Source organism: Cryobacterium sp. Y57 (assembly GCF_002929505.1).
GTDB lineage: Bacteria > Actinomycetota > Actinomycetes > Actinomycetales > Microbacteriaceae > Cryobacterium.
On sequence record NZ_PJJL01000070.1, the window covers coordinates 1 to 57671 of the forward strand.

50 protein-coding genes, 3 pseudogenes and 1 riboswitch (1 of these 54 running past the window's edge) are annotated in these 57671 nt (G+C 63.8%); of the genes and pseudogenes, 28 read left to right on the forward strand and 25 right to left on the reverse strand.

Features of this window, described 5'->3' with window-relative positions; all coding sequences use genetic code 11:
• Window positions 1-204: 204 nt before the first annotated feature.
• The 6 genes from CXY72_RS12815 to xseA all read right to left on the reverse strand — a co-directional run bounded on the left by CXY72_RS12815 (window position 205) and on the right by xseA (window position 5261).
• Window positions 205-660, reverse strand: a complete 456-nt coding sequence (locus tag CXY72_RS12815; protein WP_104128077.1) for an SRPBCC family protein — start codon at window positions 658-660, stop codon at window positions 205-207.
• A 337-nt stretch (window positions 661-997) separates the two neighbouring features.
• A complete protein-coding gene (locus tag CXY72_RS12820) occupies window positions 998-2422 on the reverse strand; it encodes an aspartate ammonia-lyase (protein WP_104128078.1) in 1425 nt (474 codons plus the stop codon).
• A gap of 58 nt (window positions 2423-2480) precedes the next feature.
• Window positions 2481-3131: a carbonic anhydrase gene (locus CXY72_RS12825; RefSeq protein ID WP_304466365.1), complete on the reverse strand. Its 651-nt coding sequence runs from the start codon at window positions 3129-3131 to the stop codon at window positions 2481-2483.
• Window positions 3128-3781 carry a DUF4245 domain-containing protein gene (locus CXY72_RS12830; RefSeq protein WP_158252569.1) on the reverse strand — a complete coding sequence of 218 codons (654 nt, stop codon included), beginning with the start codon at window positions 3779-3781 and terminating at the stop codon, window positions 3128-3130. Before CXY72_RS12830 ends, CXY72_RS12825 begins: the two co-directional genes overlap by 4 nt.
• On the reverse strand, window positions 3778-4023 hold the full coding sequence (locus CXY72_RS12835) for an exodeoxyribonuclease VII small subunit (RefSeq protein WP_104128081.1): 246 nt from the start codon (window positions 4021-4023) through the stop codon (window positions 3778-3780). The genes CXY72_RS12830 and CXY72_RS12835 overlap by 4 nt, the downstream gene beginning before the upstream one ends.
• A 14-nt stretch (window positions 4024-4037) precedes the next feature.
• The gene (gene xseA, locus CXY72_RS12840) at window positions 4038-5261 is read right to left on the reverse strand and encodes an exodeoxyribonuclease VII large subunit (protein WP_104128082.1); all 1224 of its coding nucleotides are present in this window, start codon (window positions 5259-5261) and stop codon (window positions 4038-4040) included.
• A gap of 135 nt (window positions 5262-5396) precedes the next feature.
• Here xseA and CXY72_RS12845 point away from each other — a divergent pair, with 135 nt between their 5' ends.
• Window positions 5397-6437 (forward strand): 4-hydroxy-3-methylbut-2-enyl diphosphate reductase, encoded by a 1041-nt coding sequence (locus CXY72_RS12845; RefSeq protein ID WP_104128083.1) that lies wholly within the window; start codon window positions 5397-5399, stop codon window positions 6435-6437.
• A 108-nt stretch (window positions 6438-6545) separates the two neighbouring features.
• Here the strand turns inward: CXY72_RS12845 and CXY72_RS20165 are convergent, their stop codons facing one another.
• Together CXY72_RS20165 and fbaA are read right to left on the reverse strand one after the other, a co-directional pair.
• Entirely contained in the window at window positions 6546-7166 is a 621-nt protein-coding gene (locus CXY72_RS20165) for a DUF6264 family protein (protein WP_146071174.1), read from the reverse strand.
• 17 nt (window positions 7167-7183) lie between these two features.
• Window positions 7184-8209, reverse strand: coding sequence for a class II fructose-bisphosphate aldolase (gene fbaA, locus CXY72_RS12855; protein WP_104128085.1), 1026 nt, complete (start codon window positions 8207-8209; stop codon window positions 7184-7186).
• Window positions 8210-8417: 208 nt separating this feature from the next.
• Here fbaA and glpX point away from each other — a divergent pair, with 208 nt between their 5' ends.
• A complete protein-coding gene (gene glpX / locus CXY72_RS12860) occupies window positions 8418-9350 on the forward strand; it encodes a class II fructose-bisphosphatase (protein ID WP_104128297.1) in 933 nt (310 codons plus the stop codon).
• Between the two features lie 119 nt (window positions 9351-9469).
• Here the strand turns inward: glpX and rmuC are convergent, their stop codons facing one another.
• Window positions 9470-10918: a DNA recombination protein RmuC gene (rmuC, locus tag CXY72_RS12865; RefSeq protein ID WP_104128086.1), complete on the reverse strand. Its 1449-nt coding sequence runs from the start codon at window positions 10916-10918 to the stop codon at window positions 9470-9472.
• Between the two features lie 74 nt (window positions 10919-10992).
• On the reverse strand, window positions 10993-11607 hold the full coding sequence (locus CXY72_RS12870; protein WP_104128087.1) for an exonuclease domain-containing protein: 615 nt from the start codon (window positions 11605-11607) through the stop codon (window positions 10993-10995).
• 64 nt (window positions 11608-11671) lie between these two features.
• Here CXY72_RS12870 and ychF point away from each other — a divergent pair, with 64 nt between their 5' ends.
• The 3 genes and pseudogenes from ychF to CXY72_RS12885 all read left to right on the forward strand — a co-directional run bounded on the left by ychF (window position 11672) and on the right by CXY72_RS12885 (window position 13989).
• Complete coding sequence (ychF, locus tag CXY72_RS12875; RefSeq protein WP_104128088.1) at window positions 11672-12745, forward strand: redox-regulated ATPase YchF; 1074 nt, start codon at window positions 11672-11674, stop codon at window positions 12743-12745.
• A 94-nt stretch (window positions 12746-12839) separates the two neighbouring features.
• Window positions 12840-13031 (forward strand): annotated as a pseudogene (locus CXY72_RS20170) (HigA family addiction module antitoxin); the annotation flags it as partial.
• Window positions 13032-13107: 76 nt separating this feature from the next.
• On the forward strand, window positions 13108-13989 hold the full coding sequence (locus tag CXY72_RS12885) for a hypothetical protein (protein ID WP_092450349.1): 882 nt from the start codon (window positions 13108-13110) through the stop codon (window positions 13987-13989).
• Window positions 13990-14282: 293 nt separating this feature from the next.
• Here the strand turns inward: CXY72_RS12885 and CXY72_RS12890 are convergent, their stop codons facing one another.
• Entirely contained in the window at window positions 14283-15230 is a 948-nt protein-coding gene (locus CXY72_RS12890; RefSeq protein WP_104128089.1) for an SMP-30/gluconolactonase/LRE family protein, read from the reverse strand.
• 253 nt (window positions 15231-15483) lie between these two features.
• Between CXY72_RS12890 and CXY72_RS12895 the strand changes: the two genes are divergently transcribed.
• The 5 genes and pseudogenes from CXY72_RS12895 to CXY72_RS20695 form a co-directional block, all read left to right on the forward strand.
• Window positions 15484-16158 (forward strand): SDR family NAD(P)-dependent oxidoreductase, encoded by a 675-nt coding sequence (locus CXY72_RS12895; RefSeq protein ID WP_104128090.1) that lies wholly within the window; start codon window positions 15484-15486, stop codon window positions 16156-16158.
• Window positions 16159-16421: 263 nt separating this feature from the next.
• Window positions 16422-16712 carry a HigA family addiction module antitoxin gene (locus CXY72_RS12900; protein ID WP_233197816.1) on the forward strand — a complete coding sequence of 97 codons (291 nt, stop codon included), beginning with the start codon at window positions 16422-16424 and terminating at the stop codon, window positions 16710-16712.
• A gap of 343 nt (window positions 16713-17055) precedes the next feature.
• Complete coding sequence (locus tag CXY72_RS12905; RefSeq protein ID WP_104128298.1) at window positions 17056-17274, forward strand: DUF4177 domain-containing protein; 219 nt, start codon at window positions 17056-17058, stop codon at window positions 17272-17274.
• A 479-nt stretch (window positions 17275-17753) separates the two neighbouring features.
• Window positions 17754-18323 carry an HhH-GPD-type base excision DNA repair protein gene (locus tag CXY72_RS12910; RefSeq protein WP_104128092.1) on the forward strand — a complete coding sequence of 190 codons (570 nt, stop codon included), beginning with the start codon at window positions 17754-17756 and terminating at the stop codon, window positions 18321-18323.
• Between the two features lie 45 nt (window positions 18324-18368).
• Window positions 18369-18536: pseudogene (locus tag CXY72_RS20695) on the forward strand (hypothetical protein); the annotation flags it as partial.
• A gap of 55 nt (window positions 18537-18591) precedes the next feature.
• Here CXY72_RS20695 and CXY72_RS12915 read toward each other — a convergent pair.
• The 5 genes from CXY72_RS12915 to CXY72_RS12935 all read right to left on the reverse strand — a co-directional run bounded on the left by CXY72_RS12915 (window position 18592) and on the right by CXY72_RS12935 (window position 26356).
• On the reverse strand, window positions 18592-19395 hold the full coding sequence (locus CXY72_RS12915; protein ID WP_104128093.1) for a hypothetical protein: 804 nt from the start codon (window positions 19393-19395) through the stop codon (window positions 18592-18594).
• Window positions 19396-19484: 89 nt separating this feature from the next.
• Entirely contained in the window at window positions 19485-21818 is a 2334-nt protein-coding gene (locus CXY72_RS12920; RefSeq protein ID WP_104128094.1) for a hydantoinase B/oxoprolinase family protein, read from the reverse strand.
• A 50-nt stretch (window positions 21819-21868) separates the two neighbouring features.
• Window positions 21869-23995: a hydantoinase/oxoprolinase family protein gene (locus tag CXY72_RS12925; protein ID WP_104128095.1), complete on the reverse strand. Its 2127-nt coding sequence runs from the start codon at window positions 23993-23995 to the stop codon at window positions 21869-21871.
• Between the two features lie 2 nt (window positions 23996-23997).
• Complete coding sequence (locus CXY72_RS12930; protein WP_104128096.1) at window positions 23998-24453, reverse strand: acetone carboxylase subunit gamma; 456 nt, start codon at window positions 24451-24453, stop codon at window positions 23998-24000.
• A gap of 46 nt (window positions 24454-24499) precedes the next feature.
• The gene (locus CXY72_RS12935) at window positions 24500-26356 is read right to left on the reverse strand and encodes a hydantoinase/oxoprolinase family protein (protein WP_104128097.1); all 1857 of its coding nucleotides are present in this window, start codon (window positions 26354-26356) and stop codon (window positions 24500-24502) included.
• 167 nt (window positions 26357-26523) lie between these two features.
• Here CXY72_RS12935 and CXY72_RS12940 point away from each other — a divergent pair, with 167 nt between their 5' ends.
• The gene (locus CXY72_RS12940; RefSeq protein ID WP_104128098.1) at window positions 26524-28377 is read left to right on the forward strand and encodes a sigma-54-dependent Fis family transcriptional regulator; all 1854 of its coding nucleotides are present in this window, start codon (window positions 26524-26526) and stop codon (window positions 28375-28377) included.
• On the opposite strand, the gene CXY72_RS12945 is transcribed toward CXY72_RS12940, so the two are convergent.
• Entirely contained in the window at window positions 28364-29638 is a 1275-nt protein-coding gene (locus CXY72_RS12945) for an MFS transporter (RefSeq protein ID WP_370446260.1), read from the reverse strand. The two genes, CXY72_RS12940 and CXY72_RS12945, sit on opposite strands and share 14 nt — an antisense overlap.
• A gap of 109 nt (window positions 29639-29747) precedes the next feature.
• Here CXY72_RS12945 and CXY72_RS12950 point away from each other — a divergent pair.
• Window positions 29748-31437: pseudogene (locus tag CXY72_RS12950) on the forward strand (ABC-F family ATP-binding cassette domain-containing protein).
• Window positions 31438-31521: 84 nt separating this feature from the next.
• Here CXY72_RS12950 and CXY72_RS12955 read toward each other — a convergent pair.
• Window positions 31522-31878, reverse strand: coding sequence for a LysR family transcriptional regulator (locus CXY72_RS12955; RefSeq protein WP_104128099.1), 357 nt, complete (start codon window positions 31876-31878; stop codon window positions 31522-31524).
• Window positions 31879-32003: 125 nt separating this feature from the next.
• Here CXY72_RS12955 and CXY72_RS12960 point away from each other — a divergent pair, with 125 nt between their 5' ends.
• The 5 genes from CXY72_RS12960 to gcvP all read left to right on the forward strand — a co-directional run bounded on the left by CXY72_RS12960 (window position 32004) and on the right by gcvP (window position 38100).
• Complete coding sequence (locus CXY72_RS12960; protein ID WP_104128300.1) at window positions 32004-32606, forward strand: LON peptidase substrate-binding domain-containing protein; 603 nt, start codon at window positions 32004-32006, stop codon at window positions 32604-32606.
• Window positions 32607-32666: 60 nt separating this feature from the next.
• Window positions 32667-33272, forward strand: coding sequence for a DNA-3-methyladenine glycosylase I (locus CXY72_RS12965; protein WP_104128100.1), 606 nt, complete (start codon window positions 32667-32669; stop codon window positions 33270-33272).
• A gap of 34 nt (window positions 33273-33306) precedes the next feature.
• Window positions 33307-33402: riboswitch (glycine riboswitch) on the forward strand.
• A 184-nt stretch (window positions 33403-33586) separates the two neighbouring features.
• Complete coding sequence (gene gcvT, locus CXY72_RS12970; RefSeq protein WP_104128101.1) at window positions 33587-34750, forward strand: glycine cleavage system aminomethyltransferase GcvT; 1164 nt, start codon at window positions 33587-33589, stop codon at window positions 34748-34750.
• A 53-nt stretch (window positions 34751-34803) separates the two neighbouring features.
• Complete coding sequence (gcvH, locus tag CXY72_RS12975) at window positions 34804-35175, forward strand: glycine cleavage system protein GcvH (protein WP_104128102.1); 372 nt, start codon at window positions 34804-34806, stop codon at window positions 35173-35175.
• A gap of 27 nt (window positions 35176-35202) precedes the next feature.
• Complete coding sequence (gene gcvP / locus CXY72_RS12980; RefSeq protein WP_370446262.1) at window positions 35203-38100, forward strand: aminomethyl-transferring glycine dehydrogenase; 2898 nt, start codon at window positions 35203-35205, stop codon at window positions 38098-38100.
• A gap of 3 nt (window positions 38101-38103) precedes the next feature.
• On the opposite strand, the gene CXY72_RS12985 is transcribed toward gcvP, so the two are convergent.
• Together CXY72_RS12985 and CXY72_RS12990 are read right to left on the reverse strand one after the other, a co-directional pair.
• A complete protein-coding gene (locus CXY72_RS12985; protein WP_104128104.1) occupies window positions 38104-38895 on the reverse strand; it encodes a CPBP family intramembrane glutamic endopeptidase in 792 nt (263 codons plus the stop codon).
• A gap of 4 nt (window positions 38896-38899) precedes the next feature.
• Window positions 38900-39202, reverse strand: coding sequence for a hypothetical protein (locus CXY72_RS12990; protein ID WP_104128105.1), 303 nt, complete (start codon window positions 39200-39202; stop codon window positions 38900-38902).
• Between the two features lie 181 nt (window positions 39203-39383).
• Here CXY72_RS12990 and CXY72_RS12995 point away from each other — a divergent pair, with 181 nt between their 5' ends.
• From CXY72_RS12995 to CXY72_RS13005, 3 genes are all read left to right on the forward strand, one after another.
• On the forward strand, window positions 39384-41171 hold the full coding sequence (locus tag CXY72_RS12995) for an ABC transporter family substrate-binding protein (protein WP_104128106.1): 1788 nt from the start codon (window positions 39384-39386) through the stop codon (window positions 41169-41171).
• Window positions 41172-41316: 145 nt separating this feature from the next.
• Window positions 41317-42849, forward strand: a complete 1533-nt coding sequence (locus CXY72_RS13000) for an ABC transporter permease (protein WP_104128107.1) — start codon at window positions 41317-41319, stop codon at window positions 42847-42849.
• Window positions 42850-43893: an ABC transporter permease gene (locus CXY72_RS13005; protein WP_104128108.1), complete on the forward strand. Its 1044-nt coding sequence runs from the start codon at window positions 42850-42852 to the stop codon at window positions 43891-43893.
• 20 nt (window positions 43894-43913) lie between these two features.
• On the opposite strand, the gene CXY72_RS13010 is transcribed toward CXY72_RS13005, so the two are convergent.
• Window positions 43914-44522 carry a PH domain-containing protein gene (locus CXY72_RS13010; RefSeq protein WP_158252570.1) on the reverse strand — a complete coding sequence of 203 codons (609 nt, stop codon included), beginning with the start codon at window positions 44520-44522 and terminating at the stop codon, window positions 43914-43916.
• A 68-nt stretch (window positions 44523-44590) separates the two neighbouring features.
• On the opposite strand from CXY72_RS13010, the gene CXY72_RS13015 reads away from it, so the two are divergent.
• The 3 genes from CXY72_RS13015 (at window position 44591) to CXY72_RS20175 (ending at window position 48988) form a co-directional block, all read left to right on the forward strand.
• The gene (locus CXY72_RS13015; RefSeq protein WP_104128109.1) at window positions 44591-46378 is read left to right on the forward strand and encodes an ABC transporter ATP-binding protein; all 1788 of its coding nucleotides are present in this window, start codon (window positions 44591-44593) and stop codon (window positions 46376-46378) included.
• Between the two features lie 133 nt (window positions 46379-46511).
• Window positions 46512-48422, forward strand: coding sequence for a translational GTPase TypA (gene typA, locus CXY72_RS13020; RefSeq protein WP_104128110.1), 1911 nt, complete (start codon window positions 46512-46514; stop codon window positions 48420-48422).
• A 101-nt stretch (window positions 48423-48523) separates the two neighbouring features.
• The gene (locus CXY72_RS20175) at window positions 48524-48988 is read left to right on the forward strand and encodes a hypothetical protein (RefSeq protein ID WP_233197817.1); all 465 of its coding nucleotides are present in this window, start codon (window positions 48524-48526) and stop codon (window positions 48986-48988) included.
• Window positions 48989-49212: 224 nt separating this feature from the next.
• Here CXY72_RS20175 and CXY72_RS20180 read toward each other — a convergent pair whose 3' ends face one another.
• Genes CXY72_RS20180 through efeU form a run of 3 tightly spaced genes read right to left on the reverse strand, consistent with a single transcriptional unit; the run spans window position 49213 to window position 50815 of the window.
• On the reverse strand, window positions 49213-49449 hold the full coding sequence (locus CXY72_RS20180; protein ID WP_370446263.1) for an imelysin family protein: 237 nt from the start codon (window positions 49447-49449) through the stop codon (window positions 49213-49215).
• Window positions 49450-49917, reverse strand: a complete 468-nt coding sequence (locus CXY72_RS20185; RefSeq protein WP_104128112.1) for a cupredoxin domain-containing protein — start codon at window positions 49915-49917, stop codon at window positions 49450-49452. It abuts the gene before it with no gap.
• A 28-nt stretch (window positions 49918-49945) separates the two neighbouring features.
• Complete coding sequence (gene efeU / locus CXY72_RS13035; RefSeq protein ID WP_104128113.1) at window positions 49946-50815, reverse strand: iron uptake transporter permease EfeU; 870 nt, start codon at window positions 50813-50815, stop codon at window positions 49946-49948.
• 179 nt (window positions 50816-50994) lie between these two features.
• Between efeU and CXY72_RS13040 the strand changes: the two genes are divergently transcribed.
• The 5 genes from CXY72_RS13040 (at window position 50995) to CXY72_RS13060 (ending at window position 56904) form a co-directional block, all read left to right on the forward strand.
• Window positions 50995-51945, forward strand: a complete 951-nt coding sequence (locus CXY72_RS13040) for a PIG-L deacetylase family protein (RefSeq protein ID WP_158252571.1) — start codon at window positions 50995-50997, stop codon at window positions 51943-51945.
• A gap of 81 nt (window positions 51946-52026) precedes the next feature.
• A complete protein-coding gene (gene fdxA, locus CXY72_RS13045; RefSeq protein ID WP_104128115.1) occupies window positions 52027-52350 on the forward strand; it encodes a ferredoxin in 324 nt (107 codons plus the stop codon).
• A 9-nt stretch (window positions 52351-52359) separates the two neighbouring features.
• Complete coding sequence (gene dapC, locus CXY72_RS13050; protein ID WP_304466366.1) at window positions 52360-53460, forward strand: succinyldiaminopimelate transaminase; 1101 nt, start codon at window positions 52360-52362, stop codon at window positions 53458-53460.
• Window positions 53461-53692: 232 nt separating this feature from the next.
• A complete protein-coding gene (locus CXY72_RS13055; protein ID WP_104128302.1) occupies window positions 53693-54979 on the forward strand; it encodes a citrate synthase in 1287 nt (428 codons plus the stop codon).
• Window positions 54980-55413: 434 nt separating this feature from the next.
• Window positions 55414-56904 (forward strand): nitronate monooxygenase, encoded by a 1491-nt coding sequence (locus CXY72_RS13060; protein WP_233197818.1) that lies wholly within the window; start codon window positions 55414-55416, stop codon window positions 56902-56904.
• Window positions 56905-57101: 197 nt separating this feature from the next.
• Here the strand turns inward: CXY72_RS13060 and CXY72_RS13065 are convergent, their stop codons facing one another.
• Window positions 57102-57671, reverse strand: partial view of a hypothetical protein gene (locus CXY72_RS13065; RefSeq protein ID WP_146071176.1) — the 3' portion only. 135 nt of this gene lie beyond the right edge of the window; 570 of the gene's 705 nt are visible here — the last part of the coding sequence; the start codon falls outside the window, past its right edge; it ends in the stop codon at window positions 57102-57104.

A 57671-nucleotide genomic window follows, 5' to 3' on the forward strand; every position in this document is an offset into this window, starting at 1 on the left:
AGAATACGTTGTAGATGGTGCCGTACTGGGTCTGGGTTAGGGAGTCAGGTATCACGATGTCCTCTACTGTCCACGAGCATTCGTTGAAATTACGGGGAACGAACCAAAATGACTATCCGAGTTGCGTAGCACAACTTACTCCGGCTGTGCGACTTTCCCGGCCAACGCCGCACGGACAATCCGGAGGTTGGCCGCGCGACCGTGTCACGCCTCGACGTTTCCGCGCCACCCGCCTTGGTCGGTTCCCTTCGCCTCGATGAATTCCTTGAAGTTGGCCAGGTCCTTCTTGATGGCGTGATTGTCCACACCAAGAATGGCCCCGGCCTTCTCGAGCAGCCCGGTGGCCTCCCAGTCGAGCTGAACCGTCACGCGAGTCTCATTCATGGCCAACTTGTGGAACGTGACAACCCCCGCATGGTCCACCTCGCCGCCGGTGCTGTTCCAGGCAACGCGCTCGTCGGGGTGCTGCTCGGTGATCCGAGCCTCAAAGGTGCGCTCCACGCCGCCGATTTTCACCTTCCACTCGGTGAGCGTGTCGGTCACCTGCGTGATGGATTCCACGAAAGTCAGAAACTTGGGAAATTCCTTGAATTTAGTCCACTGGTTGTAAGCGACGCTGACGGGGACATTGACGTCGACGGTCTCGATGGCGTTCGGCACACTAACCTCCTGAAGAGAATGGAACTGAAGAAGTATTTTCTGCAAGTCCCGTTCACAGTACTCAAGGCTGGCAGGAGGTCAACCCGGTGAGAGCATGAAAGTGCCAGTACGCGAAAGCTCAGCAGTGCGTACCTGCGGTCGTGGACGATCAAGACAGAGAGGGGCGACGCGACGACGAGCGACATCCGCGAAACCGCCTCAGGCCGCTCACACCGAAGGACCCTGCAGCCGCTGAGCACCATTGCTTTGCACCCAGCTGAGAAAACGGGTCGCGGACGTACGCCAGAAGCCGACACCTCTCATTTGCGAGGTATCGGCTTCGAGTTGGGCTGCGGTATTACTTCTTTTGCGGCGGACGCGTCATGCTCAGCACGTCGAGCGCGGTGTCGAGCTCGGCAAGCGTCAGATCGCCGCGTTCGACGTGGCCGAGGGCGATAACGGACTCACGCACGGTGAGGCCCTCAGCGACGGCCTTCTTGGCAACCTTCGCGGCGGCTTCGTAGCCGATAACCCGGTTGAGCGGGGTGACGATCGACGGCGACTTCTCGGCCAGCGCACGAGCGTGTTCAAGGTTGGCGACGAGACCGTCGACGGTCTTGTCGGCGAGCACGCGGGTCGCGTTGGTCAGCAGACGGATTGATTCGAGTAGGGCGGTGCCCATGACCGGGATGCCGACGTTGAGCTCGAACGACCCCGAGGCACCCGACCAGGCGATGGTGGCATCGTTGCCGATGACGCGGGAGCAGACCATGAGCACGGCTTCCGGAATGACCGGGTTGACTTTGCCGGGCATGATCGATGAGCCGGGCTGCAGGTCGGGGATGCTGATCTCGCCGAACCCGGTGTTGGGGCCGGATCCCATCCAGCGCAGGTCGTTACAGATCTTGGTCAGCGAGACGGCGATGGTGCGCAGGGCACCGGAAGCGTCGACCAGCCCGTCGCGGTTGGCTTGGGCTTCGAAGTGATCACGCGCTTCGGTGATCGGCAGCTCGGTTTCCTGCACGAGCAATTCGATGACGAGTTGCGGGAAGCCGTACGGAGTATTAATGCCGGTGCCGACCGCGGTGCCGCCGAGGGGAACTTCGGCGACGCGGGGGAGTGCCGTGCGGATGCGTTCGATGCCGAGGCGCATCTGGCGCGCGTAGCCGCCGAACTCCTGGCCGAGGGTGACCGGAGTGGCATCCATCAGGTGGGTACGGCCGGCCTTGACAGCCTCTTTCCACAGTTCCGCCTTGGCCTCGAAGGAGACGGCGAGGTGATCAAGCGAGGGGATGAGTTCGTCGATCAGGGCGCTCGTCACAGCGATGTGCACCGAGGTGGGGAACACGTCGTTCGAGGACTGGCTCGCGTTGACATGGTCGTTCGGGTGCACGGAGCGGCCGAGGGCGCGGGTCGCGAGGGTTGCCAGGACCTCGTTCATGTTCATGTTCGAGGAGGTGCCGCTGCCGGTCTGGTAGACATCGATGGGAAATTCGGTGTCGAACTGCCCGGTGATGACCTCGTCAGCGGCCGTGGCGATCGCGGCGGCGATGTCCGCATCGAGCACGCCGAGCTGGGCATTGGCGAGAGCCGCTGACTTCTTGATCCGGGCGAGAGCGGCGATCTGGGCGGACTCGAGTGTGGAGCCGGAGATCGGGAAGTTTTCGACGGCGCGCTGGGTTTGGGCACCGTAGAGAGCATCCGTTGGAACGCGGACCTCACCCATCGTGTCATGTTCGATCCGGTAGCCGGTTTGTGCGGAGGTGTCCACCACTGTGTGCATTCCCTTTCGGTGCTGTATGAGATTGTGCTGTGCGCAACGGGTACGCGGGTGGTCTGGTCTAAATGACACCGACCACGATGTTGGGGTCGGCGTGACCCTCGCGAAGAACGTAGTTCGCACCGACGATAGCCAATGTACCTTCTGCGATGGCCGCGCTGATCACCTCGGACTGCTCGAGCAGCTCGGTGACGGTGTCTTTGAGATGTTCCCGGCCCACGTTGCCGGCATCGATTTGGGTGGGGTCTACAAAAGCGGATACCGGCTGCCCGCTCACCCGACGCACTGCCGGAACGATCTTTTCGATCACGTGCGTGATGTGTGCGGGAAGGGCCGGGGCATCCTCTGCCTGAGAGTCGATGGCGGCGCGCACCGCACCGCACTCGTCGTGGCCGAGCACGAGGATCAGCGGAACGTGCAGCACGGCCACGGCATATTCCAGGGATCCGAGTACTGACTCTGAGATGATCTGGCCGGCATTGCGCACGACGAAAAGGTCACCGAGGCCCTGGTCGAAGATGATTTCGGCGGCGAGGCGGGAGTCGCTGCAGCCGAACAGCGCGGCATGCGGGGTCTGCTGGCCGACCAGTTCGGCCCGCCGGTCGACGTCCTGGCGGTGCCGCGGGGAGCCCGCGACGAAGCGCTCGTTGCCTTCACGCATTTCGTTCCAAGCCTCAGCTGGAGAGGGCGTAGCCATAGGTGTGGGGTTCATGGGGCTCCATTCTTTGCCACATTGGCAGCTAACGCGGTGGCGAGGGTCTCGAAGTCGCCGGTGGGTGCCGTACCGATCAGCAGGTAGGTGCTCGTGCCAGCGGTCGTCACAAGCGCGTAGTCGAAATTGCCCCGATCGGCGGCGGGGGCACTGTTGCGGTAGACGTCCCAGGTGACGCCCGCGATGCTGGCGGTGTCAACGACGGGGGAGTCGGGCAGTTTCTGGGCCAGCCAGGTGGGGTTCGCGTCGAAGGCCTGGTTGAAACCGATGAACTGGTTGTCAGGCGTGAGTAATCCGATGTACCAGGACGGTACTTGGCCGTTAGTGCCGGCCTGCCACTCAGCGTCGTTGGCACTCCAGCCGTCCGGCAGCTCGGGGCTGGCGAGGGGGTGGTCAACGACCGGTTGTACCTGGGCGGCGATGGTCGCGTAGTCGACGTCGCGAGTGACCGGGTTGTCGTTGCGCGGCACCAGAAGCACGAGTACGAGCACGGCGCCCACCGTCACGAGCAGCGAGAGCACGAGATTGTTCACGGTCTTGTGCGAGCGATACTTGCGTGAATTCTCGGCGAGCCGGTCAGCGGTCTCCTGCGGAGTCTCCGGCCGACCGAGCTCGGCGACGATGCGCGGCGGTTTGGGAGCGCGGCTCATCTGCTGGGCGCGGCGTCTTCGGTCGTGGGCGCCGTGGCCGCGAGACGGGCCGCGTCGAGTCTGGCTTTGGCGCCGATCAACCATTCTTCGCAGCGGCGGGCGAGGGCTTCTCCGCGTTCCCACAGCGCCAGCGACTGCTCCAGGGTGCTCGAGCCCTGCTCGAGCTCGTTCACCACGCGAATGAGCTCGTCGCGGGCCTGTTCGTAGCTGAGATCACTGATGGCGGGGGCAGGCGAGGTCATAGGGTCTAGTCTAATTATTTCGACGCAGCGCTGGGGACACCTGCAATGGCGGCGACGGTTCCGTGGGCCAGGGTGAGCAATAGCTCGGTTCCGACCGGGGAATCATCGGCGCGGCGCAGTACGAGGCCATCAGGCAGTTGGGCAATCGCGTAACCACGGTCCAGGGTGCCCTGGGGCGAGAGGGCGCGCAGCTGGGAGCGCAGTTCCACCACGGCGGCCTCGGCACGCTCGAGAATGCGCCCGGTCAGTTCGGCGCCGCGCGCAACGTAGCGGGTGAGGTCTTCGCTGCGGGAGTCGATGATCCAGCGCGGGTCGACGAGCACCGGCCGACTGCGCAACTGCGAGATTCGATCGATTTCCGACGAGAGGATGCCCGTGAGCCGGCTGCTGAGACGCGCCCGGGCCTGCTGCACCCGGTTCAGCTCGTCGCTGACGTCGGGAACGACGCGCTTGGCGGCATCCGTCGGGGTGGACGCGCGCAGGTCGGCCACCTCGTCGAGCAGCGGACGGTCGGCTTCGTGCCCGATCGCGCTCACCAGCGGCGTCACACAAGCGGCCGCGGCGCGCACCAGGCTTTCCTCGCTGAAGGTGAGCAGGTTCTGAAAGTCGCCGCCGCCGCGCGCGACGATGATCACGTCGACCTCGGGATCAGCATCAAGACGCGCGATGGCACTGGTGACCTCGCCAACGGCGCGATCACCCTGCACGGCGGCGTGAGCGACCCGAAAGTTGACGGCCGGCCAGCGCAGCTGGGCGTTGCGAATGACGTCTTTCTCGGCGTCGGAATCTTTTCCGGTCACGAGGCCGATGCAGTGCGGCAGAAACGGCAGGCGCTTCTTGCGGGAGGCGTCGAACAGACCCTCGCTCGCGAGTTGCTTGCGCAGCCGTTCCAGCCGCTCGAGCAGGTCACCGAGCCCGACGTGGCGCATGTCGAAGGCCTGCATGGTGAGCGTGCCGCCCTTGACCCAGAAGTTGGGCTTGACCAGCGCGACGACGCGGTCACCCGCCTTGAAGTCGGCGGTGAGTTTGGCGCGCACCGACGACCAGATCGTGAAACTTACCGTGGCATCTTCGGAGAGGTCCTTGAGCTTGCCGTAGACGTTGCCGCCGCTTGCGCCCCACTGGGTGATCTCACCCTCGACCCAGACCATGCCGAGGCGTTCGATGTAACCGCGAATCTTGCCCGAGAGCAGGGCGACCGGCCACGGTGCTTCCACGGTGGCGGGGGCGTCCGTCATGCGGTGGTCCTGGGTGTTGTGGTGGCTGTGGGCACAGTCGGATCCTCCCAGATTTCTTCGATCGTGCGTGCGTAGACTGAGGCGGTGAACACCAGCGCGCACACTACAAGCAAGCCTCCCATTGTCGGCCTGGGTATGCCGCGCATTCCCAGTGCTCGCAACAGACTCAAGGATACCCCGGTGGTCGGACAGAAGCGCGTGCTGCTCGCCGCCCCGCGCGGGTATTGCGCCGGGGTCGACCGTGCGGTCATCGCGGTCGAGAAAGCGCTCGAGCACTACGGCGCCCCGGTTTACGTGCGCAAGCAGATTGTGCACAACGTCCACGTGGTTTCCGAACTCGAAAATCTGGGTGCGATCTTCGTCGACGAGGTCGATGAGGTGCCGCACGGCGCGCACATCGTCTTCAGCGCCCACGGCGTCTCACCGGCCGTTGTCGATGCGGCTGCCGCGCGCGGCCTGCAGGCCATCGACGCCACCTGCCCGCTGGTGACCAAGGTGCACCGCGAAGCCGTGCGCTTCGCCCGCGACGATTTTCAGATTCTGCTGATCGGCCACGAAGGCCACGAAGAGGTCGAGGGTACCGCCGGCGAGGCACCCGAGCACACCACCCTGGTCGGCAGCCCGGAGGAAGCCGACACGGTCGTCGTGCGCGACCCGGACCGCGTGGTCTGGCTGTCGCAGACCACGCTGAGTGTCGACGAGACCATGGAGACCGTGCGCCGGTTGCGGGCGCGTTTTCCCAACCTGCAGGATCCGCCCAGCGACGACATCTGCTATGCCACCCAGAACCGCCAGGTCGCCATCAAGAAGGTCGCCCGCGACTCCGACCTGGTGATCGTGGTCGGTTCCGCCAACTCGTCCAACTCGGTGCGGCTGGTCGAGGTGGCCCTGGAATACGGTGCCAAGGCCGCGTACCGCGTCGACTTCGCAAGCGAGGTCAAACAGGAGTGGCTCGACAATGCGGCGACCGTAGGGGTGACGAGTGGGGCATCCGTTCCCGAAGAACTTGTCGATGAACTGCTCGAAGCGCTCGCCGATGCCGGTTACCGCGACGTCGAGCAGGTCAAGACCGCCCAGGAAGACCTCATCTTCTCGCTGCCCAAGGAACTGCGCAAAGACCTCTCCGGCGAAATGGACACCCGTGCCTTCGGCGGTCGCGCCGCCCCGGCCGAGTAGGCGACCCCGGCCGAGTAGGCGACCCCGGCCGAGTAGGCGACCCCGGCCGAGTAGGCGACCTCGGCCGAGTAGGCGACCTCGGCCGAGTAGGCGACCGAGGCCTGCGAGCTACTGCTGGCTCAGGAAGTTGATGAGCGTTTGGTCGCCGAGCATAGCGGCGAGAATGAAGGAGAACAGCACAACGGTCGAGACGGCGCCCCCGATGAGCGGCACGTAGAACGCTCGCCGGTGTCTGAGGAGCAGACCAATTGACACCGCCGTGGCAGCCAGCCAGACGAAGACTACGGCGATGGCCCCGACCGTGGTCAACGGGCCAATGCTGGCGGTGGGTGTGTAGGTTCCCAGCCCCTGCTGGGTGTAGATCAACTGCATAGCGTCGGGGAGCGCGCCGAGTGAAAACGCGCCGTACAGGGTGGCCAGCAGTCCGAACGCCAGCAGCCCGATAGTCAACGGCTGGTCCCAGCGTGGCGCGGTGCGCCTGGCTGGCCGGGATGGTTGGCCTCGCTGGTACTGCTGTTCCGGTTCTGACGGAGCCGCCGGAATGACCGGCTGGTTCGCGCGTGGCGGCCCGCCTGCTCCCGCCCCGACAATGGGGGCGGGAGCAGGTTCAACTTTGGCTTCTTCTTGTGGAGGCTGCCAAGTCCAGCCCTCAGGGGCGAGTTCGCCGTACTGGGGCCGTGGGCGTGGGTTTTTCGCGGGGGGTGGAACGGAGTCCGGGTTCTCTGACATTGCTCTAACTGCGTGCTCTAACTGTTTGAGTGCCCGGCTGAGCCGAGCTGGCGGGTGGCATCGACAACGCGAGCGGCCATGGCCGACTCGGCCACCTTGCCCCACGCGCGCGGGTCGTAAACTTTCTTGTTGCCGACTTCGCCGTCGACCTTGATCACGCTGTCGTAGTTCTTGAGCATGTAATCGGCGATCGAACGGGTGAAGGCGTACTGGGTGTCGGTGTCGATGTTCATCTTCACGACACCGTTGGCGACGGCTTCGGCGATTTCGGCATCGGTCGAGCCGGAGCCGCCGTGAAAGACGAGGTCGAGCGGCAGGGCGGCGAGCCCGAATTTGGCGGAGAGACCGGTCTGGATCTCCTTGAGCAGTTCCGGGCGCAGCTTCACGTTGCCAAGCTTGTAGACGCCATGCACGTTGCCGAAGGTGAGAGCGGCCATGTAACGGCCCTGCTCGCCGAGGCCGAGGGCCTCGACCATTTTGATTGCGTCGTCGAGGGTCGTGTACAGGTTCTCGTTCACGTCGGCCTGAACGCCGTCTTCTTCGCCGCCGACGGCGCCGATCTCCACTTCGAGGATGGCGTTGATCGCGCGGGTGCGCTTCAGAATGTCCGTAGCGATGTCAAGGTTCTTGTCGAGCGCGATGGCTGAACCGTCCCACATGTGCGACTGGAAGATAGGTTTGCCGCCATCGGCGACCGCGGACTCCGAAGCTTCGATGAGCGGGATGACGAAGTCGCCGAGAGCGCTCTCTGCACAGTGATCGGTGTGCAGCGCGACGGTGATCGGGTAGTTGTCAGCGACCGAGTGCGCAAAGCGGGCGAACGCGAGTGCGCCGGAGGCCCGGTTCTTCACAGTGTGCCCGGCGAAGTAGTCGGCTCCACCGGTGGTGACCTGAATGATGCCGTCGGATCCGGCCTCGGTCAGGCCCTGGAGAACGGCGTTGATGCTCTGAGATGAGGACACGTTGAACGCCGGGTAGGCGAACCCGCCGGTCTTCGCTGTGTCGAGCATTGCGGCGTACTGGTCGGGGGTTGCGATAGGCATTGCTTCTCCTCGAAAATGTGCGGGGGTGTGACCCGAGTCTAGCGATGCCCGGTTCGGCGCGGTCCCTCGCGATAGGGTGACTCGGGCGGACAATCCGCGCGACCCGCCGCGCATCCGTCGTAATCGAAGTCGAACTTACGTCCGGGAGGACCTTTTGAACAACACCGAGACCGCCACTCTGTTTCAACACCCCGACCGTAACCTCGCTATGGAACTCGTGCGCGCCACCGAGGCCGCAGCTATCCGCGCCGTACCCTTCATCGGCCGCGGCGACAAGAACGCCGCCGACAAGGCCGCCGTCGACGCTATGCGCGTCTTTCTGGGCACCGTCAACTTCGACGGACTCATTGTTATCGGTGAGGGTGAAAAAGACGAAGCCCCCATGCTCTTCAACGGGGAACACGTCGGCAACGGTCGTGGCCCCGCCTGCGATATCGCCGTGGACCCGATCGACGGCACGAGCCTCACGGCCGCCGGCCGCCAGAACGCGGTCTCCGTCATCGCAGTGTCGGACCGCGGCACCATGCTCGACGCCTCATCGATCTTCTACATGGACAAGATCGTCACCAGCGCGGCCGGACGCGGCGTCGTCAGCCTGGACCAGCCGATCGCCGATAATATTCGCGATCTGGCGCAGGCTATGAAAAAGCCGGTCGGTGAAATGACGATCGCCGTGCTCGACCGTCCGCGCCACGCTGGCTTGATCGATGCCATTCGCAGTGCCGGTGCTGGCACACGTCTCATGCTCGACGGCGATGTCGCAGGCGGAATCAATGCCGCCCGGTACGAGACCCGCATCGACATGTGCGTCGGTATCGGCGGAAGCCCGGAAGGCATCACCACGGCCTGCGCACTCAAGGCGCTCGGCGGCTACATGCAGGGGCGTCTCGCCCCGAAGGACGACGCTGAGCGTGCCCGTGGCGTCGCAGCCGGGCTCGACATCGACAAGCTGCTGGAGATCGACGACATGGTCAGCGGAGACAACACGTTCTTCGTCGCAACCGGTGTGACCGACGGCGGCCTGGTCGACGGCGTGCGTCGTAAAGGCCCGATGATTCGCACCGAAAGCATCGTGCTGCGCTCGCGTTCAGGCACGGCTCGTCGCGTCATCGCCGAGCACCTCGCCGAGAAGTGGCTGTAAGCACTTCAACCGGCTTCTCGGGCCTCACCGAAACTACGCGCCTCGGGTCTGTTCGTTCAGATGCGAGGCGTGCAGTTTCGTGAGTCGCCTGCACGGCGCATGGCAGTGCAGCCACCGACTTACACGGGTACCTCGGAATCAGATTCGTTGACACCAGCGAGACGTCGGTTGATCACGCTGTGTTTAGCCTCGTTCAATTCAGCGCCGTTCAATTCAGCGCCGTCCAATCGCAGTGCAAGGTCCAGCGTGTCGCGTTCGGATGCCGGTGCCTCCAATTCGGGCGCGGTCAGTTTGCGCGGTGAATCGTGGATGATGGCCGGTTCGGTGAGCAGCCCGATCTTGGTCTGGTCGATCCCGGGAAACTGCCGGGCGGTCACGAGCACCCGGGATTCAAGCGAATTTGCGAACTTGTTGTAGCTGTCCACCGTGCGCTCCAACGCTTTGCGCAGCGACTCGGCATGGCCGGACAGCGCACCGAGCCGCTGGTACAGGGCATTGCCGAGGTCGAAGAGTTTCTGCGCCTCGTCGGTCACCGCCTGTTGCTGCCAGGTGAAGGCCACCGTCTTCAGCACCGCCCACAGATTCACCGGCGACGCCAGGGCCACTCGTTTACTGAACGAGTAATCCAGAATTGACGGGTCGGCCTCGAGCGCCGCCGACAGCAGGGACTCGCTGGGTATGAACGCGATCACGAACTCTGGGCTGGCATCGAAACCTTCCCAGTAGGTCTTCTTGGCGAGCGCGTCGATATGCATGCGCACAGCTTTCACATGCTTGTCGATCAGCAACTTGCGGCGGGCGCCTTCCTCGCCGGTGGCCGTGTAGGGAATGGTGCTCGCCTCGATATAGTGCTCGAGGGGAACCTTGGCGTCGATCGCGATCGACTTGTTGCCGGGCAGACGCACGACCATGTCGGGCCGGCCGAGCCCGGCATCTGTCGAGATGTTGGTCTGCGTGTTGAAATCCACGTACTGGGCGAGGCCGGCGGCTTCGACCACGCGGCGCAGCTGGGTCTCTCCCCACACACCGCGGGTGCTGTTGGAACGCAGAGCGCTCGCGAGCGATTCGGTGGTCACCCGCAGCTGTTGGTCAGAAATCTGGGCTTGCTTGAGTTGCTCCGAGAGCGATCCGTACTGTTCACTGCGCTGAGTTTCGAGCTCGGTGACCTTTTCCTGCATGGTGCGCAGGGTCTCGCGCACGGGGCTGAGGGCTTCGAGTACGAGGTGTTCGCGTTTCTCCCGCTCGGACTGCAGTTGCTGGTCAGAACGCTGCCGTTCACCGGTTTCGCGCGCCGTGGCCCGGTCGTGGTCAATCTGTGCAGAGAGTCCATCGACGGTGGCGAGGGCCGCCGACAACTCACTCTGCAGTGCGGCGCGAACGGTGGCCTCACTCGCCCGAGCCTCGGCGAGGGCCACCTGATGGCGTGCCTCAAGCACAGCAGGATCGTCTACGAGCGAGTCGTGGTTGGTAGCGCCCACACCGCGACGTTGTACGAGCACCAGCGTGAGCAGGGCGCCCAACGCGGCGCCGATGACCAGACCAACAATCAAACTCAGCATTGACTCCATGCTCAAAGTCTGCCAGTGCCCACCGACATCGCCGAAATGACACTCGGATCAGGCGAATTGCTGGCCTGCTCTGACTAGCTGAGCGCCATCGGACCGTGCGTTGACGCGTGCTCCCGTGTGGCCACCGGCCCAATTACGCCGACCTTGACCCGGGTCACATGGGCGAGCTGCTCAAGCGTGTCGACTTCGTGGCGCCCAGCCGCGTGAATCATGATGGCCGCACATGCCTCGGCGTCGGCGAGCGCATTGTGATGCGAGAAATCCTCGAAACCGGCCGCCAGGGCCGCCACCGGTAGCCGATACGAGTCCAGATGATAGGTGCGGCGGGCCACCTGCAGGCTGCAGACATAGCGAAAATCGGGCACCGGCTGGCCCGTCACGATCGACGCCGTCTTGATCACGCCGAGGTCGAACCCGGCGTTGTGGGCCACGAGATCGTCGCCGTCGACGAAGGCGACCAACTGCGGAAGCTGCTCGGCCCAGGTGGCTGCACCCACGACATCCGCTGCGGTGATGCCGTGAATACGAGTGTTCCACTCGGAGAATTCATCGTGCCCGGGAGGCGGGGCAATGAGCCAGTAGGCCGAATCGACGACCACGCCGTGACGAACTTTCACCATTCCGACGGAGCACGCCGAGGCGCCCGAGGAGTTGGCGGTTTCGAAATCGATCGCGGTAAAATTCAGCACACCTAATGTTCTCACGGGCCACCGACAGGGCCCGCGTCGCGAGCTGCCGGTAGAATAATTTCTCGTGGCTCTTACTATTGCAATCGTCGGACTCCCCAATGTGGGCAAGTCCACCCTCTTCAACGCCCTGACCAAGAACAACGTGCTCGCGGCGAACTACCCGTTCGCAACCATTGAGCCCAACGTTGGAATCGTGAACCTGCCCGATTCGCGCCTGGCCGACCTGGCAACCATTTATGGCAGCAAGGCCCTGTTGCCGGCACCGGTGTCGTTCGTCGACATCGCCGGCATCGTTCGTGGTGCGAGCGAGGGGGAGGGCCTCGGTAACAAATTCCTTGCCAACATTCGCGAAGCGGATGCCATCGCCCAGGTTATCCGCGGCTTCGCCGACCCTGACGTGGTGCACGTCGACGGCAAAGTCAACCCGGCCGGCGACATGGAAACCATCAACACCGAGCTGATCCTGGCCGACCTGCAGACCCTTGAGAAGGCCGTGCTGCGCTTCGAGAAAGAGGTCAAGGGCCGCAAGCTGGCGCCGCTCGTTCTGGAAACCGCGCTCAAGGCGCAGGCCATCCTCGACGGTGGCCAGCCGCTGTCCTCGGCCACGCTCGACATCGAGCCGATTCGGGAGCTTGGCCTGCTCACCGCCAAGCCGTTCATCTATGTCTTCAACGTCGATGAGGCCGTGCTGCAAGACCAGGCCCGGCTCGACACCCTCGCCGCGCTCGTCGCTCCGGCGAACGCCGTGTTCCTCGACGCGAAGCTCGAGAGTGAGCTGAGCGAACTCGACGCCGAAGACGCCGCCGAGATGCTCGCATCGACCGGTCAAGCCGAGAGTGGCCTCGACCAGCTCGCCCGCATCGGCTTCGACACCCTCGGCCTGCAGACCTACCTCACGGCCGGCCCCAAAGAGTGCCGCGCCTGGACCATTCATAAGGGTTGGACCGCGCCGCAGGCCGCTGGAGTCATTCACACCGACTTCCAGAAGGGTTTCATCAAGGCGGAGATCTTCTCCTTCGAAGACCTCATGGCCGCCGGTTCGATTGCCGAAGCCCGTTCCAAGGGCAAGGCACGCATCGAGGGCAAGGAATACGTCATGCAGGACGGCGACGTGGTCGAATTTAGGTTTAACGTCTAATCAGGCCGGCCAAGGCCGCTTCTTGCAGGTCGAGGAGGTCCGCCAGAGCCTTTTCTGATGGTCGAGGAGGCCCGCGAGGGCCGTCTCGAGCGCGGTGTCCGTCGGTGTGCCGCCTCGCCGCATCAACGAGGTCGTGCACGGCCAGCGTCGAATCACCGCGAACACGGCTCTCCGCCTGGCCAGGTACTTCGGCACCTCGGCGCAATTCTGGTTGACGTTGCAGGACCGGCATGACCGCGATGTTGCCGAGGATCGCATGGCTGAGCAGATTGCGGCAATCACTCCGCGCCGCCCGCGGGACAAAGACCCTTCTTTCGAGGCACGGCGAACCTGGTGGGCGGAGAGCGGACTAGCATTCGGTTATGCTCACGGTCGACTCGCTCAGGAACCTCCTCGCAACGGGCCGTTCGGGTGACCTTGCGGCCCGACTCGCTTCCGTTGAGCCGTACGAGCGCCGCGCGGCGTGCAAGCCCCTGGTTGGTCAGGCCAAGGCCATCCTGTGCGCGAGTTCAGCATCGACGGTGACTTCGTGGCTTCGCGATCTGCGAGCAGACTATCCCGGGGGGTACGCGCAATTCGTTGACGCCTGGACAGGGCCATTGGAACTAGGGCACTGGGATGCGGCGACCACCGTCCTGCTGGCCTCCAAAGTGCCCGCTCAGGCCGCGAAAGTCTGGCCGATACCAGAGGACCGTTCGTTTGCGCAGTGGGTGTACCCGGCCTTGTTCCCCAACGACCTCATCGCGTTCGTCGATCAATGGTCTTCGGATTTCGCAGCGAATCCCAAGAACTGGGACCGTAACCGGGGTCGGGCCGTGATGTATGAGTGGATTGAAGAAGGTCTCGTCGAGGCACCACATCATGATGGAGCTGTCTTGATGCTGATCAGCGGTTGGGCTGACAGGCCGGGGAAGCCGCTTTTGTACTGGCTGCTTGCGAGACCGAAAGTCACCAGGGTGCTCTTCGCTCGTCTCTTCACGACGCGTGGCATCAAAGGTGCTTCTTTGAGGCAGAGCGACCGGAGTGATGTCAACGATCCACTTCGAACAGTGGTCGTGCCCGGGCTCGTGGAGGCTGGAGTGTGGAGTCGGAGCTTCGTCGTTCAAGGCGTCGAGTCAGCCTTGAGAAGTGATCTGCCCGCCTACCAGCGCCGCTGGTTCGTTCAGCTCGGTGCAGACCTGGGTCTGCCGGCGGCGGGGACGACCGCACTCGCTCGCTCACCCGGTTCAGGGGTTGTTCTGTAACGTAACGTGGTGGAGTTCCGCTTCAACGTGTAGAGGGCATGCCTGTGGCGACAAGAAAGATACAGTCGGAGTGCCGATTCTGATTGTGGTGCCGCATCCCCTCCAAACGACGTGGTAGGTGTCAGAGTGAAGACGGGTCCGCGTGGTCGGGCCGGGATCGAGTCGATCCTGACACAAAGCGGAGTTCCCATCGGGGTAGCGGCGTTTATCGGCCGTGACCGCGCCACGGTGGCGGGACTGCCACCGCTGGGTTCGTGACCTGAAAGCTGGGGATGTGCGTCTGCAGGCGGTGGTCACCGATCGATGCGCACCACCGAGTAGGGGGTGTCGGGTGTCGGGGGAGTGCCGAAGCGGGCGTTCGGAAGGTAGAGTCCGTTGCCAAACTTCGCGATCGTCGTGGGCACCTGGAAGTCGGGGTCCGTGTACCGGTCGATGAGCTCTCCGCTGGTCCCGGCTGCATTGAGGTGGATAACGGCGACGGTGTTCAACTGATTCTGCACGACGTACAGGGTGCGCCCGACGACGAGCAGCCCGTCACCGTTGGGGAGCAGAAGCCCGCCCAGATCAACGACCGCGGCGCCGCCGGTCTCGGGATCGACGCGGAACAGAATGCCCGTGGACGACTGGATGACCAGGAGCGCGTGATGGTTGGGGGTCTCCGCGATGCCGTTCGCGTTGAAGCCCGGCTGCTGCATCCAGCTGCCCGACAGGGGGACGACTTCGATCGCATCCGCTCCAGGGAGCGCGCCGCCCGGTCCGAGGGGGAGCTTATAGAGCTGCGCCTGCTGGCTGTCGGTGAACCATGCGGCGTCGCGAGTCAGAACGACGTCGTTCACGAACGTTGGTGCACCGGTGAGGGCGTAGCTCTGCAGGAGGACGCCCGTGGCGACATCCACGACCCGCGCCTGGCCGGTGGGCCCGCCCGCGATGAAAAGCCGACCGCGGTTGTCGATCTTCAGGCCGACCGACGGAGTGCCCGGGCCCTCGAGGGTCCTGATGTTCTCGCCGGTACGCACGTCGAAGACGTAGACGTCGCCGTCGGCGAGTGAGCCGACGTAGGCAGTGCCGCGCGGGCCGATCGCGATTCCTTCGGGCTGGAATCCGTTGGGAAGCGCGATAACCTGCTCGAAATGACCGTGCTGTGGCTGCGCTGCGGCGTGGACTGCTGGTATCCCTGAAACAAGGAAGAGAGCACTCAATGCGGCGGCGGACAGTGTGCGTGCGACGATGCGACTGATCATGGCGATAACAATAGACCGGCTCGGGCGCTGCCAATAGGCCTGATCGGCCTCGGATAGGAAATCACCGGCCGGTCGCGGTTGTGGCGTCGTGAGCCAGTGCCGTCGCCGGATCCACGGATTGAACGGGTGGCGATCAGAAAGCTGAGGCCGTGGGGTGCGGCAGAAGTGCTCGACGACTTGACTACAGATTCAACGTTTAGACTGAACCCTTTCGCGTTAATCATCACAGCAGCATCAATCGAAGGAGACCATCGTGCCTGTCATCGCCATCATCGGAGCCGGACCGGGACTCGGAGCAGCAGTTGCGCGCAGGTTCGGGAGCGAAGGCTATTCAATTGCTCTGATCGCCAGGAACCAGTCGAAACTAGACGCTTTGGCTGCCGAGCTCACCGCTGCCGGCTTCACCGCGAGTGCTTACGCTGCGGATGTCCGCACGCCGGCGTCGCTCGAAGCTGCCCTTGCGAATGCCGCGGCAGAGCTCGGGCCGATCACCGCGCTGCAATATAGCCCGCTTCCGTCACGCGATTATCTGAAGCCGGTTCTTGAGATGACTCCCGAGCTGGCGTTGGAGGCACTGCGGTTCTCGGCCCTCGGGCTCATCCACGCGGTGCAAGCAGTGCTTCCGGCGATGCGGCAGGCAGGTAGCGGCAGCATCATCATGATCAACGGCGGAACCTCCGTCAAGGCCCGCGCCGGCTACGCCGGCACATCGGTCGCTTTCCCGGCTGAGAGCGCCTACGGCGAGATGCTCCACGAAGCCCTCGGGGAGGAGGGTATCCGGGTCAACCAACTGGTGATTCCCGGCGGCATCCCACAGCTTCAGCTTGCCAACGGCATCGACGGGGTCGCCGATCGCATCTGGGACCTCCACACCGTGGCCGGTCCGTTCCGCACCATGCTCATCCCGCTTGAGGACGGTCGGGAGTAGAGCGGAGGCTGCCCTCGTTCTCAATTGGACTGTAGGGCGAGAGCACAGTCAGTTATCTGACGTTGATCGGTGACGAAACGTGGTGGAGTTCCGGTTTGACGTCTGGCTTTATTGACGCTGAACGTTATGTAGTACTTTCGTGGCCAGGTTCTTCGGTAGCAAGGACGCTGGAGGGACCTGGCACGAGCAGTACGTCACGGGTGTCGACCGCACAGTCCCGCGCATGATCCTGCGATAACTCGAGCTGGTCAATGCGGCCGCGGATGTTGATGATCTGTGGATTCCTCCGGGAAATCGTTTGGAGCGGCTGGTCGGTGACCGTCGGAATCACTCAGAACAAGCTCGCGGTCAGCATTAGGGTGCCGCCGCACCGGATCAATAAGATCGTGCACGGCAAGCGGGGCATCACGGCCGACACGGCGATCTGCCTGGCGCGGTACTTCGGAACATCGGAAGAGTTCTGGATGAAGCTGCAGTGCAATTATGAGCTGCATCGTGAGCGCCGGGCGCTGCGGAACACGGTTGCATCGATCACACCGCTGAAGGCCGCGTAAAAGATCCCTCCATCGAGGTAATTGCGCACAATGCGTTGGGTGCGCGAGACCTCGATCAGCTGGGGCGGCTGTTCGACCGCGAGTATTTATATGATTTAGGCGAGCACTGTGCCCGTTATCGCCATCAGGGGAGCCGGACCGAGACTCGGCGCAGCAGTTGCGTAGCGACGTTCCGGACAATGAGTCGGCGACTTGGACGACCCGTATGGTGTGGCATCCTGACGACCAGACCGATTCGGGTCGGCTAGAGGTGTCGAGCGGCGACTGAAGTCAACACCTGTAATCTTGGTGTCTTCTGATGAGGCTCCGGATCCGGCTCCGGGCAGTGAAAGGTGAAGCACAGATGGCGGTAAATGGCATGTATGTCGTGATTCAGGTCGTGCTCAAGGAGAAGTTTTTGGGCACTGGCTCCGGCAATCTCACGGAGCTGGAGAACGCGATTAATTCCCAGGCCGCGCTCGGCTACCGACTGCACACCATTACAACGGCAGCGTCGGGCAGTAAGGGGTTCGGAGGAGGCGATCGTGTCCAAGCGACGATGGTGTTCGAGCGAATCGTGTGAGTCGGGCACGAGTGATCATCTAGACCACGTCCCACGTCCCGTAAATTGACTGCGTTTCGCGCTCCGCGGCATGGTCGACATTCTGCACAGCTCTCGGCAGAGCTGGGGACGGCGACGGCGACGTGGTGGAGTGACGCTTCGACGTTTAGTTCAACGGCGATGCTGATGTCGGCATGCCGCCGAAAAGCAGGGCGGTGCGCAGCACCCCGATACACATCCGCTTTGCCGCGGTTGGACCGAACTGAAGCTACAACCTCGACTGCTCGACCAAATCGAGATTGAAAACACTGAGTCGGGTTGAGACGCCAGCCGTGGCTGCACCTCGATTTTTGTTCATAATCACGATTCCCCCTTCACGTTTGCCCGGTATCGGGCCACACGCGTCCCCGTCCACCCGTATCGCGTGCGACGCAGACCACACCCCAGGCCGACCGCGGTGGAGTGCTGAACTCACGGCGGAGCGGTGGCACAATGGGCGAATGACCACCCTGCACCTCACCGGCGATGCCGCCGCCGACGCCCTCCTCAGTGAGAACCCGTTCGCCCTGCTCGTGGGCATGCTGCTCGACCAGCAGATCGCTATGGAAACCGCCTTCGCCGGCCCGGCCAAAATTCGTGACCGTATCGGCGCACTTGATCCGGCCGCGATCGCTGGCTACGACGCCGACGCCTTCGTCCTGGTGTTTCGCCAGTCGCCGGCCGTGCACCGTTTTCCGGGCTCGATGGCCAAACGCGTACAGGAAGTCGCTGCGGTCATCGTGAGGGACTGGAACGGCGACACGGCGTCGATTTGGACCGCTGAGCACCCGACCGGCCCCGAGGTTCTGCGCCGGCTCAAGGCGCTGCCCGGGTTTGGCGAGCAGAAGGCGAAGATCTTCCTCGCACTCCTCGGCAAACGACTCGGGGTCGACGCGGACGGCTGGCGTGACGCATCTGCTCCCTACGGCGAAGACGGCGCGTACCGGTCGGTGGCAGACATCGTCGATCCCGAGTCAGTGACCCGGGTGCGCGCGACCAAGCGGGCCGCGAAAGCCGCAGCGAAAGCGTAGCCTCGCGTCGTGAGCCCTCATCCCAGTGGCTAGACATTCGACAGTCTCGACGAACTCGAGTATCGCAACGAACGCGAATGGTTTCAGGAACACCAACCGATCGACGAAGTCGAGTTGACAGAGCGGATGCTTGCCGTCATCGCAGCGCTCAACGTGGCCCTCGCTGCCCCGCTCGAGCAGAACGCAGCCGCTGGCCGGCGGCGCTCGGCCTGAGTCACCGGTACCGAATTCATGCCGGTCGCGTTCTTCGCGACCGCCGGCATCCGGTTTAGACCAGTTTCGAAATGCGGCTCAGCACCCGCTCCGGAACTGCCTGGCGCGGCACCTCTCCCACCAGAAAATCACCAACCGGCAGCGTGTCGGTGTCGTTCGACCAGAAGTCCGTGCCGATCACCGCTCCGCGGAGCGCACTGTCGTGCAGCTCGACCCGATCGTCGTGCCGCTGGCCGAGCGCCCACTGGTAGTGGTCGGTCACGTTGGTGATCGGCGAGTACGTCGACAGCGGTATCGGTTCGGTGCCGAAAGCCGATTCGCGGTCGTCGAGCAACACCGCGATCAACGGCAGCGCGGCGAATCCGCGCAGCCAGTCGGCGACATACATGGATGCGTTTTCGGCAGTATCGGCGTCGAGCCCCGACACGTCGGCCGACCCCGAAAACGGGTGCGTTCGCGCCAGCCACTGCATTGGTGACGGAATCTGCAGCACGACCGGCACCCGCTGAGTCTGGCTCAGAACGGTGACCAGTTCGATCACGGACGCCGTCGTTTCGGCATCACCCAACAGGGTGCGGAGGGCATAACCGGTGCGGGACTTGGCGCCCATTGCGGTTTGCAGAGCGGGATCAGATGCGACCCGGTGTGCATAGAACCGGTCGAGACTGACCAGCGCCAGATCGGACTTGAGAACGCCCTGAACCTGGCCGAAGAAATTCGCGTATGCCATGGGTTCCTGCCACGGCACGGGCTTACCCTGCAAAAAAACGGATTGGGCATAATCGTGACTATCCAACACCACAGCCCGACTGCGGCCCGAAGGTGGCTCGGCCAGAAGCTCATGGAGCGAAAGTGTCATGGTGTCTCCCTGTAATCGATTAAAAAAGTGACCCGTGGCTGCGAGGCAGCCAGGAGACGACCTCGCAGCCACGGGTCAGAAAGGACAGGTCAGGATTTGTGCACGGTCTCTTCGCCGTACTTCTGCTCGAGTTCGCGTACCCGCGCCTCAAGCTTGCTGATTTTCAGTACTCGGCGGTCAGGAACCATGATGAGTGGCAGATCTTTGATCTTGCCCTTGACCCGCTCGGGCTCGATTTTGCCCCAGTGCGTCGCCAACAGTTCCTCGTCGTTGTCCTGTCCCCACGAACCGAAATAGAGCAGGTCCTTGGGCGGCTCTTCTTGAACGAACTCCGCAACGAACTCCTTGTACGGCTTTCCGCGGCTGATCCGATCCTGGCGCATCTGTGCCCGCAGCCGGATCGTTTCTTCTTCGTGCACCACGAAGGTGTCTGGTTCCCAGACGACGCCGTAGATGTTCGTGGCGACATGGGCCGAGATCCGGTCCAGTTCCAGGTCAGTCACGACGAGTTCAGGGTCGCGCTCCAGCACGTCGCCGTAGCCGCCACCGGCGCCCTGGGCGATCATGTACAGCTCGCCCTCCTTCGCCACGTCGAACTGCAGCCCCATGTGACCGGACTGGTAATCGCCGCCCTCAAAAGGCTGCTCGTTCATGACGCGTTCCATCGACAGGTTGAACTGCGACGGGTCTTTCTTGATGATGTCGTAGATGTTGATGTTTTTGACCATGGCCAGAGGGTACGTCGGGCATCCGTACCCTCCGAACATGCCCGGAACCGAGGAGAACTTCGATCCAGAGGTGACGGTCATGAAACCCCAGCTCGGTGTGCCGCGTGAGGCCACCATCATCTCGTAACCCATACCGCCGCGAAACTTTCCGAAGCCCTGGTTGTCGCGCACCAGCCGCTTGCTGACCAACTGCAGAAACGGAACCTCCTCTTCCATGACTTCCTGCTCGCCGAGGTCGGCCATGGCGCAGAATAACGGCGCTACGGCATTTTCACCGTCGCGGAATGCTTTCGCCCCGCCGCCCATGCCGTTGAGGTCAGCGCACAGGTTGCCCACTTGCTCACCGTTCTGCGTGGTGCCGCCCCAGAGAAAATCGTTGATCTGGTTGAACCAGGGCGCGACGACGTTCGAGTATTTCTGCGGCGATGAGAACTGCATCTTGGCGAAGGCCGACTGCAGGGCGGAGAAGCCGCGGAAGGATGCCTGCAGCGACTGGCCGACGGGCGCGTCGTACCCGGCATCCGCCCAGGTATGTTCCTCCGTGATGATTTCAATCGGCGACAACGCTCCAGTGCTGCGAGGCAGGTCGGGCCACCAGTACGAGAGAACGGCCTGGGACATGAACGATTTCGTCGACGCGAGCGGTGAGTTGAGGGCCCGATTGAGAATCTCGGGGCCGGTACCGGTGAGGTCGATAATCATTCGTTCGCCCTTGACGGTGATCTTGCAGGCGAACTTGATCAGAATGTTCTCCTTGAGCGTGGAGTCCACGAACTGATTGAAGGTGACGGTGCCATCGGGCAACTCGGCGATGCGGCGGCGTACCTCAGTCTCGACGTCCTCGACGGTGACGCGAAGGGACGCGACGAAGGTCTCCTGTCCCACCTCGTCGATGAGCCGGTCGACGGTGTCCATGATGCGCCGGGTAGCGCCCATCTTTACCTTGATGTCGGCGAGCATGAGCTTCGGGTCGCGCGTGGAGTGCTGCAAGAACGTGAGCAGGTCGCGACGCAGATGGCCCTTCTCCACGATCTTGATCGGCGAGGCCCGCAGACCGTCATCGAATGGTGACTCCGAACCCGACGGCATGCCACCAGGTTCACACGCTCCGTTCTCGCCTTCGTGGATGGTCGCACCCACCCAGGCGATGATGATTCCGTCGCGCATGACCGGCACCAGCATCGACTGGTCGGTGTTGTGCACCATGCCGAAGCGGGAGTCGTTGTGGAAGAAACCGTCACCCGGGTTGATGCCGACGGTGGGCTCATCCTTCCAGTTCTTCATGATGTAGCGGATGGGGTGGTGCAGCACCGCGGAGAAGGCGATCACGCCGCGGTTGGAGAGATACGTGACATCGCCCTCGGCGGTGTAGACCGCGCAGGAGAGGTCGGCCCACTTCGCTCCGGGCGCCGCGCCCATGCTCTCGCACATCTCAAAGGCCTCATCAAGTGCACCGGCCAAGCGTTTGCGAATCCGGTCGACCTCGAGCGGGTCGATACCCTGCGCGATGCACTCTTCTTCATAGGCGGTGCGCGGCATGATCTCGTGAGTACGCATGATGGCCGGGTCTGGTCCGAGAAAAAGAGTGGTCTCGTCCATGAACTGGTCGACCCACTGCTGTTCCTGGTCGGTGAGTAGCTGGGACGCGTCGTCGTTTCCGCTGGTGGGCACGAACTTGTCAGTTGTCAATGTCATGGTTCAAGCTCCTTTGCTTATTTGAGGTGTTGCGAGGGTGAGAAAAACGGTCAGTCGCTCAGTAGCCATACCGCGCCCTGACTGGTCGGTTCCAGCCGCCAGCCGGGCTCGACCAGATAGGTGGTGTTCTCGGTCGTGACGATCGCCGGTCCGTGGATCACGTATTCGTGTTTGAGCGCCTCGGCGTCGTAAACGGGGGTGTCGACCGCGCCGGCGATACTCGTGAAATGCACCGACCGATGCGAGACCGGTTCCGGCTTGATCTTCTCCCCGCCGGTGTGAATCGACTCGAATGCAATGACTTCGCCCTCGATATAGGACGCTACGCGAATGGTCTGCGCACGCACGCCCGCCTCCGGCGCCTGGGTACCCTCGCCGTAGCGTTCGCCAAAGAGCTCGGAGAACGTCTTGATCAGGTGCAGCACGTCGGCGACTCCATTGACCCGGTTGATGGTGAAGGCGACGGCCGTGGTGACGAGCTGGTTGCCGTAGCGCATGTCCATTTCGAGGCGATAGCGCACGTCAGCGCGGTCGTAGCCCTGACGTACGAGGTCTTCGGCGCCCTTCGCTTCGAGCTCCTCGATGTACCCGTTGAGCGCCTCGTACTGGGCGTAGAGGCTGCGCTTGATCGGTTCGTAGAGCACGACGTAGGCGCTGCGTTCGTGAATGTGGAGCGGACGCATGTTGCCGGCCCCGAGCGCGGAGAACACTGAAGCGAACGGCGGAAACAAGATACGGCTGATGCCGGCGCTCGCCGCGATGCCGCAGGCATGCAGCGGGCCGTTACCACCGTAGGCGAGCATCGTGTAGTCCTCGATCAGTCCGCCGCGCGAGCGCAGCTCCTTTTCGATGCCGATCGCCATCTGTTCGTCGACAGTCTTCTTGATCACCTTGGCAACCTCGACCGCGTCCAGGTTGAGCTCGTCGCTGAGCGTCTCATCGATGACATAGATCGAACGCTTCTTGTTGAGGGTGATGTGCCCGTTGGCGTAGTTGTCCGGGTCGAGATAGCCGAGCACCAGGTCGGCGTCGGTAACCGTTGGGCGCAGGCCCCCGCGGTCGTAGCAGGCCGGGCCCGGGTCGCTTCCAGCTGACTCGGGCCCGATCTGGAGGGCATGGTGAATGCGGTTATAGGCGGCGATAGATCCGCCACCGGCGCCGAGCGTGTTGAGGTGGATCATCGGCGCGGAGACCATCCAGCGACCAATGGTGGGCTGGAAGTCGTAGTGCCGTACGCCGCCCTCTGGCACCAGGCCGATGTCGAACGAGGTGCCCCCCATGTCCATTGACACTACGTCGCCGAGGCCGGTCGACTCCGCGAGGTGCTGGGCCGCCCCGACACCGGCGATCGGTCCGGAGTGAATCGTCTGCAGGGCATCCGTGGAATTGGGCTGCGCCATACCGCCCGAGTTATGGATGACCAGCATCGGCTTCTCATAGCCGGAGTCGCGCAGGTTGTTGGAGAGCTGGTTGAGCGCATGGAACATGGTCTGGTGCAGAAAAGCATCGACGATGGTGGCCATAGCCCGCACATATTCGCCTTTGCGCCCCGATACTTGGCTGCTGAGAAGCACCGGAATAGACCCGAGCTCGTGCGCGGGGTACTCATCGAGAATGATTTCCAGAATGCGATCCTCGTGCACCGAGTTCTCGGTGGCGTTGGTCAGGGCAATGACGATGGCCTCGGCGCCGTTGTCGACGAGTTCGCGCACCTGCGTGCGCACGTCGTCGTACATGATCGGCACGAGCACCTCCCCAACCGAATCAATGCGTTCCTTCACCGAGCGGATGAGCTGGCGTGGCACGAGCGGTTCGGGGCGTTGGGCGTCCGGCATGTCGCCCTGTTTGGCCCCGTCGAGTCCTTCGCCGTAGCCGCGGCCACGGGAGAGCGGGATGGTGTCTTCGAAGCCGTGGGTGACGATTGCCGCGACCCGTGGGCCCTTGCCCTCGATCAGGGCATTGGTGCCCAGCGTCGTGGCGTAGCGCACCGAGTCGACCTCTTTGAGTGCCGTCTCGCGGCTGATCCCAGCCCGCTCGCAGGCCCGGTCCAGGGCCTCGTTGAAACCGAGCGCCAGGTTGTGGTGCGTGGTGAGCGCTTTGGATTCGATGTAGACGTCATCCCAGACGAAGAAACAATCGCTGAACGTGCCGCCGATGTCTACCGAGATTCGTTTCACGGTCAGTGTCCTTCGTTTTGGCGCGAGTGGGCGTGGGGTGCCACGGAGTCGAACCGGGCGCTGAGGTCGGCCTCGGCGTTTTCGCCAGGACCATAATTGACGACCTCTTCGGGGTTGCCCCCGTGGGCAACCCACTTTTCGCGCAGCGAGTCGATGTCCCACAGCATGTCAACAGTCGGCGGATGCCCCGGCGGCAGATATTCGGCTTCGATCTGGGTTCCGCAGCTGGGGCAGTAGAACTCCAGGATGCGGCAGAAGGTGGGGTCGGGAGAGAATGTGAATTCGTACTTCTCCGGGTCGATCACGGGAGGATGAATCTCTTGGGGGTCTCGGTCGTAGACCAGGGTGCCCTCTTTATAATTGCCGCGCGCATCGCCGAAGTCGTGGGCGCAGACGCGGCAGATCCATCGTTCCGTGTCGAGGTCGATGAGCAGGTATTCGGTCATGGGAACGCGCATTTTGTTTGTACCTTCCTTGGGAAACAAAGTGGGTTGAGGTATCGGGTTAGAGCGTGTCGGCAAGTTGCAGGTCGCCGGCGGTCGATACCGTGAGGGTCCAGCCGAACGGCACCCGCGCGGTGAAGAACGGGCCCTCGACGATGGCCGGTCCGGCTGCCGTCGCACCGGACTTCTGCTCGTCGAGGTGGTAGACGGCCACGGTGTCAATCTGGGTGGGAGTAGAGCGCACCTGTCGGGTTCCGGCGGCGACGGCGACGCTCGCTGGAGCGGGCGCTCCGTTGGCAATTTCCGGGTGCGGCAGCCGGAAGGTGGCCTTGAGGGCCAGGATCTCTTCGCCGTCTTCGACCCGGGTCGACCAGTCGAGTTGGCACTCGCTCAGGTCGTGTCCTTCTTGAAACATGTCCTTGCCGGCATCCGCTTGCAGTGCGGTGCGTACCACATCGATCTCGGCCGGTGAGAAGCTGGTGACGTTGGCTTCGTAGGACTGCGCGATGTCGGAGAAGCTGATGCCGTAGGCGGAGAACACTGCTGCGAGTCGCGGTACGAGTACCTGGCGTACGCGGGCTATGCGCGCGGCGCTGCAGGCGTTCATCGGGCCGCCGCCGCCGAACGCGGCGACCGTGGTGTCACCGGTTGCACTCACGAGGTCGGCGAAGGAGCGCGCCAGGTGGCTGGAATAGCTCGCTTCCATGAGAATCAGAGCCTCCTCGAGGCTGATCCCGAGCGGGTCGGCGACGGTCTTGATGATGACCGCGCGCGACCGGTCAGCATCCAGTGCCATCTCGCCGTTCAGGTAGGTCGAAGGGTTGAGCACACCGAGCAGCAGGTTGACGTCGGTGATCGTGGCCGAGGTACCGCCGAAACCGAAGCAAGCCGGTCCGGGCGCCGCGCCCACGCTTTCCGGGCCGACGGTGATCTCGCCGTCGTGGACGGCGATGATCGAACTGCCGCCGACTCCGGTGGAACGCACGTTGCTCATCTCATAGGAGATGTCGACGCCCTGGATCGATCCGCGCCGGTCGACGGCGATCGTGGAGTTGGCGACGGCGCCGACATCCGTAGTCGTGCCGCCGACATCGATCATGAGCACGTTGTCGAGACCGTAGGCCTCCGCGAGGGCACGCGTACCCTCGAGCCCGCCGCGCGGTCCGGAGGAGTAGGTCTTGAGTGCGACCGACTTGGCGACGCGGGAGGAGGCGCCATCGTTGCGGTAGATCAACAGCGGGTTCTTGACCTTGTAGGCGCGCAGCCGGTGTTCGGCACTGTAGAGAAAACGCTCGACCGTTGGATGCAGGAAAGAGTTCAGAATGCCCGACCAGACCTGGCGCTGCCTGGAGGTGTCTGTGGCGAACTCGCGGGAGAACAGGATGGGGACAGATCCAAGCAGGTGCCGCGGAAAATTCTTCAGCATTGTTCGTTTGAACAAGTGCTCGCGTTCGGCGCTCTGGCCGGCGACGACGAGACGTTCGGCCCCGGCGGTGGTCAGCCGGTTGATCTCGGCGACGAGCTGCTGGGCTAGGTCCTCCGGGGTCCCGGCGGCGGCGATGATGCCAACGCGGGCGCCGATCAGATCGTTGAAGAGCCTGGCCGTCTCTTCCGAGGTGCCGAGCGAGTCTGGCAGAGTGGGATCGTCGGTGATCAGGCCGATCAGCGGGCCCTTGCGCTGCACAAGCGCGTTGGTGCCCTGCGTCGATGAATAGCGGATGTGCTGGGTCGAGTGCAGCAGACCGGCAAGGTTGGCGTCACCGTAGATCTGCGCTGACGCCTTCGTCATGGCGTCGAAGAGACACTGGGACAGATCGACCGGGGTGGTGAGGGTCTTGGTGAACGTGAAATCCGTGCCGCTGGCGACGACAATGTCGGTGAGGGTTCCACCATTGTCAATGTTGATCAATCGTTCCATGAGCGCTCCTTTGCGGTGCAGTTGTGAGTGACCGAGGCTCCCGAGGAAACCGCTCCCGTAAGAATGACCCCGCGTTCCCGCGGTGGCGTGTCCCACATTGGGACACCGTGCGGCTGGCGTTCGCCGGTCGCAGGGGGCATGCTTGCAGAGTCCACAAGGGAGTAGATATGCACAGAGTTGCCGAACGGCGAAGCAGGATTGCCGCCGCTCGCGCCGATTTTCTTCGCTCCGGCCACGCCGAAACCCAATCGGTTCCCGGATTGGTGGCGGCTTCCTGGCAGCGATCCTTTTTAGCCGGCGTCGATGCCGTGTCGTCGCAGGCGGTGTTTCAGAGCGACCTGGATCTCACCGGTCGGCTGGTGCGGTGCTCCGAACCGGTCATCGCCCGACTGAGCGACGAGATGGCCCAGATGCCGCTATCGATCGTGCTGACCGACTATAAGGCGCGAATTCTCAGTCGCTCCGAAACCGACACGACGATCGGAACCCTGCTCGACGAGGTGTCGCTCGCGCCGGGCTTCAACTATGCCGAAACAAACGTGGGAACCAACGGCATCGGCACCGTACTCGAGTCGGGCCAGTCGCTGTACATCGTGGGACCCGAACATTTTTTGGAGCACCTGCAGCCCTTCGCGTGCGCCGGGAGCCCCATTCGTGACCCGCTCACCGGCCGGGTGGAGGGGGTGCTCGACATCAGCTGCCTAAGCGAGGATGCCAGCCCCCTCATGCATTCCCTGGTGCAGTCGGCCGCGCATGAAATAGAGCGCAACCTGCTCATCGACCGCAGCCAGCGGCAACAGGCTCTGTTTGAGGCGTATGTGCGGGTGGATTCTCGCACCCGCGGTGCCGTCATGGCGATCGGCGGTACCGTCGTGATGGGCAACACCGTGGCGCAGAGCCAGTTCTCTCCCGATGAACAGTGGACCATCCACCAACACGCCCGATACCTGATGATCTCATCGGGTCGGCCGGTCGATGAGATCGAACTGTCGTCGGGCAAGATCGTGCAGATTCGGGGCAAGCGCGTCGTCGTCGGCCCCGACATCGTTGGTATCGTCGTGGTCGTCGAGATCAAATCCGAACGGGCACGCCTCCCGGCCCGAGAGTCAGGTCTGACCCTGTCACCAAAGCGCGGGTGGCGGGTGCATGAACCCGTGCGGAGCGCTGCAGCGGCCATCGTTCACGATGTGTCATCCCTGCTCGGCAAACGCGCCTCAAGCAGCCTGGTCACCGCGCTGACTGCTGGGGCGGCCCTGCTCGTGATGGGGGAGGCCGGCGGCGGCAAGGTTTCGCTCCTGGCCGAACTCTATCGCCAGATCGTTCCGCTGGGTCGCAGTGTCGTGTTCGGCGCTGAAGCGCTCAACGAGAACGGCCTGCAATCCCTATTGGAGAACGATCTGCTCAGCGTCGGGGCTCCGCCCACGCTATACATTTTTCGCAATGTCGATCGGTTGAGCGCGGCGGTCACCGAAGAAGTAGAGGCATTTCTCGTCGCCCGGGAGGCTCGCGCCGACTCTGCCGGCATCGCCGTGACCGTGTCGCAACCCGATCTCCATGTCGATCTCGCCGTCAATCGCGCGTATACGAGCCTACTGCACCATTTTGAAACCTCCGTCACTGTGGCGCCCCTGCGGCATCGCATCGACGACCTGCCCGACATCGTCACCCAGGTCCTCGCCCGACGAGCCGGATTGCGCCCCGCCACCGTCAGCGCCGGCGCTATGCGAGTGATTTCCCGCTACCCCTGGCCGGGCAACATTCGGCAGCTCGAAGAAGCGCTCGATATCGCCCTGCTCACCCGCCCGGTCGGTGCCATCCAGGCTGAAGACCTGCCCGCGTACTGCCACGGCGTTGCGCCCCGGCTACTGACGGCGCTGGAAGCGGGGGAGCGTGACCTCATTGTCGGCGCACTGCACAAAGCCGAAGGCAACCGGATGCGCGCGGCGGAGTCCCTGGGAATCGCTCGGTCGTCGCTCTATCGCAAACTGAAAAGCTTCGGCATCACGGTCACCGACTCGTAGTCGCTACGCGCAGCCGACCGACCGACCAGACCACCACAATCGCAACCAAGGGCATGGCAGCGATGCCGAGCCCGGAGTAGCCGGCCAGCGCCAAAATCGGACCGGCGATCGCGCCGCCGAGCGCGCCGGCCGCGTTCATGGCGAGGTCAGAGAACCCCTGTAAAGACGCGCGCTCCTCGATCTGCACGGCTTCGGACACGAGCGCCGAACCGGCCACAACGCATGCCGACCAGCCCAGGCCTAGAAAGATCAGGCTGAACGTCATCGTGCTGTGTGATCCGTCGCTGAGCCAGGCGACGGTCAGGGCGACGAGCAGCAGGGCCTGTCCTCCGAGAATGACCGGGACACGACCCACTCGGTCGGCGAGTGCGCCGAAGACCGGGGAGAGGGCGTACATTCCGGCTACGTGCAGGCTGATAGTCAGCCCAACGACGGTGAGGGTGGCGCCGTGGTCACGCAGGTGCACCGGAGCCATCGACATCAAGGCCACCATGGTGGCGTGGCTGAGTGCGATGACCATGACGGCGTACCGGGCCGCCACGTTGCCGCGCAGAATTGACAGACCGCCATTGGCCCGGCGGATGCCCGCGCTCGCCGAACGCACGGCCAGCGCGGTCAATAGAGGGTCGGGGAGCAGCCCGAGCGCGTAGACGAAGGCGGCGGCGACCGTGGCAGCGAGAGAAAACGCGAAAGCGCCTGTCATCGCCGGCAGCCCGAGCGCTGCGCCGAGCACCTCGCCCGGTCCGAACAGGTTCGGGCCGAGTACGGCGCCGATCGTGGTCGACCAGACCACGATTGACAGGTCGCGGGCCCGAAAGCGCGGGGTGGCGAGGTCAGTGGCCGCGAAGCGAGCCTGAAGATTGGTGGCCGAGCCGGAACCGAGCAGCATGAGGGAGAGAAGCAGCAGGGCAAAGCTGTCGACCGACACCGAGGTGATGGCGAGTATCGCCCCCGTACCGGCGGCGAGCGAGCCGGTGGCGAGCGACACCCGGCGCCCGCGGGCCTGCGCCAGCCGAGCGAGGGGTATGGCCACGAGCGCGGCGCCCAGGGTGCTCATAGTCGCAGCCATGCCCGACCAGGCACTCGACCCCGACAACTGCGCAGCCAGCAGCGCGCCGAGGGACAGGGTCGCGCCCATGCCGATCCCTCCAAGGATCTGCCCGGCGATGAGCACCCGCACCACGCGCTTCTGTAGCGCTGTGTGCAGCACCGGAACCTGCGGCAAAGTCATCGGGTCGGAGCTGTAATTGTTGTCGTTCATCGTCTCGATTCCCCTGGTTACAGCCTCAACAGACCACTGCTGCACGGCCGAGGCTCACTCTACCGAGTAGCAGGTACGGGGACCGTGCAGTCAATGAGATTATGGAGTAATGACCGGAACACTCGTGGCCAGGGGCCTGGCCGGTGGCTACGCGCACCGCACCCTTTTTGAATCGCTCGATCTCACGGTCGCCCCCGGCGACGTCATCGGCGTGGTCGGTGCCAACGGGGCCGGTAAATCCACCCTCTTGAACCTGCTGTCCGGGCGTGGCGAGCCGCAGGCCGGCACTATCACCCTCAGCCCGGCGGATGCCTTCGTCGGCGCGCTCCCGCAGGAACACGAACGAGTTATCGGCGAGACCATTACCGCGTACATCGCCCGGCGCACGGGCTGTGCTGCGGCGACGCGTGAACTGGATGCCGCCGCATCCGCTCTTGCGGATACCCAGCCGCGTACCGACGGAACCGACCCAGCCGCGTACCGACGGAACCGACCCAGCCGACACCTATTCGACCGCGCTCGAACGCTGGCTGGCCAGCGGAGCCGCCGACCTCGACGAACGGCTGCCCATCGTCCTCGCCGACCTCGGCCTCGCGCTCGGCACCACACTCACCGCCGACAGCCTGATGACGGCGCTCTCCGGTGGCCAGGCCGCGCGCGTCGGGCTCGCCGCCCTGCTACTGTCCCGCTTTGACATCGTGCTGCTCGATGAGCCCACCAACGACCTCGATCTCGACGGGCTGGAACGCCTCGAAGCTTTCGTCACGGGCCTCCGCGGCGCAGTCGTGCTGGTCAGCCATGACCGCGAATTTCTGGCGCGCTGCGTCACCCGCGTGCTCGAACTCGATCTCGCCCAGCGCGCGAACCGGGTGTTCGGCGGCGGCTACGATTCGTACCTTGAGGAACGCGAAACAGCCAGACGGCACAACCGCGAGAACTACGACGAGTTCGCCGCCAAGAAGGCCGACCTCGTCGGCCGGGCCAGAACCCAGCGGGAATGGTCGAGCCAGGGCGTGCGCAACGCCATCAAGAAGGCGCCGGATAACGACAAGATCCGCCGCAAGGCCTCGGTCGAGTCGAGCGAGAAGCAGGCGCAAAAAGTGCGCCAGATGGAGAGCCGCATTGCGCGCCTCGACGAGGTCGAGGAGCCCCGCAAGGAGTGGCAGCTCGAGTTCACCATCGGTTCGGCCCAGCGCTCGAGCGCCGTCGTGGCTACCCTGAACAATGCCGAGTTCCACCAGGGGGATTTCGTGCTCGGCCCTGTGACGTTGCAGGTCAACGGCGGTGAACGCATCGGCATCACCGGCCCGAACGGCGCGGGCAAGTCCACGCTGCTGCGTGCCCTGCTCGGCCGTCAGAAAGTGGATGCCGGCAGCGCCCACCTCGGAACCAGCGTCTCGATTGGTGAAATCGACCAGGCTCGGGCCCATCTGGCCGGTGCCCGGCCTCTCGCGGTGAGCTTCGAGTCGCTCGTGCCCGAACTCTCGCCCGCCGAAGTGCGCACGTTGCTGGCCAAGTTCGGGCTCAAAGCCGACCACGTGAACCGGCCCGTTGACGAGTTATCGCCGGGAGAGCGCACGCGCGCCGGCCTCGCACTGCTGCAGGCGCGCGGCGTCAACCTGCTCGTTCTCGACGAGCCGACCAACCACCTCGACCTCGCCGCGATCGAACAGCTCGAACAGGCGCTGGACGGCTATGAAGGAACACTGCTGCTTGTCACGCACGACCGGCGCATGCTCGACAACGTGCACACCGACCGGCACTGGCATGTCGAGGCTGGGCAGGTCACCGATCTCTGATTTCGCGCGATTCTCGCGTGTCACAGGCCACCGCGCGCTTGGCGTGGAGGCACGCTTCGCAGTCGTCTGCCAGAGATGCAGGGACTACCGCGACTGGCGTTTTTTGCCGAGCTTAGGTTGGCCCTTCACCGCGGGCGCGCGGCCCCTGCCCTTATTGGCCTTGGCCTTGCCGCCGCCCGACCCACCGGTTGCGCCGGGCTGGGAGCCGCGACCGGCGGCGTGTGCGAGCTCGAGACGCGCGTCGGCAAGAAAAGCGATCCCGATCTCGGTGAGCATCGTGCTCTCGGCGGAACGATCGAACAGCGCATAGCCGAGTTCGGCCTCAACCTGCTTCACTGAGGCGCTGAGGGTGTCGCGCGAGACGCCGAGCGCCTGGGCGGCACGGGCGAAATCGGGAGCCTCGGCGGCGGCCACGAAATGCCCAAGCAGGGTGATGTCCACGAACAGCCTTTCGTCGTTTGCGCGGGTGCGCGGTAGACCCTCTAGGCTACGCGTCGAATGCAACCCATTCCAATCCGTCGCGCACAGGGCTTGGCGCAATGCCGATGACGTGGTTCGCTGAGTGTATGACGACCCTGCCGATGTTTCCCCTGGGATCCGTGCTGTTTCCCTATATGCCGCTGCAACTGCGTGTGTTCGAGGAGCGCTACCTGGTCATGCTGGCCCGGGTGCTTGATTCCGAACCGGCCGAGTTCGGCATCGTGCTGATCGAACGCGGGCAGGAAGTCGGCGGCGGCGAACGTCGCTTCAGCATCGGCACCGTCGCCCGGGTCACCCAGCTCGACGCGCCAGAGGGTTATCTGGGGCTGGTCGTGCAGGGCGAGCGCAGAATCGAGGTGACCGAGTGGATGCCGGAGGACCCGCATCCGCTCGCCACCGTTCGCGCGGTGCCCGACTTGACGTGGGACGATGCGCTGCTGCCACTCCGGGAACAGGCCGAACAGCTCGTGCGCCGTACCCTGTCGCGCGCGAGCGAGTTCTCCGACCAGGAATGGTCGCCTGATGTGGTGCTCTCGCACGATCCGACCGCCGCTGCCTGGCAACTCGCCGCGATCGCCCCGGTTGGACCGCTCGACCAGATCGCGCTCCTGCGTTCCGATACGATGTCGGCGCTGCTGGACAACATCATCGAGTTGACCGAGGCGGCGGCCGAATCTTTGTCCTGGTGAATGGCACCACACTCGCGGCATGGCGCTGGCCGTCTGCGGGGCCGGTGTCTAATGGTTCGTATGGAACCATTACCAGCCCCCGGGGTGATCGTCGGCCCCGACGGGCTCGCCCGCCCTGCCTGGGCCTCGGTCGACCCGATGTTGCGCGATTACTACGACACGGAGTGGGGCGTGCCCGTGCGCGACGAGCACGGGCTGTACGAACGCATCAGCCTCGAGGCGTTCCAATCCGGGTTGTCCTGGGCGATCATTCTGCGCAAGCGCCCCGGGTTTCGAGCAGCATTCGCCGACTTTGACCCCGAGCGGGTCGCCGCCTTCGACGAAAATGACGTTACTCGGCTGCTGAACGACGAGAAAATCGTACGCAACCGCCTCAAGATTCACGCCACTATCACGAACGCGCGGGCCACGGTCGCTCTTCGCGACAGCGGTGGCCTGGTGGATTTTGTCTGGTCGTTCCAACCCGATGCCACGCCAGCGCCGTTGACGCAGTTCGACGTGCCCACCCGCTCCGACGCATCCGTCGCACTCTCGAAAGCACTCAAGAAGGTCGGCTTCGTCTTCGTTGGACCGACCACGATGTTCGCCCTCATGGAAGCCATCGGCATCATCGACACCCACCTCGTCGACAGCCATCGGCGTGGCAGCAGCGGTGTGTGGGGCTAGGCTGGCTCCAAGTCACAACTAAACATCGGGTCATATGGACGATGCGGGAGAGTTCGGCGCGAAGGCGTACGAACACCGAAGGAGCAATCCTCCCCGACAATCTCTCAGGTACTCGTACCGCATCGAACTGGCCACTCTGAAAAGTAGATTGAACACGCCCTGCGTGTTTCACAATCTCGCCCACGGTGAAAGTCAGTGCGTTGGCGCTGGTGAAGCTCTCAGGCACGAGCGACAGAGGGGGAGTTCCCACGAGGCTCAACCGAGCCTCGCACACAAGCGGCCTTGCCTGTTCGGCCCTGTCACCCGGAGAACTCATGACCTCGGCCGATTCCAGCACCCCCGGCTCCACTGATTCACGAAATACGGAGCGGTTCTCGCCGCTGCACCAGGCGCACGTCGACGCCGGTGCGAGCTTCACCGACTTCGCCGGCTGGCAGATGCCGGTGCGCTATTCGAGTGATCTCGCCGAGCACCACGCCGTGCGCGCCGAAGCCGGCCTGTTCGACCTGTCGCATATGGCCGAGATTCTGGTCGAGGGCCCGGATGCCGCTTCCTACCTCGACTCTGCGCTGGCCGGCAAGCTCTCGGTCATCGAGCTGTGGCAGGCCAAGTACAGCTTGCTCCTCGCTGAGCACGGCGGCATCATCGACGACCTCGTCGTCTACCGCCTCGGCGATACCAGGTTTCTTATCGTCGCCAACGCCGGCAATCGATTTGCCGCTTTCGATGCGCTGCGCGCCCGTGCCGACGGCTTCGCCGTGAGCGTCGTCGACCAGAGCGACGATTATGCCCTCATCGCCGTGCAGGGCCCCAACGCCCTCGCCATTCTTATTGCCACCGAGGGCGTCACCGACCTCGGCACCGACCTGCACTTCATGAAGTATTACCGCATCACGGATGCTTCCTTCCTCGGTCAGCCACTTCTGGTGGCTCGCACCGGCTACACCGGTGAAGACGGCTTCGAGCTCTACCTCGAGGCCGCGCGAGCCCGAGAACTGTGGGATGCACTCATGAGCGCCGGCGCTGAGAACGGGCTCGTTCCGGCCGGTCTCGCCAGCCGCGACACCCTCCGGCTCGAAGCCGGCATGCCGCTCTACGGTCACGAGCTCACCCTGAACACCTTCCCGGCGCAGGCGGGCCTTGGCCGGGTGGTCAACCTGGGCAAGGAGCACGACTTCGTCGGCCGCGCCGCGATCGAGGCAGGGCCGAAGGCGGGGGTATCCGTTTTGGTGGGTCTGATTGCCGCCGGCAAGCGTGCCGGGCGCGCCGACTACGAGATTTTTCGCAGCCTCGACGCCGAGACTTCCGACGGCGTCATCACGAGCGGCGCGCTCTCACCAACCCTCGGCTACCCGATCGCCATGGCCTACGTCACCCCCGACCTCGCCCGCCTCGGCACCGAGGTGTACGTCGACGTGCGTGGCACCCGCCTTCCCGCCACCGTTACCTCGCTTCCGTTCTATAAGCGCGTCAAATAGCTCCGCCCTGTTGAAATAGCCCTGAATCCGTGCACCCTGCGAAAGGCAACACCATGACAGACACATCCCAACTGCACTACACCGCTGAGCATGAGTGGGTTTTGGTCGACGGCAGCATTGCGACCGTCGGCATCACCGCCTATGCCGCCGAGAAGCTCGGCGACGTGGTTTTCGTCGAACTGCCCGAGGTGGGCAGCACGGTCGCCGGCGGCACGGTCATCGGCGAAATCGAGTCGACCAAGTCGGTCGGGGAACTGTTCGCACCGGTCAACGGCACCGTCACCGCCACCAACGCTGCCGTGGTCGAGAGCCCCGAGCTGGTCAATAGCGACCCGTTCGGTGCAGGCTGGCTGATCAAGGTTGAGTTCGACACGCTGCCCACCCTGCTCAGCCCGGCCGAATACTCGGCCCTCATCGGCGAGTAGCTCATGGAAACGCAGGTTCGGCAGCAGATGCCCTCGGCCTTCACCCAGCGCCACATCGGAACGGATGCAGGCGCCCAGTCCCACATGCTCGCCACACTCGGCTATGAGTCGGTGGACGACCTCGTCTCCGCAGCCATGCCCGCGTCGATTCACGCAGACCTGTTTCTGCAGGACGCAGGCAGCGCCCTTCCCCCCGCCGCGACCGAGAACGAGGCCGTCGCCGAACTGCGCGCCCTGGCCGATCGCAATACGGTCAAACGCTCCATGATCGGTCTCGGCTATTACGACACGTTCACGCCCGCCGTGATCAAGCGCAACGTGTTCGAGAACCCCAGCTGGTACACCGCCTACACGCCGTACCAGCCCGAGATCTCGCAAGGCCGGCTCGAAGCCCTCATCAACTTTCAGACCATGATTGCCGACCTCACCGGTCTGACCACCGCCAACGCGTCGATGCTGGACGAGTCGACGGCGGTCGTCGAAGGCATGCTGCTCGCCCTGCGCGCCTCCAAATCCACCTCACGCCGATTCATCGTCGACACGGATGCTTTTCCCCAGACCCACGCGCTGCTCGCCAACCGCGCCGCCGCCCTCGGCATCGAACTCGCCCAGGTCGCGCTCAGCGAACAGACCACGGCCGAGGACCTCGGCGATTATTTCGGAGTCTTCGTGCAGTACCCGTCGGCATCCGGTCGCATCTGGAACCCACAAGCGGTCATCGATCTTGCGCATGAATGCAAAGCGCTCGTCGTGGTAGCCGCCGACCTGCTGGCTCTCACCCTGCTCAAGTCGCCCGGCGACCTCGGCGCCGATGTCGCCGTCGGCACCAGCCAGCGCTTCGGCGTGCCGATGGGGTTCGGCGGACCGCACGCCGGCTACATGGCCGTGCGCAAGGGGCTCGAACGCCAGCTTCCCGGCCGCTTGGTCGGCGTCAGCGTCGATGCCACTGGACACCCCGCCTACCGCCTCGCCCTGCAGGTGCGCGAACAGCACATCCGCCGCGACAAGGCAACCTCGAACATTTGCACCGCCCAGGTGCTGCTCGCTGTCATGGCCGGAATGTACGCAGTGTACCACGGACCACAGGGTCTCACCGCGATCGCCGAGCAGGTGCACGAGCGAGCTGGCGCCCTCGTCGCCGCCTTGCGTGCCATCGACGTCGACGTGCAAAGCGACACCTTCTTTGATACCGTCCGGGTCTTCGTGCCGAGCGCGGCCGAGGTCGTTGCGAGGGCAGCGACGAGCGGCTACAACCTGTATCAGGTCGATGAGACCACCATCAGCGTGTCGGTCGATGAGACCACCACGCTCGCTGATCTGTCCTATGTCGTCGGCGCGTTCGGTGGCCGCGATGCGTTCGGCCACGTCGACTTCGACGCCGTACAGCACGGGCTGCCGAGCGAGTTGGATCGCGAGAGCGAATTTCTCACCCACCCGGTGTTCAACACGCACGCTTCCGAGACCAGCATGATGCGCTACCTCAAGCGCCTCGCCGACTACGACTACGCGCTTGACCGGGGCATGATCCCGCTCGGCTCCTGCACCATGAAGCTCAACGCGGCGAGCGAGATGGAGGCCGTCAGCTGGCCCGAATTTGCCGGTATCCACCCCTTCGCCCCGAGGGCGGATGTCGAGGGTTACCTGCATCTCGTACGGCAGCTCGAAACCTGGCTCGCCGATGTCACCGGGTACGACTCCGTGTCGTTGCAGCCGAACGCGGGTAGCCAGGGCGAACTCGCCGGCCTGCTCGCCATCCGCGGGTACCACCAGTCCAACGGGCAGATCGACCGCACGGTCTGCCTGATCCCGTCGAGCGCGCACGGCACCAACGCGGCATCCGCTGTGCTGGCGGGCATGCGCGTAGTCGTCGTGGCCTGCGACGAGCTCGGTAACGTCGACCTCGCCGACCTGCACGCCAAGATCGCCGAAAATGCCGACAGCCTCGCCGCCCTCATGATCACCTACCCCTCTACGCACGGCGTCTACGAGCATGAGGTCGCCACCATCTGTTCGGCCGTGCACGCGGCCGGCGGCCAGGTCTACGTCGACGGCGCCAACCTCAACGCGCTGCTCGGTTTCGCCCGCTACGGCGATTTCGGCGGCGACGTCTCCCACCTGAACCTGCACAAGACCTTCTGCATCCCGCACGGGGGAGGCGGACCGGGCGTCGGCCCGGTCGCGGCCAAGGCGCACCTCGCATCGTTCCTCCCGGGGCATCCGCTCGCCCAGAGTGACGAGCACTACCTGCTGGGCAGCGGGGGAGCCAGCACCACCGTCGTACATGCCGGCGGGCCGGTCTCGGCGGCGCCGTACGGCAGCCCGAGCATCCTGCCCATCTCATGGGCGTATGTGCGAATGATGGGTATCGAGGGCCTCAAACAGGCCACCGGGGCAGCCGTGCTCGCCGCCAACTATGTCGCGAAACGCCTCGAAGACAGCTATCCGTTGCTCTACTCGGGCGAGGGCGGCCTGGTCGCGCACGAGTGCATCCTCGACCTGCGCCCGCTCACTGCGGCCACCGGCGTAACCGTCGACGACGTGGCCAAACGCCTCGTCGACTACGGCTTCCACTCACCGACCATGAGCTTTCCGGTGGCCGGCACGCTCATGGTCGAACCCACCGAGAGCGAAGACCTCGGCGAAATCGACCGTTTCATCGACGCCATGATCGCGATCAGGGCCGAAGCGGATGCCGTAGCCGCCGGCCGCTGGCCCGCCGACGACAACCCGTTGCACAACGCTCCGCACACCGCGCAATCGGTAATCGAGGGGGAGTGGGAGCATCCGTACGACCGGGCCACCGCGGTGTATCCACTCGCGAGCCTGGTGCGGGGCAAGTACTGGCCGCCGGTGCGGCGCATCGACAACGCCTATGGTGACCGCAACCTGGTCTGTGCCTGCCCGCCGCCCGAGGCGTTCGAGTAGAAGTTAGCTGGCCGGGGCGAGCAGCTCCGGCCACCAGGCCAGCGCGAGCGGATAGCCGACGAACGAGAGAATATCGAGCAGCCAGTGGGTCACCACGAGCGGCATGGTGCGCCCCCAGCGGGTGTAGCACCACCCGAACACGACGCCCATGGCAACGTTGCCGAAGAACGGCCCAATCCCCTGATAGAGGTGATAGCTGCCGCGCAGTGTGGCCGAGCTCACAATGATGATCCAGGGTGACCAGCCGAGTTCACGCAGACGGGTGAACAGGTAGCCGACCACGATGATTTCCTCGACCAGCGCAGCCTTCAGGGCGGCGAAGACGAGAATGGGTATGGTCCACCAGAAAGTGTCGAGCGGTGAGGGCACCACGGCCACGGTGAACCCCAACGCGCGCCCAGCCAGGTATAGCGCGAGGCCCGGAATGCCGATGACCAGCAGCAGTCCAAACCCACCCGACACATCCTTACCGGGACGGGTCAGGTCGAAGCCGAGCCGGGTGAACGGGTTCTGCCCGGGCCGCCAGAGCAGAAACATCACCAGGGCCACCGCTCCGAGCCCGAACGCGATACCCAGAAACTGGTACGTGAAGTCGAGCCACTCGCGCGGCGACTGCGAGCCGTTCAGCGTCGCCGACTGGTCGGCGAGCGGCGTCGTATCGGTCAGCCGGGCCACGATCGACACGATGGAGTAAACCGCCGACGCCCCGAGCGACAGAGCGAGAACAATACCGATCTCCCAATAGTTCCGGGAACGGTCGAGCCGGAAACTCGGTAACAGGGATGCTTGCGGCATGGCTCTATCCTGCCACCCCGTCATCCCAGGTACCCGCTTCACGATCACGGGAGCTGAACCTCCCCGTCGGGGCCACCCCGTGTTCGACAACCTCCGGGAGCTCTACACGCAGGCGCTTTTCGCCGCCATCCCCGGTGGCGATTTCGAGTTCGGTCGCTAACGGCTCGACCCGAGCCATATAGTCCTTACCGGCAATGCCGGTCAGGACTATCTGGCGTTCACGGCCACTGAGGACCGCGATCCAGCTCGGCGGCCCTGCGGCGCTTTCCGCGGTTTGGTCGGTAAAAACGGGACAAATTCCGTGCACGAGCGCACCAGACGCAATTTTTGTGCAGAATGCCCGACTTGAACGAAAAAGAATGGACCTATTTGATAACAGTTCGACAATTTGATTGGCAAGCTGAGGATTTCTCTCTATGGTCGTAGCTAACCACGATCGACTCGCGGCCTCTCGCCGGTGTCGACGATCACATCGCCCAGGAGGAATCTTGTCCATCAGAGGAAAACTGTTCAGGAAAAGCCTCAGCGGGGTCGCCGTTCTCGGCGTCGCTGCCCTTGCCCTGACCGCATGCACCACAGCCGGCAGCACCGCCCCGAATACGGATGCCGCGGCCAGCGGCGGCACGGTGACGGTCGCGGTGGTCAACGACTTCACGTCGTTCAATAACCAGACCCCGCAATCCAACCTCGACACCAACGGCCAGGTCGGTTACCTCATGGGTAACTACGGCTCCGCCTTCTCTTATATTGATAAAGACTTCAAGATCGTGCACGAAAAAAAGTTCGGCACCTTTGAGAAAACCAGCGACGACCCACAGACGGTCACCTACACGCTCAACCCCGACGACAAATGGTCCGATGGCGAGCCCGTCACAGCCGATGACATGGTGCTTTCCTGGGCAACCCAGGCTGGCTACTACAACAGTTCCACTACCGATGAAGCCACCGGTGACGTGATCACCGGTACGACCTACTTCGAAATTGCGGCGAGCACTGCCGGTCTCGACACGACAGCTTTCCCCACGGTCAGCGCTGACAACCTGTCGATGACGTTGGTCTATGGCACTCCCTACGTGGATTGGGAGCTGGTCAACCCGATCGGCCAGCCCGCGCACATCGTCGCCAAGAAGGCCGGGCTTGGTTCTGCCGCTGACCTGACCGCCCTGCTCAAGGGCTTGCCGAAAGGCGACCCGGCCAACCCGGCGTCTTCCGACCCCACGCTCAAAGCCGCTGCGGACTTCGTGAACACCGGCTACGACGTGACCGCCTTCCCCACCGACCCCGACCTACTGGTTTCCAGTGGCCCGATGGTGCCGACCGGCTGGACTCCCGGCCAGTCGTTCACGATGGAGCGCAACAAGTACTACGTCGGTGGCATGGTTCCTAAGATCGACAAGATTGTGCTGCGCGTCATCCCCGACGCGAATGCGCAGGTCACCGCGCTGCAAAACGGTGAAGTGGACATCATTAACCCGCAGGCATCCGCTGACACACTGACCGCACTGGAGAACACCGGCGCTGACGTGCTCACCGGCGACCAGGTGTCGTACGACCACCTCGACCTCAACTTCGGAGCCTCGGTCTTCGCTGACCTCAGTGTTCGCCAGGCGTTCCTGAAGACCATTCCGCGGCAGCAGATCCTTGATTCCATCGTGACCCCGGTCAACCCGGACGCCAAGGTTCTGAACTCGCAAATCTGGGTTCCGGCCAACGAGCCGTACGCCGACTCGATTGCGAACAACGGATCCAGCGACTATGCAGAGGTCGACATCGAGGGCGCCAAGAAGCTCCTCGCCGGAGCAACACCGACGATCAGCATCCTCTACAACACCAAGAACCCGAACCGCGTCGATGAGTTCCAGGCCATTCAGGAATCGGCTACCAAGGCCGGTTTCAACATTGTGGACAAGGGCTCACCCGACTGGAGTTCCCTTTTGCCCGGTGGCGACTATGACGCCTCGATCTTTGGTTGGATCAGCCCGGGTGTCGGCTCTGCCGGCATTTCGCAGATCTTCTCAACCGACGGCGGTGGAAACTACAGCCGCTACACGGGAACCAACGCTGACGCCATCGCGACCCAGACCACTCTGGATCCCGACGAACTCGTCAAGATCGAGAAGCGTATGGACAAGCAGATGTTCACGGATGCCTACGGCCTGCCGATGTTCCAACTGCCCGGTGTGTTCGGTGTCGCCAAGCGCGTGAGCGGTGTGGAGTACATGGGCAACCAAACCGGTCCGTTCTGGAACTTCTGGGAGTGGTCCGTCAGTAAGTAGCACGACCGAGATATCCAGCTCGATCGCGCCGTTGGGCTCCTGGGCACGCTCAGGAGCCCAACTCTCGGGTCGGGCGGCATCCGTATTTCGTCGTAACGCCCGGTAAAGCGGCACGAACCAACCCCGACAGCGAGGTAGCCCACGCATGGTGACCTTCATTCTGAGACGTGTTCTCGTTTCCATGCTCATTCTGGTCGCTGCATCATTTCTGATGTACGTCATGGTGGGCTATTCGGCCGACCCGCTTCAAGACCTCCGAAGCAGCAATTCGCCCAATAAGCAGCAACTGATCAACGCCCGCGTCTCGCTCCTCGACCTTGACGTTCCGCCGCCCTTGCGCTGGGTGCTCTGGATCGGAGGTGTGGCGAAATGTGCGATTCCGTTCGCCAACGCTTGCGACCTGGGCTCGACTATCTCGAATGCCCGGGTGGTCGACATCCTGCCCAACGCCCTTGCCGCAACGGTGCAGCTCGTCACCTTCGCGCTTGTGCTGGCCATTCTGCTCGGCGTGACGATCGGCATCATCACCGCCCTCCGCCAGTACAGCGGCCTGGACAACACGGTCACCTTCGTCAGTTTCTTTCTCTACTCGCTGCCCGCCTTCCTTGTCGCCGTGCTGCTCAAAGAATTCGTCGCCATCGGTTTCAACGACTTTCTGCGAAACCCCGTGATCGGTGGCATAGCATTGCTGGTCATCGGCCTCATCGTCGGGGCCATCTGGCAGTCGCTCCTCGGTGGTGACGGGCGGCGCAGACTGGTCGTCTTCCTCGTGTCGGGGCTTACGACATCGGGTGTTCTGCTGCTGATGAGTGCGACGGGCTGGTTCATGCGCCCGGGCCTCGGCGCGATCCCGATCATTCTGCTGGTCGCTGCGATCGCCCTCGGCTCGGCCACTCTGCTGGCCGGCCTGCGCAACCGTCGGGCCGTCATCACGGCGGGTATCAACGCGGTGATCGCCATTTCGGCGTACTTCACCCTGCAGCCACTGTTCGACGTGTCGAGCGCGGGTACCCTGTTCATTCTCGCCCTCGCCACCATCGCTGTTGGGCTGGTCAGCGGCTTTCTGGCGGGGGGCTACGACCGGGGCCAGAATATGCGGGTCGGTCTCGTCACTGCCCTGTTTTCCGGCGCTGTCGTTCTGCTGGACCGCTTCATGCAGTCCTGGGGGGACCTGCTGTCCGCTACGAACGGACGACCGATCGCGACGGTGGGCTCGAAGACACCGGGGCTGTCCGGCGATGTGTGGCTTTCGGGCCTCGATGCCTTCGTGCACCTGACCCTGCCGACAATTGCGCTGCTGCTCATCTCCTTCGCCGGGTACACCCGATACTCCCGCGCCGGCATGCTCGAAGTTCTCAGTCTGGACTTCATCAGGACAGCTCGCGCCAAAGGACTACCCGAACGCACCGTGATCATGCGCCACGCCTTCCGTAACATGCTCATTCCCCTGACAACCCTCGTCGCTTTCGACGTCGGCGCCCTGCTCGGTGGCGCGATCATCACAGAATATGTCTTCGCTATCCCGGGCATGGGCAGTCTGTTCAATGCGGGTCTCTTTCGCGGTGACGTCAATCCGGTCATGGGATACTTCCTGATCGTGGCCGCGATGGCCATCACCTTCAACTTTCTGGCCGATATGGCCTATGCCGGGCTCGACCCGAGAGTGAGGATTCGCTAAATGTCCACACCGATTGGTTCGGGGCAGACCCCGCCCACCGAAATTCCGGCCGACGAACTCGCCGCCGCCAGCGCTATCCCCGAGAGCCAGGGACGTTTGATTTGGCGACGGTTCATCGGCAATAAAGTCGCCGTTGCTTCGATCATCGTCATTGCGTTCATCATCATTTTTTCCTTCTCCGCCATCGGTGTCGGCGCCATTCCCGGCTGGTGGAAATACGACTTCAAATCACTCAATCCGCAGGTGAACCAGGGTGACCCGACCCTGTCGCTCCTGCCCCAATTCCTCGGCGGCAACGGAATCTCGCTGGGCGAACATCCGTTTGGCCAGGACCGTATCGGCAAGGACTATTTCGCCATGACCATGCGCGGAATTCAGAACTCCGCGCTCGTCATGGTGGTTCTCGGCCTCATCGCGACCGTTGTCGGAGTGGTGGTCGGGGCGGTCGCCGGCTACTACCGCGGCATGGTCGATGCCGTGTTGATGCGCATCACGGACGTCTTCATCGTGATTCCCGCGCTCGTCATCGGCTCGGTCGTCGGCCACTGGTTCGGCAGCCTCGGCGCCCCGATACTCGCAATCATGCTCGGGTTCTTCTCCTGGATGGGCATCGCTCGCCTGGTGCGCAGCGAGTTCCTGTCGCTACGCGAACGCGAGTTCGTCGAGGCGGCCCGGGTAGCCGGGGCGTCGGACGCGCGCATCATCTTCAAGCACATCCTGCCCAACGCCATGGGAGTGGTCATCGTGTCGGCCACGCTCATCATGGCGTCTGCCATTTTGCTCGAGACAGCGTTGAGCTTTCTCGGCTACGGCATCCGCTCTCCCGACGTGTCGCTGGGCCTGCTGATCAGCTCCAACCAGTCGGCGTTCCAGACCCGACCGTGGCTGTTCTGGTGGCCCGGCGCCTTCATCGTGTCGCTGGCGCTGCTGGTCAACTTCGTCGGCGACGGCCTCCGCGATGCCTTCGACCCGCGCCACCGCCGGTTCAACCTCAGCAAAATGCGCGAAACGCGGCCGGAGCCGGAGCTGGAGACCCAGCCGTGACGTCGCGCAGCGCCGTAGAGCTACGCCAGCAGAATGGCTACAACGGATGCCGCAGCACCCGCCGCCAGCACGCCAGCGCGACCCCAGGCCCAGAGCACCGCAACGGGCGTCTGTGCCGCGAGGCCGCCATCAACCCGACCGGTCTTCTGAAGCAGGTCCCAGCGTGCGCGCACCAGTTGCGCAGCGTCCCCGGACTCACTTCCCGGCAAATCGCCAGGCCGCGGGAAGCCGCTGACGTAGGGCACCGGGTCGGTGCTCTTGCGTCGTCCGGAGCTGGTCAGGCTGCGGCCGGGCGCTGGGGCGCAGTACACCGCGAACTTACGACCCGGCGTGTACAGGGTGAGGGCGAACTTGGTGTCCACGTGCACGAGCGCCGCCCACGGCACGACGATGGTGCGCAGCGGATTGCGAATGGTGACGGCATCATCGCTCACTCGCAGGTCGGGCCGCCAGAGCATCTCCCAGACGAACAGCATCACGAACAGGGCTGGGACGACCAGCCAACGGTTCGACGCTGTCGGGAGCAAAAACAGGCTCAGCGCGCTGAGTGCGGCGACCGCGCAGAAGACCGCCGCGACGATGCGATTGAACCGCGAGTAGAAAACGTTCGGGACGGCAGCGACGGACATGCAGCTATGCTGCCAGATTTTGGCGGCAACCACCGAAGCAGCAACAGTATTGACGAAAGCAGGACTCCATGACCGACCAGGTGACGACCACATTCTCCGGCCCGGTGCTGCAGGTCACCGATCTCACGGTGCATTTCGGCGTCGACAACGTCTGGGTGCCGGCCGCGCTCAACCTGAACTATTCGATCGAGCGGGGCAAGGTGCTCGCCATCGTCGGCGAGTCCGGCTCGGGTAAGAGCGCCAGCTCGATGGCCATTCTCGACCTGCTCCCCGAGAACAGCCGCATCTCCGGCAGCGTCAAGCTCAACGGCCGGGAGCTCATGGGGCTGAAGCCCGCCCAGATGCAAAAGGTGCGCGGTGGCCAGGTTGCCATGATCTTTCAGGAGCCGATGACGGCACTCAACCCGGTCTACACGATCGGGTTCCAGATCATCGAGACTCTGCGCGCCCACTTCGGCATGTCACCCTCACAGGCCAAGGCGCGCGCCCTCGAGCTGCTCGACCTGGTGGAGCTGCCCGATCCGCTCAAAGCCTTCGACTCCTACCCGCACCAGCTGAGCGGCGGACAACGCCAGCGCGCCATGATCGCCCAGTCCATCTCCTGCGACCCGCAGCTCCTCATCGCCGACGAACCGACGACAGCCCTTGACGTGACGGTGCAGGCCGAGATCCTCGACCTGCTGCGTAGCCTGCGCGACCGACTCGACAGCGCCATCCTGCTGATCACGCACGACATGGGTGTCGTTGCCGACCTCGCCGATGACATCGCCGTGATGCGACGGGGGGTCATCGTCGAACGCGGCACGGTCGATCAGATCTTCAACGAACCCACCCACCCGTACACCATCGCCCTGCTCCAAGCCGTTCCGCACCTCGGCCAGCGCGGTGATCAGGCGATCGACATGACGGCCGCGCTCGCCACCGGCACCGACATCGTGGTGGACGCCGTGCTCGCCGCTCGCATCGAGGTCAACGAGCGTCTGGCGAATGAGGCCGCCGCTGCAGCTCGGCGCGATAGCCGTGAAGTCGTCGTGAAGTTTGACGACGTCGTGATCGAATACCCCAAGCACGGTCGCGTCGCAGCGTTCCGCGCCGTCGACAAGGTCAACCTGTTCGTGCGCCAGGGAGAGGTTCTCGGACTCGTGGGGGAGTCGGGCTCCGGTAAAACCACCCTCGGACGCGCCGCCATCGGTCTCCTACCCATAACAGAGGGAACGCTGCACGTTGCCGATCAGGATATCTCGAAGGCCAGCCGTGACGAGATCCATCGATTGCATAAAAGCGTCGGCATCGTTTTTCAAGACCCCTCCTCCTCACTCAACCCGCGGATGCCCATTGGCGACAGCATCGGGGAACCCCTCAAGCTCGGCAAGGGTTTGAAGGGCGCTGCCCTGAGCGCCGAGGTGGAGCGGCTGCTCGATAGCGTTGAGCTGCCTCGGTCCTATCGCAGTCGCTTTCCGCACGAACTGTCCGGTGGGCAGAAGCAGCGTGTCGGCATTGCCCGTGCGCTCTCGCTTGAACCGAAGGTACTCATCGCCGATGAGCCGACCAGCGCGCTGGACGTATCGGTGCAGGCCCGCGTGCTTCTGCTGATTCAGGCGTTGCAGCAGCAGATGAATTTCGCCTGCCTGTTCATCACCCACGACCTCGCCGTCATCGACGTGCTCGCCGATCGCATCGCGGTCATGCACCACGGCCGCATCGTGGAAACCGGAACGCGGGATGAGATTCTGCGCTACCCGAAAGACCCCTATACCCAGCGCCTGCTCGCGGCCGTTCCGATCCCCGATCCGACCGAACAGCGTGCCCGCCGCGAGTTGCGTCGTGAGTTGCTGGCCGCCGGCAACGATGTTTAGCCGTGGGCGCCCCACGAGCCCGGGATAAACCATACGGTAGGATAATAAGTTGGGTCACACTATGACCCTTGGTATCCATTCTTCGTCGCGCGCGAGACTCTGCGGCACTCATTCTTCGTAAGGATCTATTTTTATGGCGATTGCTACACGCAATAACCTCCGAAATGTTGCAATCGTTGCTCACGTTGACCACGGTAAAACGACGCTGGTCGACGCGATGCTCAAGCAGACCGACTCTTTCGCGGACCACTCTCACGTTGAAGAGCGCGCGATGGACTCGAACGAGCTCGAGCGCGAAAAGGGCATCACGATTCTCGCCAAGAACACGGCGGTTTCGTACAAGGGCATCCACGCCACCGAGGGTCCCATCACGATCAACGTGATCGACACCCCGGGCCACGCCGACTTCGGTGGCGAGGTCGAGCGCGGACTGTCCATGGTCGACGGCGTTGTGCTCCTCGTCGATGCTTCAGAGGGCCCGCTGCCGCAGACCCGTTTCGTACTCCGCAAGGCGCTCGAAGCCAAGCTTCCCGTCATCCTGCTGGTCAACAAGACCGACCGTCCCGACGCGCGCATCGATGAGGTCGTGGCCGAGAGCCAGGACCTCCTGATCGGCCTCGCGAGCGACATGGCCGACGACTTTCCCGACCTCGACCTCGACGCCGTCCTCGACGTACCCGTCGTCTACGCGTCGGGCCGTAACGGTGCCGCCAGCTGGAACAAGCCCGAAGACGGCACCCTGCCGGACAACGACGACCTCGAGCCGTTGTTCGATGCGATCCTCAAGCACATCCCGGCACCGACCTACGATGACACGCACCCGCTCCAGGCGCACGTCACCAACCTCGACGCCTCGCCGTTCCTCGGCCGTCTCGCACTGCTGCGCATCTTCCAGGGCACCATCAAGAAGGGTCAGACCGTGGCCTGGGTGCAGCAGGACGGCACCGTCAGCAATGTGAAGATCACCGAGCTGCTCATCACCAAGGCTCTGGACCGCTACCCGACCGAGAGCGCTGGCCCCGGCGACATCGTCGCCGTAGCCGGTATCGAGAACATCACCATTGGTGAAACTCTCGCCGACCCCGACGACGTGCGCCCACTGCCGACCATCACGGTCGACGACCCGGCCATCTCGATGACCATCGGCACCAACACCTCACCGCTCATGGGCAAGGTCAAGGGCCACAAACTCACCGCCCGCATGGTCAAGGATCGTCTTGACCGCGAACTCGTGGGTAACGTCTCGCTCAAGGTCGTTGACATCGGACGCCCGGACGCGTGGGAGGTTCAGGGCCGTGGTGAACTGGCCCTTGCCATCCTGGTCGAGCAGATGCGTCGCGAAGGCTTCGAACTCACCGTTGGCAAGCCGCAGGTAGTTGTCAAGCGCGTCGACGGTAAGGTCCACGAGCCTTACGAGCACCTCACCATCGATGCGCCCGAAGAATACCTCGGTGCCATCACGCAGCTGCTCGCAGCCCGCAAGGGTCGCATGGAGAACATGGCCAACCACGGCACTGGCTGGGTTCGCATGGAATTCATCGTTCCGTCGCGTGGACTGATCGGCTTCCGCACCCAGTTCCTCACCGACACGCGTGGTACCGGTATCGCCAACGCGATTCTGCACGGCTACGAGCCTTGGGCCGGCACCATCAACACCCGCACAAACGGTTCCATCGTGGCCGACCGCTCCGGAGCTGTCACGCCGTTCGCGATCATCAACCTGCAGGAGCGCATGTCGTTCTTCGTGCAGCCGACCAGTGAGGTTTATGAAGGCATGGTCATCGGCGAGAACTCGCGCGCCGACGACATGGACGTGAACATCACCAAGGAAAAGAAACTGACCAACATGCGTCAGTCCAGTTCCGACACGTTCGAGTCGATGACGCCGCCCAAGGTGCTTTCGCTCGAGCAGTGCCTCGAATTCGCTCGCGAAGACGAGTGCGTCGAGGTCACCCCCGCTGCCGTGCGTATTCGCAAGGTGGAGCTGACGGCATCCGCCCGCTCACGCCAGGTTTCACGCGTCAAGAAGATGGACGCGAACTAGCCAGTTTCGCTCCCGAGATCGTAAAGAGTGCCGCTTTGACCACGTCAAAGCGGCACTCTGTGCACCTCGCGGTGTATTCGCATAACGTGAAAGGTTTTTTCATGACAACCAGCAGACCAACACGACGAGTTGTTCTCGCTCTTGTAGTCGCCGCAGCCGGATTACCGCTTGTGGCGGGCTGCTCCGTGGGCGAGTCCGTGCGCGACAGCGTCAATGGCGCCGTCAACGGCGCTGTTCAGGATGCGACGGGCGGTGACGTCAGCCTCGGCGGGCAGCTTCCCGCCGACTGGCCGAGCGAAATTCCTGTGCTCGACGGAGAGGTTCTCCTCGCGACCGGTAGCCTCGGCGAGAGCGGGGTCGGTGTCTGGGTCGTGACTGTCAACGCCACGTCGACGACTCCCCTGGACGACGCACGGGCCCAGCTGCTGTCGGCCGGCTTCACCGAGGTTGTGGCCGGAGTCGACGCCGAGGTGGTCACAATGGCGAACGCAGCGTACGGCGTCGTCGTCGCGGGCAATTCCGATGGTGTTCTCTACACCGTCACTCCGGTGCCGGCGCTCGGTTAGGCGAACAGGGCTGCGCCGACGTAACTCTGGTCGGAGATGCCTCCGGGAACGGCGAAAAGGGCGCGGCTGACGTGCCGAATATGCGCGTTGAGCGCGTCGTGCTACCAGGTAGGAGCCGCCCGCCAGCCAGGCCGGGCCGTCAGACGCCGACTCCCAGACCTGGTCGGTGACGACCTCGTCGAGCAGGCCGATGGCACCGTTGGTCTGCTGCGACAGGGTGAAACTCACACCCTGCACCGTCGCGTGCAGGGTAGCGGTGTCGTGATGAGTTGCTGCGTGAGGGCTGCGCCCTTCTCGGCGCTGTACGGCTCGAAACTGGTTTCAGCCTCGGCTGGCCAGAGGTCCTTCTCGATCGCGTGCCAGCCGGTCCAGTCCTGACCATCTTCGAGGTCGGCGTCGCGCAGGTCGAGCTTGGGGTCAAGGTAGCCGAACGAGTCGGTGCCGGTGACGAGCTGGTCGATCTAGTTGGTGACGGACGAGGCGTGGTCGGAGTTGGCGGTGTCGACCTGGGCCGCACGGTCGACGTTGACGGTGGTGGCGGCATCCGTTTTGGTGGCGGTGAATTCGGCCTTGCCGACGCTGTCGCCGCCCATCCCCGGCTTGCAAGCTGTGAAGTAGCTACCGGCGTCGAGCTGCACGACGAGGTCGCGGCTGAGGCCGGGGCCGATGTTCTCGGCCTCGCCGACGATGCGCAGGCCGTCGGCGGCGAGCAGGTAGAACTCGGTCACCTGGTCACCGGAATTGGTGACCGAGAAGCGAATGCTGCCAGCCGGCGCCTCGTTGGCGGACACCGCACAATTCGTCGCGCTGCTGTCTACGGCGAGGGCCGTATTCGAGGCGGCAGGGTTGTTTGCGACGCAGCCGCTGAGCAGAGTGACACCGAGAACACCGACGCCGAGCAGGCGGGCATAACGAAAAACACGAAGCATGAAAATCCTTTGACAGAGAAACGAGAAGTCAGTGCGCGGCAACCGGAACGGGCGCCGGCGTCTGGGGTGCGGTCTGAACCGGGTGGGCGTTCGTGCGGCCCTGGCGGCTCTTTTTGATGAAGAGGCTCAGTGTCGGCACTGCGTAGGCCAGCCAGGCGAACATCTCCAGCCAGGTGGTGGCGGGGGAGAAGTTCAGGGTGCCCTTGAGCAGCGTGCCGTACCAGCTGTCCGGCGGCACGGCGGCACTCACGTTGAAGGCCAGGGCGTGCAGACCGGGCAGGAATCCGGCCTCCTGCAGGTCGTGCACGCCGTAGGAGAGCACGCCCGCAGCGACGATGATGAGAATCGCGCCGGTATAGGTGAAGAACTTAGACAGGTTGATCTTGAGCATGCCCGCGTAGATCAGTGCGCCAAGGCCGATCGCCGTCGCGATGCCGAGCGCCGCGCCGAGCAGCGGCATGGTCGTTGCTCCGGTGGCCTGCACGGCGGCCCAGAGGAACAGGGCGGTCTCAATACCCTCACGCCCGACCGCGAGAAAGGCGACGAGAACAAGGCCGAGGCCGGTGCCGACGAGGTGCTTGTCGATGTTGCCCTGCAGGTGCCCCTTGAGGTCGCGTGCGGTACGCAGCATCCAGAACACCATCCAGGTCACCAGGCCGGTCGCGACGATCGACAGCACGCCCCCGATGGTCTCCTGTGCAGTGAACGAGAGCCCATACGTGCCGTAGGTGAGCAGGGCACCGATGCCGAGGGCGAGGAGCACGGCCAAGCTCACGCCGATCCAGATGCGCGGCAGCACATCACGACGGTTGATTTTCACGATGTAGGCGATGAGAATCGTCACGATCAGCGCGGCCTCAAGGCCTTCGCGCAGGCCGATCAGGTAGTTTGCGAGCACAGGGTCCCTCGAATAGTTCGGGCAAGTTTCGGGTGAAAGCTTTGGTAAGGCTATCCTTACCGACTTCGACTCTAGTCGGAACGGCGCAAGCGTGTCTAGTTATAATTTGACTCGGGCACGGGTATTACCCAGCAAGATGAATAGCCAGCAGAACAGAAACGGTGCGTACGCCCATGGTCATGTCCGGCAGCGGCGAGCGAATCCTGTTCGTGCATGCCCGGCCCGGCGACGAATCCGCACTGACCGGTGGCACGATTGCCCGGCTGCGCGCCGATGGGTCACAGGTCGTTGTGCTCTACGCCGGTGCTGTCACCGAAGCAGACGCCGCGATCTTTGCGGCGTTGGTCGAGCTGGGGGCGCGCAGCTGGCGCCGCTTGCCCCAGATCTCCGCGACCGAATTCGTCTCGACTTGTCGAGAGGCCATTGACGCACTCGGGGCAACCGCAGTCGTCGTCGGCACCGTCGATGACGGTCTGCGTAGGGTCGCGACGACCGCCGCGCACGAGGCCGGCCTGCCGGTGTTCCTGGCCTGCACGGTACGGCAGGCAGCCGGCCAGCGTCTCATCGCTATCGACGTCGGCGCTCACCTCGACCAGAAACTGCGCGCCCTCTCGCACTTCCCCGCGCGCTGGACGCTGACCGGGCACACCCGCGTCCTGGCCGACGGGGCCATCGATGTCATCACCGACACCGAAACGTTCCTGAGAGCGGATGCCCCGCGCACAGCGCTGCCCGCGCCCACCCGACGGCCCGCTCGCCCGACGCTGGCGAACCGGTCGTTGGGCGGTCTCGCCGGCCTGCTTTTGGGTATCCTCTTCGGTGTGCTCGGAACCATCGCCCACCAGGCCACCCTGACCGTGTTCGGCGTGGCGCTGCCGATTGGCCTGACAATCGCGTTCGTCGGCATCGGAGCGCTGCTGCTCGGGCTGCGCCTTGTCGTTGGCGACAGGTTCGTGGTCGGCTTCGCCGCGACGGGATTGCTCCTGACCATTTTTGTGCTGTCACTGCGCGGTTCCGGAGGGTCGGTGCTTGTGCCGGCTGGCCTGCCCGGAACCCTGTGGACCGTTGTTCCGGCGCTGATGGCGGCTTTTGTGCTGGCCTGGCCGAAACTGCCGCCGCGCCGACGCTAGCCGGCGTCGCGTAACACGGAAAGAGGCCTGACCGAGGAGGCGTACAATCAGGAGTCCGCTCTTGAAGGGAACCCCCAGCCTGTGACGTATGTGATCGCTCTTCCGTGCGTCGATGTGAAAGATCGTGCCTGCATCGATGAATGCCCGGTGGACTGCATTTATGAGGGCGAACGCTCCCTCTATATCCATCCGGACGAGTGCGTCGATTGCGGCGCCTGCGAACCGGTCTGCCCGGTCGAGGCCATCTACTACGAAGATGACCTGCCCGAACAGTGGTCCGACTACTACAAAGCCAACGTCGAATTCTTCGACGACATCGGCTCCCCCGGAGGAGCCGCCAAAATCGGTGTCCTCGCCAAGGACCACCCCGTCATCTCCGCACTGCCACCGCAGGTTCAGCACTAAGCGATTTTCGTGCTGAAGTCGCTTCCGGACTACCCCTGGGACCAGATGGTTCCGTTCGCCGAGCAGGCTCGGCAGCATCCAGGCGGCATCGTCGACCTGTCGATCGGTTCGCCGGTCGATGCCACGCCCGACGTCGTGCAGCAGGCGCTGCGCACCGCAACGGATGCCCACGCTTATCCGCAAACCGTCGGTACGCCCGCCCTGCAGCAGGCGATCATCGCCTGGTATGCCCGGCGCCGCGGTGTCACTGGCCTGGAGCCCAAGAACGTGTTGCCCACGATCGGTTCCAAGGAGCTCGTGGCGCTCATGCCGTTCATGCTCGGCCTCGGTGATGGCGACACGATCGTGCACCCGCGGGCGGCCTACCCGACCTACGCGATCGGTGCCGCTATTGCCGGTGCTGTGGCCGTGGCCTCTGATGATCCGGCGGAGTGGCCCGAATCGACCAAGCTGATCTGGCTGAACAGCCCCGGAAACCCGGACGGCCGAGTATTGACGGTCGACGACCTGCGCGCTGCCGTTGCCCGCGCCCGCGAACTCGACGCCGTGATCGTGAGCGATGAGTGTTATGCCGAGCTGGGCTGGGACGCCCCGTGGAATGCCGAGGCGATCCCGAGCATTCTTGACCCCCGAGTTATTGACGGCGACCGACGCAAAATCGTCGCGATCTACTCGCTCAGCAAGCAGTCCAATATGGCCGGCTATCGGGCGGCCTTCGCGGCCGGCTGCAGCGGCGTACTCGAGCGCGTGCTGACCGTGCGCAAACACGCCGGCCTCATGCTTCCGGCGCCGCTGCAAGCGGCAATGATCGCCGCTCTCGGCGACGACGAGCACGTTCGCGTGCAGAAGGAGCGCTATCGCGCGCGCCGCGCTGTGCTGCGTCCCGCGCTGGAGCAGGCCGGCTTTCGCATCGATCGCAGCGAGGCGGGGCTCTACCTGTGGGCGACCGAGGGACGACCAGCATGGCACTCCATCGAACGGATGGCCGCCCTCGGCATTCTGGCCGGTCCTGGTCCGTTCTATGGTGATGTCTACCCTGAGCACGTGCGATTTTCGCTCACCGCGACCGACGAGCGTATTGCCGCAGCAGCAGCACGCCTGGTGGTCTGAAGCAGCATTTGTCTGGGCTGAGAGCTTGTGGACTTCTGCCAACGAATCGACCGAAGTCTTAGCTGATGCAACAGCGGGTGGTCAGGCGGATTAGGCTGTAGTCGCGACGGAGTCGGCCACAGCAGCTTGATCACTGACCGATTCAGTGACGCGTCGTCACATTTCATCCGGCAGTGATACCCGAGGAGGCTCCGTGACCGACGTCGCGCAGCACACAACATCCGGCGAACCGATGAGCGCTGACCCGAATAAGGTCACCATCACTTTTCCCGGCGGGAGTGCAGAGTTCCCGATCCTGACCAGTGTGGACGGCCTGTCGAGCATCGACATCTCCACCCTGACCAAGAAGACCGGCCTCACCGCGCTGGACTACGGTTTCGTGAACACTGCGGCAACTCGCTCCGCGATCACCTATATCGACGGTGACGCCGGCATCCTGCGCTATCGCGGGTATCCGATCGAACAGATCGCTCAGAACTCGAACTTTCTCGAGACGGCCTGGCTGTTGATCTACGGTGATCTGCCCAGCGCGAGCGAACTGGCTAACTTCGACGATCGCATCCGCCATCACACGCTCTTGCACGAAGACATGCGTCGGTTCTTTGATTCCCTGCCGCACAAGGCGCACCCGATGAGTGTGCTCGCCTCGGGCGTCTCGGCCCTGTCTACGTTCTACCAAGACTCGCTCGACCCGAAGGACCCGGAACAGGTCGAGATTTCGACCATTCGACTTCTGGCCAAACTGCCGGTCATGGCCGCCTATGCGCACAAAAAGAGCGTCGGCCAGGCCTTTCTCTACCCCGACAACTCCCTGAGCTTCGTCGACAACTTTCTGAAGCTCAACTTCGGCAACATGGCCGAGCCTTACGAGATCAACCCGGTCGTCAGTAAGGCCCTTGAACGCCTACTCATGCTGCACGAAGACCACGAGCAGAACGCGTCGACGTCGACGGTGCGCCTGGTCGGCTCGACGGAGGCCAACCTATTCGCGTCGGTCTCCTCCGGCATCAACGCGCTGTTCGGACCGCTGCACGGCGGAGCCAACGAAGCCGTATTATCAATGCTTGGTGAGATCCAGGCATCTGGCCAGGGCGTCGAAAAGTACGTCGAACGCGTCAAGAATAAAGAGCAGGGCGTGAAGCTCATGGGCTTCGGGCACCGGGTCTACAAGAACTACGACCCACGCGCCACCCTTGTTAAGGAGAGCGCCCATGAGGTGTTGGCCGCTTTGGGCGTGAAGGACGACCTGCTCGACATTGCGCAGGAACTCGAGCACATTGCGCTCAATGACGATTACTTCAAGGAACGTCGACTGTACCCCAATGTCGACTTCTACACCGGCGTCATCTACAAGGCGATGGGCTTTCCGACGCGCATGTTCACCGTGCTTTTCGCGATCGGTCGTCTGCCCGGCTGGGTTGCGCACTGGCGTGAGATGAACGAGGATCCGGCCACCAAGATCGGCCGCCCGCAGCAGCTCTACGTGGGTTCCGCGGCCCGCGACTACCCCCGCACATAGCATCGCTGCTGTAACCTTCCTGCGCAAATAACTCGGGGCTGAAGAGCCTGGTCGCTACGACCAGGGAGCACTCACGGGTCGATAACGCGGTCGCGCGAGCAACCGGTGCGTGCCTGAAGAGCAAGGGCTGTTGTGAGCTGTGGTGTGTGGTGTGTGTTGTGATGGGCGCTGACGCGGTGGGCTGCGTCGAGCGGCGGCGCAGTAATTAATTATTCTTGGATACTTCTGCACGGTCGAGCGTGCGGACCGACGCCCGCATCGCCCGGGCGTCGCCTGTCCCTCGTTGAGCGCGCCTTCCGCCGTCTGCCTTCCGCTTTCAGCGTTTGACCGGAGCTGGCATGGACCTGCGGAACGTATTCGTGGGGCGGAATATGCACGGGAATAGTCTGTGAAAGGGCGCCCAGCCGTGGTGTCCGTCACTGAAAGGTTCGCTCATGACTCTGCTCCAGATGACTGCGTCCGTGATACTTGCGACGGCCACCTCATCCACGACTCCGCGCCCAACGCAGGCGCTGCCGACCATCATTCAGGGCGGCATGGGCGTTGCCGTGTCATCGTGGCAACTCGCCCGCGCTGTGTCCAAAGCGGGGCAGCTCGGTGTCGTCAGCGGTACCGCCCTCGACACGGTCATCGCCAGGCGCTTGCAGGACGGCGACGCGGGTGGCCACGTACGCCGCGCGTTGGCTCACTTCCCGGTGCCGGCCCTAGCCGACCGGGTACTGCGGAAATACTTTCGCGCCGGTGGTCGTCACTCGGGAATTCCGTACCTTCCCATCGCGAAGGTCAGCCAGCATCCGCTCGTGAAGTCGCTTGAGCTGAGTGTTGTGGCGAACTTCGTCGAAGTCTGGCTGGCCAAGGAGGGCCACGATGGTCTGGTCGGCATCAATTTTCTCGAGAAGGTGCAGTTGGCCACCCCGAGCGCGGCTTACGGAGCAATGTTGGCTGGCGTCGACTATGTGTTGATGGGGGCTGGAATCCCGGCCGAGATACCCGCGTTGCTCACCGGACTGGCCCGGCACGAGACCCGGTCGCTCGACCTGCACGTCGAGAACTCCACCACCAGATATTCCGTCGAGTTCGATCCGGAAGCCGTTACCGGTGGGGGACTGCCGCCGTTACACCGGCCCCGTTTTCTGGCGATCGTCGCTGCCCATGTGCTCGCTGTGTACCTGACTCGGGAGGAGTCCACGCGTCCCGACGGCTTCATCATCGAAGGGCCGCGGGCCGGCGGGCACAATGCACCGCCGCGCGGACGCGGCTTGGTCGATGACGACGGCCAACCCATCTACGGCCCCCGGGATGATGCCGATCTGGCGAAGGTCGCAGCGGTCGGCCTGCCGTTTTGGGTCGCCGGCGGTTATGGCACCCCCGAGCGAGTCAGCGAAGCCCTCGCGATTGGTGCTGCTGGCGTTCAAGTGGGGACGCTGTTCGCCCTCGCGGCCGAATCCGGCCTCGACGAGACCCTGCGGGAGCAGCTGCTCCGTCAAATCGACAGCCAGGAGCTGGAGATTCGAACCGATCCGCTGGCCTCCTCGACAGGATTTCCGTTCAAAGTCGCGACGCTGCCGGGAACCCTGTCGGACTCCACCCTGTATGAAGAGCGCCCGCGCCTGTGCGATCTCGGTTATCTCCGGGTGCCGTACGAACGCGCCCCTGGAGTTCTCGGTTACCGGTGCCCAGCCGAACCGGTTGCGACGTTTGTGCGCAAGGGCGGTTCCAGCGCGGAGGCCGCCGGCCGCAAATGCCTGTGCAACGCCCTCACGGCCAACGTCGGACTCAGCCAGACCCGGCGAGACGGATACGAGGAGTTGCCGCTGGTCACTCTCGGTACTGACCTCGACGGGGTCACCGCCTTGCGTACCGCGCACCCCCAGGGCTGGTCCGCCACCGAGGCTGTAGCCTACCTCGAGTCTAAATCGCGATAGCAGCCCACGGACTGAACCGGCGTAGTGCGGGTTTCAGTCGTGCGGGTACACCCGGACGGCTGGGTAAGGGAGAGTCTTATCGGTCGGGTTATGGGCGAGGTAGCGGTGATTCGGGGCTGGGACGCCGTCGCTACGACCAGCGCGAACACGGCGTTGTGATGAACCTCTCGATGTCGAAGGTGTGGTGGTTGTGTCGTTTAGCAGCCGGGTCCGCGGGGGTTGGTGTTGCAGTCTTCGGCGACGAGCACGGTTGATTCGTTGGCGGCGACAACGGTGAAGGGTGTCGACGGTACGGTGACGATGCCTTCGACGGGGCGCCAGCCTTGGTCGCCGAAGCTGTAGTCGGCGCGGTAGTCGATGGTGAGGGTGACGGTGTACGTGCCTTTCGCGGCGTACTTGTGGCTGGTGGTGGTGTTGGAGAATTCGGTGAGGTTGAGGGTTGTCCAGTTTGAGCCGCTTGTTGGGGTTGAGGTGGTGCTGTTGTCTCCGTAGTCCCAGTGGTAGCCGATCGGGGTGAACATGACTTGGGCGGGTTGGCCGAGGAGTAGTCCTTCTTGGATTTGTGCGGATGCGTTGGCCCAGAAATTTGTGGGCAGTCCGACGATGGTCCAGCCGTTGGGTTCCATGTTTGTGGGCGCGGCGTAGGCGGGGAAGTTTTGCAGGTCGGTGATGCTCACGATGGTGGAGGGGGAGCATGCGGTGCAGGGAGTTGTGGGGGTGTTGGGGCGGGCGAGGGGTAGGAAGGAGCCGTTGCCGCAGGGGATGGT

Bases quoted from the DNA above. Each gene is read 5' to 3' on its own strand.
- CXY72_RS12820 (WP_104128078.1), bottom strand. From the start codon at position 2,422: ATGCACACAGTGGTGGACACCTCCGCACAAACCGGCTACCGGATCGAA.
- CXY72_RS12825 (WP_304466365.1), bottom strand. From the start codon at position 3,131: ATGAACCCCACACCTATGGCTACGCCCTCTCCAGCTGAGGCTTGGAAC.
- CXY72_RS12830 (WP_158252569.1), bottom strand. From the start codon at position 3,781: ATGAGCCGCGCTCCCAAACCGCCGCGCATCGTCGCCGAGCTCGGTCGG.
- CXY72_RS12835 (WP_104128081.1), bottom strand. From the start codon at position 4,023: ATGACCTCGCCTGCCCCCGCCATCAGTGATCTCAGCTACGAACAGGCC.
- xseA (WP_104128082.1), bottom strand. From the start codon at position 5,261: ATGACGGACGCCCCCGCCACCGTGGAAGCACCGTGGCCGGTCGCCCTG.
- CXY72_RS12845 (WP_104128083.1), top strand. From the start codon at position 5,397: ATGCCGCGCATTCCCAGTGCTCGCAACAGACTCAAGGATACCCCGGTG.
- CXY72_RS20165 (WP_146071174.1), bottom strand. From the start codon at position 7,166: ATGTCAGAGAACCCGGACTCCGTTCCACCCCCCGCGAAAAACCCACGC.
- fbaA (WP_104128085.1), bottom strand. From the start codon at position 8,209: ATGCCTATCGCAACCCCCGACCAGTACGCCGCAATGCTCGACACAGCG.
- glpX (WP_104128297.1), top strand. From the start codon at position 8,418: ATGGAACTCGTGCGCGCCACCGAGGCCGCAGCTATCCGCGCCGTACCC.
- rmuC (WP_104128086.1), bottom strand. From the start codon at position 10,918: ATGGAGTCAATGCTGAGTTTGATTGTTGGTCTGGTCATCGGCGCCGCG.
- CXY72_RS12885 (WP_092450349.1), top strand. From the start codon at position 13,108: ATGCTCACGGTCGACTCGCTCAGGAACCTCCTCGCAACGGGCCGTTCG.
- CXY72_RS12890 (WP_104128089.1), bottom strand. From the start codon at position 15,230: ATGATCAGTCGCATCGTCGCACGCACACTGTCCGCCGCCGCATTGAGT.
- CXY72_RS12900 (WP_233197816.1), top strand. From the start codon at position 16,422: ATGTTGATGATCTGTGGATTCCTCCGGGAAATCGTTTGGAGCGGCTGG.
- CXY72_RS12905 (WP_104128298.1), top strand. From the start codon at position 17,056: ATGGCGGTAAATGGCATGTATGTCGTGATTCAGGTCGTGCTCAAGGAG.
- CXY72_RS12910 (WP_104128092.1), top strand. From the start codon at position 17,754: ATGACCACCCTGCACCTCACCGGCGATGCCGCCGCCGACGCCCTCCTC.
- CXY72_RS12915 (WP_104128093.1), bottom strand. From the start codon at position 19,395: ATGACACTTTCGCTCCATGAGCTTCTGGCCGAGCCACCTTCGGGCCGC.
- CXY72_RS12920 (WP_104128094.1), bottom strand. From the start codon at position 21,818: ATGACATTGACAACTGACAAGTTCGTGCCCACCAGCGGAAACGACGAC.
- CXY72_RS12930 (WP_104128096.1), bottom strand. From the start codon at position 24,453: ATGCGCGTTCCCATGACCGAATACCTGCTCATCGACCTCGACACGGAA.
- CXY72_RS12935 (WP_104128097.1), bottom strand. From the start codon at position 26,356: ATGGAACGATTGATCAACATTGACAATGGTGGAACCCTCACCGACATT.
- CXY72_RS12940 (WP_104128098.1), top strand. From the start codon at position 26,524: ATGCACAGAGTTGCCGAACGGCGAAGCAGGATTGCCGCCGCTCGCGCC.
- CXY72_RS12945 (WP_370446260.1), bottom strand. From the start codon at position 29,638: ATGAACGACAACAATTACAGCTCCGACCCGATGACTTTGCCGCAGGTT.
- CXY72_RS12960 (WP_104128300.1), top strand. From the start codon at position 32,004: ATGACGACCCTGCCGATGTTTCCCCTGGGATCCGTGCTGTTTCCCTAT.
- CXY72_RS12965 (WP_104128100.1), top strand. From the start codon at position 32,667: ATGGAACCATTACCAGCCCCCGGGGTGATCGTCGGCCCCGACGGGCTC.
- gcvT (WP_104128101.1), top strand. From the start codon at position 33,587: ATGACCTCGGCCGATTCCAGCACCCCCGGCTCCACTGATTCACGAAAT.
- gcvH (WP_104128102.1), top strand. From the start codon at position 34,804: ATGACAGACACATCCCAACTGCACTACACCGCTGAGCATGAGTGGGTT.
- gcvP (WP_370446262.1), top strand. From the start codon at position 35,203: ATGCCCTCGGCCTTCACCCAGCGCCACATCGGAACGGATGCAGGCGCC.
- CXY72_RS12985 (WP_104128104.1), bottom strand. From the start codon at position 38,895: ATGCCGCAAGCATCCCTGTTACCGAGTTTCCGGCTCGACCGTTCCCGG.
- CXY72_RS13000 (WP_104128107.1), top strand. From the start codon at position 41,317: ATGGTGACCTTCATTCTGAGACGTGTTCTCGTTTCCATGCTCATTCTG.
- CXY72_RS13005 (WP_104128108.1), top strand. From the start codon at position 42,850: ATGTCCACACCGATTGGTTCGGGGCAGACCCCGCCCACCGAAATTCCG.
- CXY72_RS13010 (WP_158252570.1), bottom strand. From the start codon at position 44,522: ATGTCCGTCGCTGCCGTCCCGAACGTTTTCTACTCGCGGTTCAATCGC.
- CXY72_RS13015 (WP_104128109.1), top strand. From the start codon at position 44,591: ATGACCGACCAGGTGACGACCACATTCTCCGGCCCGGTGCTGCAGGTC.
- typA (WP_104128110.1), top strand. From the start codon at position 46,512: ATGGCGATTGCTACACGCAATAACCTCCGAAATGTTGCAATCGTTGCT.
- CXY72_RS20175 (WP_233197817.1), top strand. From the start codon at position 48,524: ATGACAACCAGCAGACCAACACGACGAGTTGTTCTCGCTCTTGTAGTC.
- CXY72_RS20185 (WP_104128112.1), bottom strand. From the start codon at position 49,917: ATGCTTCGTGTTTTTCGTTATGCCCGCCTGCTCGGCGTCGGTGTTCTC.
- CXY72_RS13040 (WP_158252571.1), top strand. From the start codon at position 50,995: ATGTCCGGCAGCGGCGAGCGAATCCTGTTCGTGCATGCCCGGCCCGGC.
- CXY72_RS13055 (WP_104128302.1), top strand. From the start codon at position 53,693: ATGAGCGCTGACCCGAATAAGGTCACCATCACTTTTCCCGGCGGGAGT.
- CXY72_RS13060 (WP_233197818.1), top strand. From the start codon at position 55,414: ATGACTCTGCTCCAGATGACTGCGTCCGTGATACTTGCGACGGCCACC.